This window comes from Sediminicola arcticus, assembly GCF_040566695.1.
Taxonomy (GTDB): Bacteria; Bacteroidota; Bacteroidia; order Flavobacteriales; family Flavobacteriaceae; genus Sediminicola; species Sediminicola arcticus.
The window spans coordinates 461,372-519,042 of sequence record NZ_JBEXAE010000002.1; the positions used below are offsets into that span (position 1 = coordinate 461,372).

The following is a 57,671-nucleotide window of genomic DNA, read 5'->3' on the forward strand; positions in this document are numbered from 1 at the left end:
TTCTTTTTGTTTTCTTGGGCTGCAGTAGTCGCTTACAGTAGAATATATGTTGGAGTCCATTTTCCTTTGGATATATTGACAGGAATGGGAATAGGCCTGTTTTTAAGTTGGTTATTTACAAAGTTGTATATATTTGCTATCCAGAAATTCTTCTATGATTTCTAATACTCGATATTGGTTTTTAGTACTATTTGTTATTTTGGTCTATGTGGCCGGAATGTTCGTTACCCTTCTTGAAAACGATTCTGCCCAGTTTGCCGTCATGGCCATGCGCATGGTCCAAGAGAACGATTTCTTAAGTCTTTTTAAAGGTCCCGAAGAATATTTAGACAAACCTCATATGCACTATTGGCTAGCAGCCTTGTCTTTTAAGCTATTTGGAATTTATGAATGGGCTTACCGAATACCGGGAATCCTTTCTACCTTATTGGGAGCCTATAGCTGCTTTGGTTTGGGTAAATTATTATACAATAAGGCTACTGGAAAATTAGCAGCATTAGTATTCATGACCGCACAAACCATCATGCTCTCTGCGATCGATGTGCGCACCGATGCCGTCCTTACAGGTTTTACCATTTTTGCCATATGGCATTTGGTGGCCTATATAGAGCATACTAAAATCCAATCCATAATTTTAGGAGCTTTTGGTGCAGGTATTGCTTTTTCTACCAAAGGGCAGATCGCAATTTTGGTTATTGGCTTTCCTATATTGTGTCATTTGGCCTATACAAGAAAATGGCTTTCATTGGTCAATTGGCGCGTATTGGTGGCCTTAGTTATTTTTACGATTACCATTACACCTATGCTGTACGCCTATTACCACCAATTTGATCTGCATCCGGAAAAGGTTATCCGTGGGAAGGATCATAGAAGTGGTATATTCTTTATTTTCTGGGAACAAAGTTTTGAGCGCTTAAGTGGAGAGGGAGTAGGGAAGAACAGTAGTGATTTCTTCTTTTTCTTCCATACTTTTCTATGGGTCTTTTTACCATGGACTGTCCTTGGGATAGCTGCCTATTGGACCCGACTAAAAAAATTGGTACAATTAAAATTTAAGTACGATGCTCATACAGAATTTTTAACTGTTGGAGGAATTACACTTATTTTTATCATCATAAGTTTTGCGCAGTTCAAACTGCCGCATTATCTAAATATAACCATGCCTTTGTTCTCTGTCTTAACGGCCTCCTATCTTTATAAGTTATATGAAAGGGGTAGTGAGAAAACTAAGAAGATATTTTTAGGGGTACAGTACTTTATTCTGGCTATTGTATTCATTGCCGTACTTCTTTTATGTTTCTTCGCCTTCAAACTACATTCAACGCTTTCCTTCATTTTATTGGGGATTTTGTTAGTTGTTATCGTCTATTTCTGCCTGAAGAAGGAGGACTATGCCATAAGAGTTTTCACCATAGGAGTTTACACCTCACTCTTATTAAATTTGATACTAAATCTTCATTTTTATCCGTCTTTATTAAAATATCAAGGAGGATCTAATATGGCTACTATAGTAGCAGAACAGCGTATTCCTGTAGAGGATATTTATAAGGTATCACCAATGTATACGTGGGCATTAGATTTCTACAACAAAAGACCTGTTTCCTTAGCTACTTTAAAGGAACTTAAGGGGAAAAACGATGTTTGGATCTATGTTACAAACGATGAACTGTTAAAACTCAATGAAGAAGGATTTATTTGGGACAAACGATATGTGGTGGATCAGTTCCGTATAACTAGGTTACAAGCTAAGTTTTTAGACCCTACAACCAGGAAAAATATTGTTGAGAAAATGTATCTTGTTCACATCAATTAAGCTGTAAAGGTTTCTAGTTGAGGCTTTCTAAAATGGTATACGATGCCAATTAGGGATACAAAGGCAGTGATCAAAAAGAAAACCATACTAATGCCAATTGATGCATTTTGGTCCAATGCCAACCATGCTGCACCATAAAAGAAAGTAACTTCCCTACTTCCAATACCACCAATGGTAAGTGGTAATACCGAAACTATAGATGAGATAAGAAATATAAATAGGTAGGCCACTGTGTCGTATTCTAGGTGGAGTGCTTTTAATATGAAGAAAGCACTCATCAATTGTAAGAATTGAACCAAAGAAGAATAGCCGAAGGATAACCAAAATATAGGTAGGGCATAAGGAAAAAACCTTTTGTTCAAAAACCAGAAAACAACTACAGCAAGGATTAATCCGACAACAGCTACTGCTTTAAGCAATGGTATTTTCACTTGTGTTAAAAAAAGGGTTAACACACATGCGTAGATAAATAAAAGTAGCATACCGCTTAATCTATCGAGCACCAGTACGGCAACCACTTTTTTTGTTTCTATGTCAAACTTTTTCTTGATTAAATATCCTTTGTAGGCATCCCCTCCAATGCCACCTGGTAAAAATAGATTGTAGAACATTCCCAATAGATAGAGTTTTAAGTTACTCTTTTGGGTGAGGTAAATTTTCAGTTCGTGAAAATAGAGATTTAACCTAAATGATGAAATCACTTTAGATAGTACAAAAGCCAAAATTGCCACCAGTAAATATAATGGCTGAGTCCGTTTTATTGTATCTACTACGTCTCCTATATTTATTTTTGAAAAAATAAAGTAGATTAAAACCGCACTTATACTGATCTTTAATGCAGTGATAAAGTGTTTACGCTGCTTTATCACCTACGTAAACTTTTTTGATTCGGTAAGGCCTTTTGCTTTGTGATTCGTAATAGGTACGTATCAATAATTCCATGACTATGCCTATGGTGAATAATTGTATACCTGCCAAGATGAACATCATTCCAAAAATTAATAATGGACGTGTTCCAATATCCTCTCCCGTCAATTTTACGATTAGTAGGTAAATATTTATAAAAACCCCTAGGATGATCAATAAAACCCCCAAAATACCAAAGAGGTGAATGGGTCTCTGGAAGTACTTTCGGATAAATAAGAGCAGCATCATATCTGCCACAACTTTGAAAACACGTTCCAAACCGTATTTGGAAACTCCTGCATGCCTTGCATGGTGTTTTACGGGTACTTGTTTTATCTGTGCGCCTTCTAAATAGGCTAATAGGGTTATGAACCTGTGCATTTCGCCGTATAGGTTTAAGTCTTTGGCGATGTCCTTTGTAAATACCTTTAGGGCGCAACCATTGTCCTTTATGTCTAATTTAGTAACCCTTCTCACCAAAAAATTAGCAATCTTTGAGGGTATTTTTTTAACTAAGGAATCTTTTCTTTTTTGGCGAATCCCTGTTACCACATCATATTCCCCGCTAACGGCATAGGCCAACATTTGTGGAATATCACTGGGATCGTTCTGAAGATCTCCGTCCATGGTAATTATATATTCCCCTTTTGCATAATCTATACCTGCAGCCAAAGCCAAGCTCTGTCCATAATTCTTCTTTAATTCAATAAGATGCACCTTGTCATCTTTTAGTTCCTTGACCACTTTTCTTGTGCGGTCTTTGGAAAAGTCATCAATGTAGATAATCTGATAATTGTAACCTACTAGGCTTTCGTGGATTTTTTTTGTAAGTAGGGCAGCATTGTCTTCCTCATTATATAAAGGAACTATGATGGACAATAAAGAATCTGTGATAATATTCATTGACAGGCGTTATTTCTGGGGCAAATTTAGGCTTTTTATTTAAGTTCTTTTTGATGCAAGGCCAAGAGCTTTTCAGCGGCCTTAAATGGAGAAATTTTGCTGTCCATTACCTCAAGTAATAAACTATCTAAAAGTACTTTCACCTCTCTGTTTTGGTAAAATCTTTGTTTGATCTGGTCTTCAACAGTTTGTAACAGCCAATATTTGTTTTGTTCCCTTCTTTTCAGATAAAACCCACCTCTTATCTTGTTCTCCTCTAAATAGGTATCCACAAGCTCCCAAATTTTTTGAATACCCTTATTTTCTAGCGCCGAACAGGTAAGTACCTTGGGTATCCATCCATTTTCCTTTGGGGGGTAAAGGTGAAGGGCTCTTGTAAATTCGGTCTTCGCTATTTTGGTTCTTTTCAGGTTATCGCCATCGGCCTTATTGATAACTATAGCATCCGCCATTTCCATGATACCTCTTTTGATCCCTTGAAGTTCATCACCCGCACCGGCCAATTTCAGGAGCAAGAAGAAATCCACCATACCGTGAACAGCTGTTTCACTTTGTCCGACTCCTACCGTTTCTATTAAAATAACGTCATAGCCAGAGGCTTCACAAAGGATTATAGATTCTCTGGTCTTGCGGGCTACCCCTCCTAATGAACTCCCCGAAGGGGATGGCCTTATAAAGGCGTTAGGATCCTTTACCAATTCGTCCATACGGGTCTTGTCACCTAAAATACTCCCATGGCTAATGGAACTGGTTGGGTCTACAGCAAGAACAGCTACCTTTTTCCCTAAGGCTGTCAATTGCAGTCCAAAAGATTCAATAAAGGTGCTTTTTCCAACCCCTGGAACACCTGTGATTCCTATTCTTATACTGTTCTTGGTGCGTGATAGACAGTTTTCAATAATCTCATTTGCACGATTTAAATGGCTGATATTGGTGCTTTCCACCAATGTAATAGCCCTTCCCAATGCGGTTTTATTTCCATGTAGGATACCTTCCGTAAGCTCTTTGGCAGACGGAATATTTTTTCTAAAAGATTTAATTTTAGAAATACTCTCTGAACTAGTGTTTTTTTCTGAACTCAATGCTATTTGTTAATTGGAATACTCACTTTGGTCTTATCCCATGCCATCGTTAGGAATACAGGTTCTTTTCCTTCAAAAGCAATAGTAAAACTTTCTAGTACTTCTGTACTATATGTCGTGGGGACTACCACATTTACAATGTCCTGCTCTGGTTTTCTGGTGGTATTCTTTCCCCCGCTCAAAATAGTTACACCCCAATCAGGCACCTCTTTGTTAAAAATAATTTCCCACTGCTCCTTACCTGGCTTTGTCCATAGCGAATAGGTTCCTGCGGGCAAATTATTATCCATGATCTTAATATCTGTGGCCGTTGTAAAGGTTGTTGGTTCATTGGCACCCGTTCTCCATACGACATTATACGGGACCAAATCTCCAAAAATTATACGGTCCTTTTTAAAGGGACTGCTATAATTAACGGTCATATCCATTCCATCTACCTTGTAGGCGGCGATTTTTTCCGGACTATTTTTCTTGGTCTGTTCTTTTAAGTAAGGCTGACCAACAAAGTAAAATAGTGGTCCTATTACAATTACGATAATTAGAATCCATTTTAATACTTTCATTTTAGGTGGTTTTGTGGTTGCTAGAACTAATTTACTAAATACAGATCAAAGCACATGGAAAAGAATCTTGATTCTATGAGAGGATAAATCAGTTATGCTTGGAAAATTAAGAAATGGAAATAGAAATATTGATATTTTGCATAATTTTAGGAGATAGTTTTATGTGGTTTCAATTTCAATTGGTACTTTAAGCGGTACTAAAAATGACATATATGAAAACTATTTTTGAGAGCAGCGCAACCAATGAAGGTGGTAGAAACGGTCATGTGACCAGTGAGGATGGATTGATAGATTTAGACGTTAGAATGCCTGGAGGCAAAACAATAACCGAGGGGAAATATAGTAATCCGGAACAGCTTTTTGCGGCCGCTTATTCCACTTGTTTTGCTAGTGCTTTACAGGCTGTTGCCAAAGAACATAAGGTAAAGGATTTAGGGGATTTTAATGTGACGGCGACTATTGCACTACAAGAAGACGAAGATGGTTTTTTATTGGAGGCAACCTTAGATTGCTATTTGCCAACAGTGGACAAGGAAAAAGGGGAGGAACTGGTAAATGCCGCTCATGAAATTTGTCCATATAGCAGAGCTACAAGGGATAATATTACGGTACACTTGAATCTTTTACTAGACGAATAGATTTAACTAAAATATAAAAAGGGCCGTCAATCAGAATTGACGGCCCATATTGTTTTATAAGGTGCCAAATTCAAAAGTTGATTCATTTCTATATAATTCTCCGGGTCTCAGGATAGAAGAAGGAAAATTGGATTGGTTTGGTGCATCAGGGTAGTTTTGGGTCTCAAAACAAATTGCAGGAAAGGAGGTAGGGGTATAAATGACAATCGACGGTTGATTGGTTGTGACCTTCATCACAATTCCTGAAACATGGGAAGAGACAATGGCGGCATTATTACAATGAGGTTTAAATACGAAAGGAGTGTCTAAACGAACTTGTCCTATTTTTTTACTTGTCAAAAAATTGTTCTGGGTATTTAGTACCTCTTTAATACTTCCTGTTGGTAATAATTGTTCATCTACCTCCAAAAAACCTTCAGATTTTAATTCCAAATTATAATGGTCAATTGATGTTTCATCATCCAGTTTAAAATAAGAGTGGTTGGTGAGATTTACTACTGTGGTTTTATCGGTTTGGCCTTCATGTAAAATTTGCAGGGTATTGTTTGCCAATTTATAGGTAACGAAGGCTTCGAGATTACCCGGATACCCCTCCTCTAAATGCTCACTTTTATAGGTGAGTTTTATAAACGGATTGTTTCCCCTATACTCTTCGATTAGAGTCCAATATCTTTTTCCAAACCCTTCTTTACCTCCATGCAAATGCACGCCATTTTCTTGTTGCAAGGAATAAAATTCATCCCCTAAATTAAACCCTCCTTCAGAAATCCTTCCTGCATATCTTCCAATACAGGCACCAAGGGCATGTTCATCACTTAAGTAGGCTTCAGGCTTTTCATGACCCACCACTACATTATGCTCTTTGCCATATTTGTCTTTCACCAACATTTTTTGGATAATGGCGCCAAACTCCAAAACAGTTAAGGAAATGTATTCGTTTTTAATGGTAATTTGTTTCAAATGAAGAAAATTAGAATAGGGATAAAAATAAAGATTTTTATCAACTTCTAAGAGCTACTGCCCTGAAGTTGGGTAAAATTTCAGCTATACTTGGGAGCCTACTATTTATCAAGATTTAGATCACAGATCGCTCGTCTTTGAAGGATTAGGTTGATTAAAAAAAAAGATATTAAACCTGTTAGTCCAAGAATACTAAGGTTCCAAATATATTGGCATCTTTATATCCTTGATTTTTATCTTCACCAGGTACAAATACAGAACCAATAAAGTTTTCGCGTTCTTTGCTGCCATCATTATCACAATAGGCAATTGCAAATCCGACCTTCTTGTTTATTTCTAAATTTTTAGGACTATTTTTTTTCCCATCTACAAAGCTGTCATCATACAATTTAACGGCAATTTCCCATGTGCTGGTTTGCCCGTTGGTAGTCCTTACAGAGGTAATATGATCATTGTACAGATGTGGTAGTTCATCGGGTGCCAAATCAACAACATTACCGTCAAGGGCTACGTGATAGGCGAATGCATTATGGCTAAACTGGTGTGGTCCACCTGAATTATCTTCATCAATAAAAACTTCAACACAATCATCGTCCCACCATAAATTTAAAGGATCAGCATACTGATCAAATAAGACATCATCCTTAATTTCTGCAAGGATATATAATGCATTTTCATCCCAGCTTAATTTATATCTTCCGCTAAAATCTTTGTAGGTATAGGCATTTCCCAACCAATTTTGGTCCATGGCTAGCCATTCTGCCTTGTTCCAGCAATCGTCAATGTCTTTACCATCCAAATTAGGACTTTTAATGGCCTTCTTAACCTCTATGATTTGGCGGTCTTCCTTTTTGTTGGAAGAACAGCTCCAAAACATGAAAAAAGATAAAAATACTATTAACAGCTTTTTCATATATCTAAGATACTATTTTCGCCGTAAAGTAGTTAAATTCTTGTTTTAATGCGCATCCGTTTTTAATAGTTCTGGAAATTTTTTCTGAAATCTTTTTAATCTTGGTACAGAAACACCTTGGATATATGGATTGTTGGGATGTTTTCTTTCATAATCCTGATGGTAATCCTCTGCATCGTAAAATTTGGTAAATGCGGTTACTTCCGTAACAATAGGGCTGTTGTAGACTTTATCTTTGGTTAACTTGGCTATATAGTCCACAATTATTTTTTTCTCCCCTTCGTTTTTATAGAAAGCAGCAGATCGGTATTGTGCGCCTCTATCGGGACCTTGTCTATTTAATGTGGTTGGATCCTGTGATCCAAAGAACACCTTTGCCAAGGTTTCGTAAGAAACCACTTTTGGATCGTAATATACTTCCACGGCTTCGGCATGTGAAGTTTTCCCCATCCCTACCTGTTCATAAGTGGGGTTTAACTCCGTGCCACCAGCATAACCAGATATAACTTCCTTAACACCTTTTACACTTTCAAAGACAGCCTCTACACACCAAAAACAACCACTTGCAAAATATGCGGTCTCATATTCCTTAAGGTCTTGAGCACTGTATTCCACCTTATCTGCTTGTGGTTTTTGATCTTTATTTTTTGACTGGCAGCTTGTACTGAACAACGCAATTGCACTTACCATCATAATTTTTAACATCTTCATAGTTTTTTTTCTTTAATAGTCGACTGAATTTACAAATACTTACGGAGTAAGATGTTAAATGGTTTTAAAGATTTAAGCTATACTATATTTAAGGTGTGACTTTTAAAGGATTTCATGAAATCCTTTTATATTTGAAGGATAGGATCATATGATCAACCGCATTGGCAAAATGACCAATGAAAACAATAAACAACACCAAACATGAGAAGATTTCTAGTACACATTATCCTGTTTTTATGCAGTTACTTAGCGATTGCACAGTCTAATGACGGATTTTTGTCCCAGTCACAGACAAAGGAAGATCAAATAGAGGATTATTTTTTGAGATCAGTTGATTTTGATCAATACAAGATCCACCTAAAAACATTGACACAAAAACCACACGTTGCCGGAAGTAAGGCGAACGAAGAAGTAAGGGATTATATGGCCAACGTTATGAAAAATGCGGGTATGACGGTAGCACTATATCCATATGATATCTATATGTCCAAGAACCCAGGTAGTTCATTGATAGAATTGATAACGCCTGTAAGAGAACCATTAAATCAACAAGAGTATATTTTGGAAGGTGATGCCTATTCTTCCAGTACCGATTTATGGAAAGGATGGAATGCATATTCTGGTAGTGGTGATGTTACATCTGAAGTAGTATATGCCAATTATGGCACCAAGGAAGACTTTGAAAAATTGAAGGAACTTGGTGTTGAGGTAAAAGGTAAAATAGTGATGGCTCGTTATGGACAAAACTTTAGGGGTTATAAAGCTAAGTTTGCTGAAGAAAATGGTGCGGCGGGATTAATTATATATACAGATCCAGCAGATAGTGGATTTACAAAAGGATTGGTATACCCGGATGGAGTTTATTCCAATGAAAGTGCTATTCAACGTGGATCCGTTCTAACAGAGGAATTTACTGGGGATCCATTGACCCCTTATGAGCCAGCACTTCCTTTGGATGGTAAGAAAAAGATTAAACGATTGGATCCAAAGGATACTAATATGCCCACGATCCCTGTAACCCCTATTGGTTATGGCTCTGCCCAAAAAATATTGAGTCTAATGTCAGGTAAAGTAGTGCCGGAAGGATGGCAGGGCGGACTTCCTTTTACCTATAGATTGGATGGAGGTGATGAATTGAAATTGCGTTTGATGGTAGATCAAAAAAGGGATTTCGTTAGGGTTCATAATGTGGTAGGTACTTTCAAGGGAACTGAATATCCTGATGAATGGATAATACTTGGTTGCCATTATGATGCTTGGGGTTATGGAGCCACGGATCCCAACAGTGGTACAGCCATGTTATTAGGCCTTAGTGAGACTTTGGGAAAACTTGTAAAAGAAGGAAAAGGGCCTAAACGATCTATTTTAATTGCTCATTGGGATGCAGAAGAGCACGGGGTAATCGGATCTGCCGAATGGGTAGAACAGATGAGAGCCGAACTGAACGCCAAGGCGGTGGCCTATCTTAATTTTGATGGGGGAGTATCTGGGAAGAATTTTGGAGCATCGGCCTCGCCTACCTTAAAGAAAGTGCTAGTAGAAGCTTCTAAGGAAGTGAATTATCCAGAAACAGATAAAACGGTTTACCAAGTATGGAAAGGAGATAAAGATGCGCCAACAATAGGAAATTTAGGAGGTGGCTCGGATCATATCGGATTTTATATGCATGTGGGAGTACCGTCTTTAAGTGGTGGAACCTCGGGCCCAACATTGTATCATACCAATTACGATAGCTTCGGTTTTTATGAAAAATTTGTTGATCCTTCATTTAAAATGGGACCTATGGTAGAACAATTGGTAGGAATAATGACCTTAAGATTGGCCAATGCTGAAATTATCCCATACGATGTAAAAAGATATGCTACTGATCTGAAACTACATTTCGCAAAAGTCACTGAGGATGTAAAGTCGTTTGATAAAGAATTTCAAGGTTTTGCACTTGCGAATTCTTCCATTGAAAAGTTAGAAAAAGTTGCTTCTAGGTTTGAAGAACGCTTATCCACAATGTTGAATAACAACAGCCTATCCAAAAATGAGATCACATCCATCAATTCAAAAATGCTCGCTTTAGAAAAAAGCTTTATAGATCCTAAAGGAATGTATTATGGTGATTGGTACAAATCCCTTTACGCCTCTACGGATCCTTTTAGTGGTTATGCATCTTGGATGCTTCCTGGGATTGAATATGAAATATCTTTAAAATCATCTGATAGGCTTAAAGAATGGGACTTGCGTTATGGTAAAGCTATTGATAAATTGAGCGGTAAGATAAACGCTATCATATCCGAATTGAAATAAAAATTAATAAAAGCAACTTTTTCTATGTTCACATTAACACCTTTAGAAAAGTCACTTCAAAATTATAGTAATGCGTTTATATCAATTTTGGAAACTTTTCCAATGAAACAGTACACTGCTTTAGATCTTTCTATAGGTAATACTACTCTGGATAATGTTGATATTACCAATGTAGAAGCTTGTCAAAGGTATATAGATTCTATTTTGGAAAAAAATAGGGCAGAGGTTGCGTATGGTGGATATTTGGAACAAAGAAATTTGTATAACGGGAATGCGCATTTTTCAGCATCTGAAGATAAACGGAACAATCATTTGGGAGTCGATTTCTGGGCCAAGGCAGGAACAAGGGTTAGGGTGCCTTTGGACGGGAGGTTGCATAGTTTTAGGAATAACAGCACTTCGGGAGATTATGGTCCCACTATCGTTTTAGAACATGTTTTAGATGGGATTATATTCCATACCCTTTATGGACATTTGTCCGTAAAGTCCTTACATGGTCTATTTGTAGGAAGGGCATATAACAAGGGGGATGTTTTGGCGACATTAGGGACGCCCGATATTAATGTAAATTATGCGCCACATCTACATTTTCAGATTATCCAGGAGATGGGGGAATACCAAGGGGATTATCCAGGGGTTTCTACTACAAAAAATTTAGAATTTTACGCTAATAATTGTCCGAATCCTAATTTTTTATTGAAGGCGACATAGGAAAATATCGATTAACTGCCTATTATTCCGATAAGTGATTTTAACTTCAAATTCACTTATCGGATTTTTTTTGCACTTCAACCAAACTTTTGTCAATAGCCGAAAAATAGGGGGTTTGAGCGACTTTAAACGGAGATAGCCTGTATGCGGGGGTACATTTACATAACAAAACCCAAGTCATGAAAGCTATTTTAACGTTCGTCTTTATTCTTTTTATCGGAGTTGTTGCCCAAGCACAGGAAACAACTAATGAAAATAAAGTTGAGAATGTTGAAATTACCACTGTTACTTCTAACGCTTCAACTAAGTATAATGAAGTGCCTACAGAGAATAACAATGAGGTTGCTCGTTTGTACAAGAACAAAAATGCAAGGGTATTGAAGGCGTTGACCTTTATGACCAAAAGAAACGCTGCTAAATTGGCTTAATCATGGTTGAAATCATTCTGAGTATTTACTTATTGTTTTATATATATGCCATTATGGTGCCTAAACTTCAAAAGAGGCGCTTAAAGGCAATCATGGTTAGCATCAAATAATACATCGATTCGTTGAATCCAAGAGTGGTAATCTAAGTCAATGTATGTTGATCCTAGTCGCTTCATTTTTTGTTAGACTTATGCCATCCAAGTAGGACGATATACCTAATGAGGGACTATTCATCTAAACTGTTCCTCAAACTAACATTCAAAAAGCTAGAGGAAGTAACATTTACGGATAATCTTGTATCGATGAAATACACATAATATCGATAATGGATATTTGGCTCCATTGCCGTTTATCGACCTTTTTTTGCGCTTTATCCCATCCTTTGTCAGATACCGAATAATAAGGGGTTTTAGACGAATTACAAGGAGTTGAAATACACTATAGGCGTTCTATGTACATAACAAAACGTTACCATTATGAAAGCCATCTTAACTTTAATCTTTGTTCTTTTCATCGGAGTTGCTGCCCAGGCACAAGCTGCTAATGACATTATTAAGGTTGAAACGGTTGCTTTAAGTATTGTGTCCACTACAAACAATGGAATGTTCAACGAGGTTTCTACAACTACCCAAAATGATGTTGCTCGTTTGTACAAGAACAAAAATGCAAGGGTATTGAAAGCTTTAACCTTTACTACCAAAAAGGATAACGCTAAATTAGCTTAATCCTGAAAGCGCAGAAAAGTAAACAAATAAGAATAAATATAGTATAACGCCTTTTATCTGCACACTACTCTTATTTGAAAACACTTACCAACTATATTATCATCCCACATTATAGAACACGAATTGGAGGAAGCGTAACTCCTTTAACGGTTTAACCATCTTTTTAATATTGATTACACTGGTAGATGACAGGTTGTTGCATCCGAAGAGATCACTTAGAATTTATTGTCAACCATCTTGGAACTACTAAAAGTGAGCGACAGACCTTGCCTGTAATTAAAGTAGGGAGATCTCATATCGATAAACTGCAAGTAATATCGGTATGCGGAATTTTATGACATTACCGTTTATCGATTTTTTTTTGCACTTTATCCCATCCTTTGTCAGATACCGAATAATAAGGGGTTTTAGACGAATTACAAGGAGTTGAAATACACTATAGGCGTTCTATGTACATAACAAAACGTTACCATTATGAAAGCCATCTTAACTTTAATCTTTGTTCTTTTCATCGGAGTTGCTGCCCAGGCACAAGCTGCTAATGACACTATTAAGGTTGAAACGGTTGCTTTAAGTATTGAGTCCACTACAAACAATGAAATGTTCAACGATGTCTCTATCAATACCCAAAATGATGTTGCTCGTTTATACAAGAACAAAAATGCAAGGGTATTGAAAGCTTTGACCTTTACTACCAAAAAGGATTACGCTAAATTGGCTTAATCTTTTCCTACACCAGGTTGTTTTATGGTGTAATTGAGTTTGTCTTTTTCCAATTGTACCATTTCCTTCACCTCTTTTAATAATTCTTTGGCATTATAGATAATACCATCTTTTATGGTATATAGTACGCCTCCAACGCGTTCTACTTTGTTATCCTCTGTAAGTTTAATAGCACCTGTACCGTACAAAACTTTAAGGTTTTTTAGTGGATTTTCTTCCACTACCACAAAATCTGCCAACTTTCCAACTTCCACGGATCCGATTTTATTTGACATCCCCAAGGCTTCTGCCCCATTTAAGGTGGCAGAACGTATGATTTCCAGAGGATGAAACCCCGCTTCCCTTAATAATTCCATTTCACGGATATAAGCAAAGCCATATAATTGGAAGATAAAACCAGAATCTGAACCGGTGGTAACCCTACCACCTCTATTTTTGTATTCGTTTACAAAGGTCATCCACAGTCTATAATTCTCTTTCCATGCTACTTCTTGCTCTGTACCCCAATCATGCCAATAGGACCCATGGGACACTTTACTGGGTTGGTAGAACTCCCAAAGGGATGGTAAGGTATAATCCTCATGCCATTCTGCCCTTCTGGCCTTATGCAAATCCCTACTAGCCTCATAGATGTTGAATGTAGGATCCAAAGTAAAATCAAGACTTATGAGCTCATTCATGACCTTGTTCCAGTGGTCAGAATAGGGTTTGGCTGCTTGTTGCCATAGTTTTCCTGCCTCTTCGAAGCGATCTTGCTCATTCTGGTAATTGTAGTCTACGGGATAATTCTGTACGGTTCTGTCTTCAAATAAGGCTTCTGGCAATCCATACCAATGCTCCATACTGGTAAGTCCCGCCCTTGCTGAATGAAGGACATTCCATCTAGATACATTCAGTTGTGCATGGTGACAAGCCGATTTTAGACCTAATTTTTTATTCTCATCCAATGCGGCGGTCATTATTTCTGGTGCGGCCCCAAAGAATTTAACGCCATCTGCGCCCTTTTTTGCATTATTCCGTACCCATTCCCTAGCCATTTCCGGAGTACTGATAGGTTCCGAACTACCTTGACCAAAAGCGGTATAGGCAAAGAGTCTAGGCGCAACTATTTCATTTTTGGCACTCTTACGTTTTAAGTCCATCGTCCAATCCACACCCCTACCACTAGGTTCCCTAACCGTAGTGACGCCATGGGCCATCCATAGTTTAAAAACATAGTCATAATCCGCTCCCTGCGCAATTCCTCCAATATGCCCGTGCATATCTACAAAACCCGGTAATAGGTACATGCCTTCGCAATTGAGTTCTTTACCCCCTGCTTTTAATTTGGGTCTTTTGGAGTTGTCTAAAGGCACACCTGGGTAGCCAACAACCTCTACTTGGGTGATTATATTGTTTTCAACAACAATATCAATAGGCCCTTGTGGGGGAGCTCCATTCCCGTTGATAAGGGTTACTCCACGAATTATGAGTTGCGAATAAGGTCCTTGTCCCTTAGCGTCTTGGCCGAAACCAAGCGAAGAGCAAGAGATAAGTAAACAAGTGAGATAGATTGTTATAGTTTTCATTTGAAATATTTGGTTTAGTCTGGTACATTAATTTTATCCCCTAAAAATAAGGCGTTTAAAAATAGTCTGTTGGTTCCGTACCAAGATCCCCTAAAATTGGGATTATCGGCAAAAAGGACTACCCTACCACTACCTATCTTGCTTACAATAAGAGAGGCCGAAGGCTTTAAGAATTCATTTAAATTTTTATCGGTAATAAATCCATCTATCTGAGGGTCTTGCGTATACTTGGCAACGGTCGCATATTCATTCTTACTGGGAGCTAGCCAAACAGTATTGTTCTTATACACTGGAATGGTAGCATCGTGATATCCAAACCCTAGAGGATGTGTCACATCTAGGTCTACCCTGAAGATAGCTCCTCCCAAACTCTCTTTCCCGATATTTTCATCGGCATCTACATAGGGTTTCCGAACTATAGTTTTGGTAGAATCTTTTTTGGCTTCAATTAATTTTTCGTCTACTAACTTTTTATCGATGGCCCATTTAGAGGCCGTACCAATGGTAATTAGGGTATTCCCAATGTCGACCCAATCCTTTATTTTATTGCGTTCTTTCTCGTCTAGATCGTATTTACCTGAAACCATGACCAAGGTGTTGTAGCCAGATAGGTCTGCACCTGAAAAATTCCTCATCGGTATTTTTGTAATGGGCATCCCCACTCTGGTATCCAACAAATGCCATACCTCTCCAGCCTCGTATGAACTTACCCCATGGCCAATCAGCATGGCGATTTTAGGTTTAGAAACAGCACTAATACTCCTACTTCCAAGATCAATACCTTTTAAGTTCAATCCAGTATTGATGCTATAAATAGGTATCTGAAATTTATCCTGTACTTTCTTTAATGCCTGATAAACTTCCTCGGATGATTTTTTCTGAAGGCTTACTGGTACCATGAGGGAGCCATAGTTAAATCGTTTCTCTCCCATGGTTGTTTGGCTACTGAATTGTTTGGCCGATGAGGAAACCACCAAACCTGCTGTTTGCAATTGATACAGTGCGGCAGGGGTATTATAATCATCCCAGTCTAAGATATAGGCGTAATCAGATTTTTTAAAGTCAGGTACCGAAACAATATTGGTTGTGTTTTCTATCCTTTCTCCCAAAGCCATGTTGGATACCTCCTTGTATTTCATGTTGTAAAAGTTGGCTACGGACCATGCTGAAGCGTCATAATAGACGCTGTCTCTGTATTTGTCATAGGTTTCAAACATAGTCTGAACCATTCTGTATTGCGGTTGTTTTGTAGGAACTACGTAAGTACCATTGCCCGATTTATACACTTCAATACGGTGTAATAACAGCTTATCGATAAATGCCTTGACCCTATTTTGATCAAAGTCGTCACTAAAACTATAGCCTTTTATTTTGCTTTTTGTAGCCCTACTCAAGGCACTTTTGAAAAAGTCTTGTTGGTACTTTCTCATCATGGCTTTGTTTTCCACGGCAGCCTTAACCGTTGTAATACTAGATGTAAACTGATTTCTGATGGTAAAGGGAAAAGTGATCTCCCCAAAGGCGGTAGTTTGCTTGTGCCCCCTTGAACTTGCCTGTTCAAACAATAAGCCCAACCCTCCTTGTAAATCAGGATAAGAGGAACCGTAACCTGGATAGGTACCATCAAATGCTTCTTTGGTAAAATACAGGGAACCTATACTATCCAATGCCTTGGCAAAGTAACTCCCAAATAAATTATTGAGGTCCTCATAGTTTTCCTTGGGCATAATAGGATCCAAGGAACCATTTGGTTTCATGGGTTCAAAAAAATAAGTGCTTTGGGAGCCCATTTCATGAAAATCGGTGACCACATTGGGATACCATCGGTGATACCAGTTTAATTTACCCTGGCTTTCAGGGTTTATAGCTAACAACCAATCCCTATTTAAATCAAACCAATAGTGGTTTGTTCTTCCCATGGGCCAATACTCGTTATGCTCTGCATCTTGCGGATCAGCTACTAAGGGATTTCCTTGATAGGAATTTGCCCATTGTGTATGACGGTCGCGACCATCAGGGTTTATAGTAGGATCTATAAAGATTACCGCTTTTTTTAAATAATTTAATATCTCGGGATTTTCTGAGGCCACAAATGTATAAGCAGATAACAGAGCTGCTTCGGAACTGGAGGGTTCATTTCCATGTACATTATATGCCAAATTAATGAAGATGGGAACTTCATCATAATTAGTCACATTTTTTGTGGGATCGGTAAAAGCTAAATGTTGTTGTTTTAGCGCGTCTAAATTGGATACGTTTTCTGGGGTACTCACGGTAAGAATCACCAATTTTCTTCCTTCATGGGTTTTACCGTATTGATAGATGGTAGCCCTATCGGACACTTCTGCCAATTTTTCTAAATAGGCAACAATAAGGTCGTGTCTGGTATGACGTTCCCCTATACCGTACTCCAAAAATTCTTCGGGGGAGGGGATCTCTTTATTGAAAGGTTCAAATTTTTTAAGGAAATAATCTTGTGCAAAAATGGTGGTGCTACAAAGCAGTGCCAAAACAAGTAGTTTTTTTGACATATGTCAATTGGTTTTTAAATTAGTCGTTTTAAATATAGGGATAATATTCCTAAACCATCTCCCAGCGCCAACGATAGATTATGAGAATTGGACCATTAAAAATGTGCCTCGGTATTTTAATGGCAATTGTTAGTGCACAAGTACATTTTGGAGCACTATGGTCTTCTATCTTATGCTACTGAATTAAACTCTTGGGTTACTTCTTGGAATCTGATGATGTAGTTGGTCCCTTTTAGGGAAAGATCTTTGGTGATGGAACCTTTCAATTGTCGTGCTAAATTGTGAATCAATTTAAGGCCTAAAGATTTTGAGGTCTGAGGCGTAATGCTTTCCGAAAAACCTTCCCCATTATCCCCAATATTCAGTACAAAACCTTTTTCGTCCTCTTGTTTTAATTCAATATGAATAGTTCCTTCTGTATCGTCTTTAATACCATACTTAAGGGCGTTGGTAATAGCTTCGTTGATGAGTAGGCCTAGGGGTATTGCGGTGTCAATGCCTAGTTTGATATCTGGAATATCAATATTGAGCTTTATATTGTTTTTGTTTCCCTTAACCGATCGAACCAAGTACTGGCTCAGTTCTTGAACATAGGCTTTGTATTCTACCTTAGATAAATAGTCGTCCCTCATATAAAGCATTTCGTGTACCATGGCCATAGAAATAACCCTATTTTGACTGCTTTTAATAAGACTTTTAATTTTCTTATCCTCAATACTTCTAGATTGTAGGCTTAATAAACTTGAGACGGTTTGAAGGTTGTTCTTTACTCGGTGGTGGACTTCTCTAAGAAGTGTTTCTTTTTCAGAAATTCGATCTTCAATTTCTCTCTTGGACTTATACAACCTATGGTGAGCCTTTAATAGGAATTTCCCAAAGACACCTCCTATCATATACACAGAAAAAAGGATGCAAAAAAGGGCAAATAAGTTTCTATTTGCCAATGGGACAACGTTTTCCGTAAGGGCATAATTAGAGGAGCCTAGCATGTATATCAATACAATAACACTCAAATTGAGATATAGGTAAACCTTTCCATACCTTCTTGTGGTGGCGTAGGCAGCAAATACAATAATTCCCAAAACAAAGATAAATGGACTGTTGATTCCCCCGCTGTAAAGGGTGACCAATACAGTACCTATGGTGGCTAGTACAGAAGTGATATTGTAGGTTAATATGAGGTTGTTGTGTAATTTATAAATTAAAGTGTTTATAATATTTAATACCGCAAAAGCCAGAAAGATATAAGGTATCGGTTGCCCTATGTTCAATAAGAATAAAGATATCGGATAAAATAAGAGTATTAGGGCAGAGGACAGGTAGTTGACCCTATGTGTAAGTTTTACTTTATCCATAAGTTGATTATAGTCTTTGGTGGGCTTTTTCATAGCTTGGTTTTTTAATTCTTAAACTTTTTGAAATGAAGTAACGTTTTAGAATTAGTAAAGTCTTCAAAGAGTGCATCTCTGAGCTGTCGTAAAGCTAAATATGTTTTTGGATAAAATCAAAAACGGCACCCTTTTTTTGGTTGCCGTCTTCGTAATTTCGGATTAATACTTCTTTTTTATATCATAAAAAGAAGTATCAGCAAAAAGTTGATAAGATTAATGCTCGGTAAGTACCCATTCCCCTTTTTCAATTAGGGGTTCTGCTTGCTTATATTTTAAGCTTTTGCTTTCTCCTGACATGATATTTTTAATGGTTACACGGTCATTTCGACCTATTTTAGCTTGGTCTCTTACTATGGTTTCTGTAACCTGGGGTCTTCCACCTTGGTTTTGGCCAACAGACCTGTTTTGCGAAGCCAATTCGTCGCTATTAGGGATTTCTTCCTTAGTAGTCTTTAAATTTTCCTTCGGCTTTCTTATAGTTCTTGCTTCTTGAATCTGATTAGTGTTTTCAGAAGGAAGTTCGCCTTTAAAAAGAAAAGAAACCACTTCTTTATTCACCTTTTCAATCATTCCCTTGAATAATTCAAAAGCCTCAAATTTATAGATCAATAAAGGATCTTTCTGCTCATGAACAGCTAATTGAACGGATTGCTTCAATTCATCCATTTTACGTAAATGGGTCTTCCAAGCATCGTCAATTATGGCTAGGGAGATATTCTTTTCGAAATCTGTTACCAACTGTTTCCCATTACTTTCATAGGCTTCTTTAAGATTAGTAACTACATTCAACGATTTTATACCATCTGTAAATGGAACCACAATCCTCTCAAATTTATTGGAGTTATCCTCGTACACCTTTTTAATTACGTGAAAGGCTGTATCGGCGCTAAGCTCCATTTTAGACTTGTAATAGTTGTATGCGGTTTTGTATATTTTGCCAGCAACATCCTGTAAGGTCATTTTCGAAAATTCTGCTTCCGAAACAGGGGAGGTGATAGAAAAATACTTGATCAGTTCGAATTCAAAATTCTTATAATCGCTCGCCATTTTATTGGTTTCTACAATAACTTCACAGGTATCATAGATCATATTGGCAATATCTACCTGTAATCTTTCCCCTTGTAAGGCGTGTCTTCTTCTTTTATAGACCACTTCGCGTTGGGCGTTCATAACATCATCATATTCCAAGAGGCGTTTACGTACTCCAAAATTATTTTCCTCAACTTTCTTCTGAGCCCGCTCAATGGATTTTGTCATCATGGAATGTTGAATGACCTCTCCTTCTTCTAGTCCCATTCTGTCCATCATCTTAGCAACCCTATCGGAGCCAAATAGTCGCATTAGGTTATCTTCCAAGGAAACGTAGAATTGGGAGCTTCCTGGATCTCCTTGACGACCAGATCTACCTCTCAACTGACGGTCTACACGTCTGGAGTCATGCCTTTCTGTTCCAACAATGGCCAATCCACCAGCCTTTTTTACATCGCTACTCAATTTAATATCCGTACCACGACCTGCCATGTTTGTAGCAATAGTTACGATACCGGCATTACCTGCCTCGGCTACAATATCGGCCTCCTTTTTATGAAGTTTAGCGTTCAATACGTTGTGCGGTACTTTTCTGATGGTCAACATTCGGGACAGTAACTCTGAAATTTCTACAGAGGTGGTACCTATCAATACTGGTCTGCCAGCATTGGAAAGCTTGGTAACTTCCTCAATAATAGCGTTGTATTTCTCCCGTTTTGTTTTATAAATCAAATCATGTCTGTCGTCTCTAGCTATTGGTCTGTTGGTAGGGATCTCCATGACATCCAATTTGTATATTTCCAAGAACTCTCCTGCTTCGGTAATAGCGGTACCTGTCATACCTGCCAATTTCTGGTACATTCTAAAGTAATTCTGTAAGGTCACTGTAGCGAAGGTTTGTGTCATCGCTTCAATTTTTACATTTTCTTTGGCCTCAATGGCTTGGTGGAGACCATCGGAATACCTACGACCGTCCATGATACGTCCTGTCTGCTCATCAACGATCATTACCTTGTTTTCCATAACCACATACTCCACATCTTTTTCAAAAAGGGTGTAGGCCTTTAACAACTGGTTCAGCGTATGGATACGCTCACTCTTAATGGCAAAATCCTTAAAAAGCTCCTCTTTTAAATCGGCCTCTTTTTCAATATCGAGATTTTGGTTTTCAATTTTAGCAATTTCATTCCCTATATCGGGCATTACAAAGAAATCCCTATTCTGTTCCCCGGAGATATAACCTACCCCTTTATCAGTAAGTTCTATCTGGTTGTTTTTTTCGTCTATAACAAACAAAAGCTCCTCATCCACTTTAGGCATCTCCCTGTTGTTGTCCTGCATGTAGAAGTTTTCGGTCTTTTGAAGTAGTTGCTTCACACCTTCCTCACTCAAAAACTTAATTAGGGCCTTATTTTTTGGTAATCCTCTTTGTACGCGAAGCAACAAGAAACCACCCTCTTTGGTGTCCCCTTCAGTTATCATTTTTTTGGCTTCCGCTAATACACCTGTCAAATATTGTCTTTGGGTCTGAACGATATCGGCAACTTTTGGCTTTAATTCATTAAACTCATGACGATCACCTTCAGGTACTGGTCCAGAAATGATCAACGGGGTACGGGCATCATCTACCAAAACAGAATCCACCTCATCCACAATAGCATAATTTTGAGGTCTTTGTACCAGATCAGTTGGTGTGTGTGCCATGTTGTCCCTGAGGTAATCAAAACCAAATTCGTTATTCGTTCCGTAAGTGATATCAGAATTATAGGCTGCTCTTCTTCCATCGGAATTGGGTTGGTGCTGATCTATACAATCTATAGTAAGCCCATGGAATTGAAAGATGGGAGCCATCCATGCGCTATCCCTTTTAGCAAGATAATCGTTCACCGTTACCAAATGCACACCTTTGCCAGTAAGGGCATTGAGGTATACAGGTAGTGTAGCCACTAAGGTTTTACCCTCACCAGTATGCATTTCTGCAATTTTACCTTGATGTAATGCTATACCACCGATCAATTGCACATCGTAATGTACCATATCCCAAGTAACGTGCTTTCCTGCAGCATCCCAAGAGTTTTTCCAAATGGCATGGTCGCCATCCAGGCTTACATAGTCTTTGTTCCCAGATAATTCGCGATCAAATTCTGAGGCTGTTACTTTTATTGTAGTGTTATTTGCAAAACGTTTTGCTGTTTCTTTGACCACAGCAAAGGCTTCGGGAAGAATTTCGTTTAAGGTGTTCTCCGAGATTTTAGTAACCTCTTGTTTTAACTTGTCAATTTCCGTATAGATATCTTCATTTTTGTCGATATCCATTGACGCCTTTACCTCTTTAAGAAGAACTTCAATCTGATCGTTTAGTCCTTTGCTGTCTTCTTTAATCTTGTTTTTGAAGATAATGGTCTTGTGTCTCAGTTCGTCATGGCTCAATCCTTCAAGTACCTTTTCAAAAGATCTAATTTCTTCTACAAGGGGTTGAAGTTCCTTTACATCTTTTTTAGCCTTATCACCAACAAAAGCCTTTAGAACACTGTTTAAAAAACTCATAATGTTATATATTTTATATGAAACATTAACTGCTGTTCAACTACAGTAGTCTGTTTCTGTTCTTTACCTTTTTAAAAGGTTAATTTTTTCAATTTGTTTATGGGTCGTAAACCTGAATGTAAAGGTCAAAATTACGTAAAAAAAAAGCCTCATATGAGACTTTTTTGATGTAATTCCGTTAATTTTTATCTAATATTCATCCTCATTCCAGAGGTAATCTTCTTCAGTAGGATAGTCTGGCCATATTTCCTCAATAGATTCATAGATTTCTCCGCCTTCTTCTTCCATTGATTGAAGATTTTCAACCACTTCCAAAGGAGCACCTGTTCTAATAGCATAATCAATCAACTCGTCTTTGGTGGCTGGCCAAGGTGCATCACTTAAATATGAAGCCAATTCTAATGTCCAATACATCGCAATAGTTTATTTTAAATTTTTGCAAAAATAATTTTTAAATTGACATAGTCAAGTTTTTTTAGATTTATTTCTGCAATTTTATTAACAATAGTTTAAATTCAATACTTTATTAACGACAAAAAATCTGTTTTATCAGTCTTTTTTCTCCGGAATCCATTTTATTTCTGAAGCATTTAAGTCTTTAGATAGCATGCGGGCCAGAACAAACAAGTAATCCGAAAGTCTATTAATATAGGATAACACATTGTCATCAAAGGGCTCATTTTCATATAGATGGGTGGCTAAACGCTCCGCCCGTCTGCAAACCGTCCTAGCAATATGGCAATAAGACACCGTGGTGTGTCCGCCGGGTAGAATAAAATTTGTCATAGGAGGAAGGGCCTCGTTCATGCAGTCCATTTCTTTTTCCAAATATTCAACATCGTTTTCGTTGATCCTGGCGATGTTCAAAATTTGCTCTCCATTTTTTTTAACCATTTTTTCGGGATCTGTGGCTAAAATGGCTCCAACAGTGAATAGCTTGGTTTGTATTAGGGTTAGTGTATTTTTGGAATGTTCATCAATATTTTGGTCCCGGATCAACCCTAACCAAGAGTTCAGTTCATCAATGGTGCCATAACTGTCTATTCGGATATTGTGTTTAGATACTCTCTTACCGCCGAACAACGCTGTGGTACCTTTATCTCCTGTTTTGGTGTATATTTTCATGTCTAATTTTTAATGTGATTGCTAATCGACTTATTTTTTTAGATTCCCATCGGGGCGATCCATAAATTTTTTAGATTTCCTTTTATTGAACCTTCTTCGAGTATAGATTAGGTTGATGACAAAGATTAACCCGAATACGGCCAACAGTATAAATATGGTGTAATTCATGACTTTAATTTAAAGACCCTAAAATTAAACGATTAAATCCGGATCTTAAAATCTTCCTTTACTTGTTCTTTTCTAAAGAAGATTGCGGCACAATAGAACATATCCACTGTGACCGTAACTTTTTCGGAGGCCTTTACTTTCTCCCAAAGGTCAGCACTTTTCTTATTCTTATAGATGTTTTCTAAAATAACCACTGTATTGTTGCCAGTGCCTTTATTGCCATAAATATAGGCCTCTAAAAGCTCTTCAGTGCAGTCCGATAGGTAGATAAGTTCTGCAGAAAAGCTTTCCGGAGAAATAGATGGGAATATTTTTTTTACGCGCTTTTCAAAACCAAGGTCAATAGGAAGAATCGTAATACTTTGACATTGGAAATACGTTAAACTTTTTAATACAATATCTTTTCCTTTGTGGTTGGAATGGCTTTTCTTGCTATAGATGCATTGGGTGATATACTCAAAAATGAAAGGAGAATGCACCCCATGTTCATTTTTTGAGTACCAAATAAAATTCAGGTAGCATAAGAACCTATTGTACATGATTAGCAAAGTTTGTGTTTATCCTTCCATAAGTGCCGAAAGTTCAAACCATCGTTGCGTTTTAGATTCGATGGCTTCTTCAATCTCTTTAAGCTCCAAGGATAATTTATCTATTTCATTGCCTTCTAGGGCAGTGTCCGCGAATTTATTTTGTAGCTGCACCTTTTTCTCTTCTAAACGTTTTATGGTTTTCTCAAGGCTATTGTACTCCTTTTGGTCATTATAGGAAAGCTTGACGGTTTTGCCTTCGTTTTTCCAAGAATTTTTAACAGGTTTTGATTCGGTGTTTTTTTCCTTATCAGCTCTATAATCTGCTATAGCACTGTCTTCATAGGCTCTAAAATCCGAGTAATTACCAGGAAAATCCTCAATTTCAGCATTTCCTCTAAAAACGAAAAGGTGATCAACGATCTTATCCATGAAATAACGGTCGTGGGATACCACGATAAGACATCCCGGAAAATCTAGAAGGAAACTCTCCAAGACGTTTAGGGTGACTATATCCAGATCATTGGTTGGTTCATCTAGAATCAGAAAATTAGGATTTTGAATAAGAACCGTACATAGGTAAAGTCTTTTGCGTTCACCTCCACTTAGCTTGTCTACAAAATCATATTGCTTCTTTCTGTCGAAAAGAAAGCGTTCTAGAAGTTGTTGGGCAGAAATCTGACGTCCTTTCTTTAATGGAATATAATCTCCAAATTCTCTAATGACATCTATTACTTTTTGTCCTTCTTTAATGTTAATACCCTTTTGGGTATAATACCCAAATTTGATGGTTTCACCCACAATAACTTTTCCACTGTCGGTTTCATCCTCCCCTGTAAGCAGATTTAGGAAAGTGGTTTTTCCCGTACCATTTTTACCAATGATTCCAATGCGATCTCCTTTTAGGAAATTATATTCAAATTTATCTAGGATAGGCTTTCCAGGATAGGCTTTTGATATTTTGTGGAGCTCCATGATCTTACTCCCCACTCGTTCCATATTGAGTTCCAGTTCCACTTGGTGTTCTTTTCGTCTTTGACCTGCCTTTTCCTTGATGGCCTGAAAATCTTCAATTCTCGATTTGGATTTGGTGGTTCTAGCCTTGGGCTGTCTCCGCATCCAAGTCAACTCTTGGTTATATAGTATTTTGGATTTGTGATGTTCAACTGCCTCTTGTTCCAATCTAGCATCTTTTTTCTCCAAATAGTAAGAATAGTTACCTTTGTAAGAAAAGAGCTGTCCATTGTCTAGTTCAATAATTTCATTGCACACCCTTTCTAAGAAAAAACGATCATGGGTTACCATGAATAGGGTTATATTTTCTTTGGCGAAATAAGCTTCTAGCCATTCAATCATCTCTAAATCCAAATGGTTGGTAGGTTCATCCAAGATCAGCAGATCAGGCTTATTGATCAAGGCATTGGCCAGTGCCAAACGCTTTTTTTGTCCACCTGAAAGTACCCCTACTTTTGCATGAAGATCCTCAAACCTAAGTTTAGAAAGGATTTGCTTGTATTGGGTTTCAAAATCCCAAGCATGATTGCGGTCCATAGCTTCAAATGCCTTTTGGTAAAAATCGGCATCTTCAGGATTCTCCAATGCTTTTTCATATTGTGAAATTACCTTCAAAATTTCATTGTCGGAGGCAAATATGGTCTCTTCTATCGTTAAATCAGGATTTAAATCTGGCTCTTGGGAAAGATAAGAAACGCGAATTCCTTTTCTGTAATTTACCTGCCCTGTATCGGGGGTATCCATTCCTGCTAGAATATTTAAGATGGAAGTTTTTCCACTTCCGTTTTTGGCGATAAGTGCAATCTTTTGATCCTTGTTGATGCCAAAAGAAAGGTCCTTAAAAAGGACAAGTTCGCCATAAGACTTGGATATGTTTTCTACAGTAAGTAGGTTCATGAATTTACTTTTTATTTCTTTATGTTTCTTTTAAACCAGTGCAGCAAAAAGAAGTAACGTGCAGCCAAAAGCACCAATAGAGGTACAATTAGTGGTGAAAATAGCTGTATCCTTGTTATCCAAACCAATAGGGTTATTATTAATAACACAGTTATAAGGACAAAATATTTTTGCATCCATTGGGGAAGGGGCTTAGTTTTAACCAAATAAAAACAGGCGATACTATTCAGGGGAAATGACCAAAGGATATTTAAATTACCCGCTGTTGCTGTATGATCTGTAAAAAACCATAAAAAAATGATTAACATCCCCGTAATGCCTGTACTAAAAGATAAGAAAAAATCTAACCAACGACTGCGGCTATTGTTTTTAAAATCGATGTAGGTAATCACTAGTACAAAGACCATTAAGGCTAGCACCCAAAACAAAGGGGTTAGTAAAAAATACGTGTAGGGGTCTAGGGACTCAAATTCCATGATAGACCTTTCTCTTTTAACTATGGGCTCTTGGTCCAAATCGGTGTTGGCCATTTGATCCATAACGTATATAGGTAGGAACATATGTTCATTAGGGGTGGCTTTTTTGTCGATAACAGATCCCAGTGCTAGGTCAATTCCAAAAGCAGACCACGAGTTGGTAACCAGGCTTTGATGGATTAGTTGTCTGAAAGTGTATCTCTGGATGAGATGTCCATCAAAATAAGAAATACGGTCTCTAAATACCGTATTAAGGACATCTCTTATCTTGGATGAGCAATTGTCGTAAAAGAAATCGTATTTATAATCTCTATTTTCAGGTTTAAAGTTGTTTTCTAAAAATTCAAAAAGCGCCTTGGTCTCTTTTGCATCAAGATTCAGTAGTTGCTCTTGAACCCAACGATTTTCCATCTCGTATGTCCATAGAAAGTCCTCAAATTTTTGCCTACTTAAGGAGTATAGTAACTTGCCTTGGGCAAATTTCATGTAGAAATTAGGGGTATTAAAATTAAATGTGCCATAATTGTAGACCACATCTATGCCAAGTTCGGGATCTTGCAGCCTAAATGCACTGTGGCCGAAGGTGCTATATAATTCTTGGCCTGGGCCGCATGTTATAATGCTGATTTGCGCTTTTGGGGAAAGCTCAATTTCCTGTGAAAAGGTCATGAAAGAAAAGCCTATAAGGACTAACAAAAAACGGATTTTCAATTGCATTTCAAAAATTGTTGAAGGATATAAATATTGTTATAAGCCACAAATATCGAATAAATAAAGCGATTACACCTATGCAATTTTATAGATTGTAAAAAAAAGGCGAACTATATTTAACCGAATTTTTAATTAAAAACTACTTTTACCTAGCAACAGTATATTTGGTATCTCAACTGCTGTATAAAAACCATAACCATGAAAAGACATATTCCAAACATCATTACCTTATTGAACCTTTTTTGTGGCTGTATTGCTGTTGTCTTTGCTGTGATAAATGAACTGGAAATTGCCGCTTTATTCGTGTTCTTAGGGATATTTTTTGATTTTTTTGATGGACTTGCTGCTAGACTCCTGAAGGTGCAAAGTGAACTAGGTTTACAGCTAGATTCATTGGCAGATATGATCACTAGCGGGCTGGTTCCCGGAATTGTAATGTTTCAATTATTGAAAATGTCTTCTGCAGGAGGTTGGAATTTGGAATTTGGAGCTGAAGCTTCTAGAACTATAACCCAAATGTCTACCGAATTACCAATTTTACCTTTTTTAGGGTTTTTGATTACTTTGGCTTCCGCCTACAGGCTAGCAAAATTCAATATAGATGAAAACCAAGTTTCATCTTTTGTGGGGCTTCCGACACCAGCAAATGCGCTGTTGATTTTTTCATTGCCGTTAATCCTTCTATATCACAACAACGAATTTTTAAATGGGGTTATTCTTAATCAATGGTTTTTAATTGGGATGACCTTGCTCAGTTCTTATCTTTTGAATTCAAACATAAAACTATTTGCCTTAAAGTTTAAAAATTGGAGTTTTAAGGATAATGCCTTGCGCTATGTTTTCATCGCCATTTGTCTAGTGTCTATTGGCACGTTGAAGTTTTTGGCAATTCCTTTTATCATTGTCTTTTATGTGGCAAGTTCCCTTGTAAATCAGATACAGGTCAAAAAATAACCTAGTGAACAAGCAGGGTAAAATGTACTTTTTAAATGCTTTTCAGGGGAATAGAGGACCTAAAAATCCAGCTTTTTCTTACGGAGCTCAAAATTTTGTCCTAGGTATACCTTGCGAACCATTTCATCGGCAGCTAGATCTTCTGGAATACCAGATTTTAAGATTCCACCCTCGAACATCAGATAAGAACGTTCTGTAATGGCTAAGGTTTCCTGAACGTTATGGTCTGTGATTAAAATCCCAATATTTTTGTTTTTTAGTTGGGCCACAATCCGTTGGATGTCTTCTACAGCAACAGGATCTACCCCAGCAAAAGGTTCATCTAAAAGAATAAATTTGGGGTCGGTAGCTAATGCTCTCGCAATCTCTGTGCGTCTGCGCTCTCCCCCCGATAAAAGGTCACCTCGGTTCTTACGGATATGTCCTAAACTGAATTCCTCTATGAGCGACTCCATTTTCATTAGTTGCTCTTTTTTGCTTAGTTTGGTAAGTTGCAAGACACTTAGAATATTTTTTTCAATACTCAGTTTTCTAAATACCGAAGCTTCTTGGGCAAGATAACCAATACCATTTTGGGCCCTTTTGTACATGGGGAAGTTGGTGATTTCCATATTGTCCAAATAAATATTCCCGCCATTCGGTTTAATAAGGCCAACAATCATGTAAAAGGAGGTTGTTTTTCCCGCCCCATTGGGACCTAAAAGCCCAACAATCTCTCCTTGGTTTACTTCCAAGGAAATGCCTTTTACTACTTTACGCCCTCTATAGGACTTCATGATATTCTCTGCCCTTAACTTCATCTAACTATATTATTTTCCAAATCTAACCTAATATATTTTTTAGGAGAGAGATTTGTAATTAATTTAACCTTCTTGGGTTTCCAATGCTTCCCAATATTCGTAGGCCCTTCTTAAATGGGGAACTACTATGGTACCGCCCACCAACGTGGCTATACCCAAGGTTTCCATAACCTCAGCTTTAGTTGCCCCTTCTTTGTGAGAGTTTTCTAAGTGGTATTTAACGCAATCATCGCACCTTAAAACGGCAGAGGCCACAAGTCCTAGCAATTCTTTTGTCTTTACATCCAAAACCCCTGCGGCATAGGCATTGGTGTCTAGATTAAAAATTCTTTTGATGATCTTGTTGTTGTCGGCCATTAGCTTTTCGTTCATCTTAGAACGGTAGGCATTAAATTCTTCAACTTGATTTGGCATTCTTTTTATTTTTTTTAGTTTCTTGTCTTACCACGTATGCGGATATATAAATACTTGCTTGATATAATACTAAAATGGGGATAGCAACTATGATTTGGCTGGCTACATCCGGTGGGGTTATTACTGCAGAAAGAATTAAAACCACTACAAGGGAAATCTTGCGGTACTTTTTCAAAATCTCTGGGGTAACCAAACCGATTTTAGTTAAAAAGTAAATGATGATAGGGAGTTCAAACACCAATCCGCAGGCAATAACAGCAGCGCGTACCGTGGCAATATAAGAACCTAAATCTATATCGTTAAAAACCTCTTTACTTACCTGATACCCTCCTAAAAAGTTGATAGAAAGAGGGGCTACCACATAGTACCCAAACAGTACCCCCGTAAAGAATAGAACGGAGGCGATAAAAATAAAGCCTCTGGCATTGTTTTTTTCTTTGCTATATAGTCCTGGGGAGATAAACTTCCACATTTCATAAAGAATATAGGGAAACCCTAAAATAAATCCTGCCCAGATTGAGGTCCAGATATGGGCAGAAAACTGTCCGGCCATTTCCCTACTCTGTATCCTAAATAATGGTTCTGTGCTGCAAAAAGCTTCACTGAACCCAAGCATTTTTGAAAGATGACAAAAAAGTTTATAGGTGGGGAAATCCGGTTTTTTTGGACCGAATATCACCGTGTCAAAAATAAAATCTTTCATGATAAAGGCAACTAATCCTATAAGCACCACCGCAATGGTGGATCGGATTAAATGCCATCGCAATTCCTCGAGATGATCAAGAAAAGACATCTCATTGTGATTTTTGCTATTTGCCATTACAGTATACCTTCGTTGATTAAGTTGTGCAAATGTACTACTCCCATATAATTTTCGCCCTTCATTGCGAGCAATTGTGAAATACCTTTTTCTTGCATGAGCTCAAGTGCGTTTATGGCAAGGACATCCACTTCAATAGTTTTTGGGGTGGCAGTCATAATATCCTTCGCTGTAAGTCCCGTAATATTGTCGAACTTATTCAGCATTCTACGGATGTCTCCATCCGTTACTATTCCTACTACCTTTCCATTTTCAAGAACAGCAGTTACTCCTAACATTTTTTCAGAAATTTCTACTATTACCTTTCTAACATCGGAGTCTACATTTACTTCTGGTTTCATGTTGCTATTGGCAATGTCTGATACCCTTAGATACAATCTTTTCCCCAAAGCACCACCTGGGTGGTATTTTGCAAAATCTTTACTACTAAAACCTCTTAATTCCAAAAGGCATACGGCAAGTGCATCTCCCATGACCAATTGGGCAGTAGTACTGGTGGTGGGGGCTAGATTATTGGGGCAGGCCTCTTTTTCTACAAAAGTGTTGAGTCTAAAATCGGAATGGGTGGCCAAAAAAGAATCCAAGTTGCCTGTCATTGCGATCAATTTATTTTTTCCGCCTTTAATTAAAGGAACTAGCATTTTTATCTCAGGCGTATTCCCGCTTTTAGAAATGCATATGACCACATCGTCGTCCTGTATAGTGCCTAGATCTCCATGGATGGCATCTGCAGCATGCATGAATATTGATGGTGTTCCGGTGGAATTTAGAGTGGCAACAATTTTTGAAGCGATAAGGGCGCTTTTTCCTATACCCGTTATCACCACTCTACCTTTAGATTGGTAGATGAGGTTAACAGTCTGCGCAAACTCTTCTGTTAATAGGGAGCCTAAATGGTGAATGGCTTCCGCTTCTGTTGCAATGGTTTTTTTTGCTATGTTAAGTATAGCGGTAGTATCGCTCAAAGTATTAATGGAATTATGTGATTGAATTGCTAAAAGATTGTATTATATTTAATATTGCAAAATTACATAAACTTAATTTTATAGTATATTTAAAATATCAATAAATAAATTCGTGTGAATTGTTTTGCCAAAGGTAAAAATCCGTATATTAATAAATCGAGTTTTGCTCTTTGAAATTAAAGGGTGATGATAATAAAATTGTAAGAAACGGTATGGGTTTGAATGAAATGGATATACATGCCTCATTAAAAAAATACTTTGGATTTTCCAAGTTCAAAGGTCTTCAAGAAAAAGTCATAAAAAATATAGTACAAGGGAACAATACCTTTGTAATAATGCCAACTGGTGGGGGCAAATCTCTTTGTTACCAGTTGCCTGCTCTCATGCAAGAAGGTACTGCTATTGTGGTATCCCCTCTAATAGCTCTGATGAAGAATCAAGTGGATGCTATTCGCGGGATATCTTCCGAAAATGGAATTGCCCATGTCTTAAATTCATCTTTAACCAAAACAGAAATTAGGCAAGTAAAAGATGATATTACAAGTGGCATCACAAAATTACTTTATGTAGCTCCTGAATCCCTTACTAAAGAGGAGTATGTTGACTTTTTACAGTCTGTAAAAGTCTCTTTTGTTGCAGTAGATGAGGCTCATTGTATTTCAGAATGGGGGCATGATTTTAGGCCTGAATATAGAAATTTAAGGACTATCATTGCTAGGTTGGGTGACAATATTCCCATTATAGGATTAACTGCTACAGCCACTCCAAAAGTGCAGGAGGATATCATTAAAAATTTAGGAATTACAGAGGCTAAGGTCTTTAAAGCGTCTTTCAACCGACCAAATTTATATTACGAGGTACGTCCAAAAACAGCCAACGTAGAAGGCGATATTATTCGTTTTGTAAAACAAAATTCTGGTAAATCTGGAATCATTTATTGTTTGAGTCGTAAAAAAGTAGAAGAATTGGCCCAGATACTACAGGTCAATGGGATTAGTGCTGTCCCTTACCATGCCGGCTTTGATGCGAAAACAAGATCTAAATATCAAGATATGTTTTTGATGGAAGGTGTGGATGTTGTAGTGGCCACAATTGCATTTGGGATGGGAATAGACAAACCAGATGTAAGGTTCGTTATTCACCATGATATGCCAAAGAGTATAGAAAGTTATTATCAGGAAACTGGTCGTGCCGGTAGGGATGGAGGCGAAGGCCATTGTTTAGCCTTTTACTCCTACAAGGATATTGAGAAACTAGAGAAGTTCATGTCCGGGAAACCCGTGGCAGAACAAGAAATAGGAAATGCCCTTCTACAGGAAGTAGTTGGTTTTGCCGAGACCTCCATGTCACGAAGAAAATTTATACTTCATTATTTTGGAGAAGAATTTGATGAAGTGAACGGGGACGGAGCCGAAATGGATGACAATACCAGAAATCCAAAGGAAAAGCAGGAGGCAAAAGATGATGTGGTTAAGCTTATCCAAGTAGTGCAGGGTACCATGGAAAAATTTAAGTCTAAGGAAATTGTTAAAACGTTGACGGGTAAGGTCAATGCCTTAATTTCCTCTCATAAAACTGATGAAAAATCATTTTTTGGTATCGGTGAAGATAAAGATAAGGGATATTGGATGGCCCTTATAAGACAGACCTTGGTTGCAGGACTTTTAAAGAAGGAAATTGAGCAATACGGGATCTTGCATGTTACTGAAAAGGGGGTCAACTATTTGAAGAATCCCATGTCATTTATGATGACAATGGACCATATCTATAGTAAGGAAGCAGATGACGCAATTGTGAGTGCCGCAAAGACTGCAGGAGGTGTGGCCGATGAAAACTTATTAAGATTATTGAAAGACGTTAGGAAGAGGGAAGCCGAAAAATTAGAGGTCCCGCCTTTTGTGGTCTTCCAAGACCCATCTTTACAGGATATGGCCTTAAAGTATCCCATCACAGTGGAAGAATTGGTCCATATACATGGAGTAGGGGAAGGCAAAGCCAAGAAATATGGCAAACCTTTTGTTCAGTTCATTGCCAATTATGTAGAGGAAAATGAGATTATAAGACCGGACGATCTTGTTGTAAAAAGCACGGGTGCCAATTCGGGCCTTAAGCTTTATATTATTCAAAATGTCGATAAGAAATTACCTCTTGATGATATTGCAGCCGCAAAAGGGCTTAACATTTCTGAACTGATTAAGGAAATGGAGCAGATCGTCTATAGTGGTACCAAACTCAACTTGAGTTATTGGGTGGATGAAATTTTGGATGACGACCAACAAGAGGAGATACACGATTATTTTTTGGAGGCTGAAACTGATAATATTGAAGAAGCGGTAAAGGAATTTGACGGGGATTATGAAGATGAGGAGTTGCGTTTATACAGACTGAAATTCATAAGCGAAGTAGCTAATTAACGCTCTTGGTTTGGTATATAAAAAAACCCTTGAATTTCAAGGGTTTTTTTATGGATACTAAAATCTATTATTAATGATTAAAACTTCCCGTAGTAACCAAGGCTACTATGGCACCAAAAAACAGAATCAAGGCCAATATAAAAACAAGAGATATGCCCAAGCCTATATACGAAAGTATTCTGGCGGTTTTTACATTTTCGAAGCCCGAATATGATTCTGGGTTATCGTAATATAACTTTTCAGCCTTACCTGCGCTTATTAATCCTATAATGCTAAATATAATTCCAAAAGGACCACAACAAACAAAAGGGGTTATTATAGAAATTATGCCCATGGCCATGGCATTACTTGCTCCTGGTAACGTTTCTTGACTCATATATCCTTTTTTATTGATTCATCATATCTTCCATTCGTTCTCGCATTAATTCCTCATCTTGAAGTGCATCCCATCCAATGACAGAGATGAACCAGATGAAAAATAAGAGAACTAGAATGTTTATTACCAGTCCCACTATGGCTATTATTTTTCCAGTTTTTATTGAGCTGTAATTGGAATAGTCTTGCGGATTTATTTTGTACTGCTGAATGGACTTGTTAGATAAAATAATAGCTATAATAGATAATATAATTCCTAAAAGTCCATAAAAACAACAGAGGACAATAGAGGCGATACTCAATACAATGATCAATGTGGCATTCGGTAATTTCTGTTGTTCCATAAATAATAACGTTGGTTAAAGTTTAAAAATAAAGTTAGATAGTATAAATAATACAGTTGTTATGGTTAAAGTAATAATTATTTTATTGGCGTATTTAACGGGATAAAAATTATTGAACAATAAAAATCCCAGCAGTGGTATCAATGGATATATTGCGGGGTACATTACAAAAGCTTGCCTAAATTCTCCTTGGAGCAATAATGACACAGCCCGTTGTAGGCCACATCCAGGACATTCAATGCCAAAGAACTTTTTGTTCAAGCAAGGAAGCATAAAATCATCAAGAGAAAATAACAACAAAAAAGGGAGTATTTTCATGAAAATAGATTCTTTGGTGAAAATTACTATTAATTTTGGGGAATGAAAACAAAACGAATTATTTATTTTTTGCTGATTATTTTAGGGGTATTGATTATGGGAGCGGGTGAAAACTACATGGAAAAGGAGTATGCACTATGTATCGGTATAGTTTTATTGATGTTTGGAATATATAAATCCACACAAGTCTGGAGTGATCGCAATGATGGGGAAGCAACCAATAATAAGGACCAGTCATGAGTAAGTTTAAGATAGGGGATAAGGTAGAAACTGTAGATGATATTATAGTAGGGGTTGTTTTGAAGGTCCAGGGTAATGAAATTTCTGTTGAAACCACTGAAGGGTTTATGCTGAGCTTTTCTCCCGCAGAATTAATGTTAGTTCACAATAGCCATGACATTACGGTTAATAATTTTGAAGTGGCTCGTATCAAAAAAGAAAAAGAAATTCCAAAAAGAAGAAATACACAAACGATAAAGCCAAAAGAACGCAGTGCGCCCAGAATGGAGGTAGACCTTCATATACATCAATTGGTCCCTTCCAATAGAGGGATGAGCAATTATGAAATATTAAATATCCAATTGGTTGCCGCTAAAAGACAATTGGAATTCGCAATGAGCAAACATATCCAAAAAGTGGTGTTCATCCATGGAGTAGGAGAAGGAATTCTTAAGGAAGAGCTGTATTACCTCTTTAAACGATACGAGAATGTGAAATATTACGACGCGGATTATCAAAAATACGGGTTAGGGGCAACTGAGGTATATATTTATCAGAATGTTTAATACTTATTGGTTAGTGGTCACTACTCCAAAATCTTCTATGCTTAAATTAGTGATCCGTGATCCATCATCATTTAGTAGGGTAATGTCACTTAATTGAATGGTGTGTTGGTAAGTGACTTCGTCTTCCAATAAGATGGTATTTACGGTAACTATGCCACTAGTGGCCGGAATTTCATCAAAAACTGTTGGAGTTGTAGGCGGTATGTTACCACAAAAATAGCTATTACTCACATTGGCAGAAAAAATTCTGTATGTAATCTGTGAAGTTCCAGGGATGGTACTCTCAATGTTCCCATTGGAAACCTCATTCCTTAATATCCCTGCTTCTAAGTTCAATATCAGGGCTTCATCCCCATTTATTTTAAAGAAAACCTGACTATCTATGGTTACAGTTCCACAAAAATCTATGGCACTATCGTCAAAATTTAACGTTTCTATTTGGAGGTCCCCATCGTCACAGGAGAAAAATAAACCTAAAAAAGCAAAAAGAATAATTCGTTTCATAAACCAAATTTAATTCAAATAAAGGGGATTTCCATAGAGCTTTATCTTCTATTTGGGAGAATTTAACTTTATTTCATTTATTTTTGGACTTTATATAATCTCAAATTTTGTTTCATGCAAAGAGTATATCTGGATAGTGCTGCAACAACGCAAGTTAGGGAAGAAGTTATTGTGAAAATGCAGGATGCACTTGCTAATTTTTATGGGAACCCTTCTTCAACGCATAGTTTTGGCCGTTCTGCGAAGACTGCCGTCGAAAAGGCCAGAAAAACAATTGCCAAGGAACTCAATGCACAACCTTCGGAAATTATTTTCACCTCCGGGGGGACCGAGGCCGATAATATGATATTAAGAGGTGCAGTTAGAGATTTGGGGGTGAAGACTCTGATTACCTCTAAAATAGAGCACCATGCTGTATTGCATACAGCGGAAGCTTTGCATAAAGAATATGGAGTAACTCTTCACTATGTTAATTTGGACCCTTTTGGAAATCCAGATATTAACCACCTATCAAGTTTGTTGCAACAAGACGATTCCAAAAAGTTGGTCAGTCTAATGCATGTCAACAATGAAATTGGCAATACCATAGATATAGATGCTATTGGAAAGCTTTGCGCGGATAACCAAGCGCTTTTTCATTCTGATACCGTTCAGTCGGTTGGTCATTATGGCTGGGATGTAAAAAAAACACCAATTGATTTCTTAACGGCAGCAGCTCACAAATTCCATGGTCCAAAAGGTATCGGCTTTGCCTACATAAAAAGAAACACAGGCCTTAAACCATTAATATTTGGAGGTTCACAGGAGAGGGGTTTTAGAGCAGGAACTGAATCTTTCCACAATATTGTAGGGTTAGAGGAAGCTTTTGTCGCAGCCTATGAAAATATGGATGCCGAACGTGCGCACATTACCAATTTGAAGAAATATTTTATACAAAAGTTGGCGGAGGAACTTCCGAAAGCCAAATTTAATGGGCTATCTGGAGATTTAGATAAGAGTACATACACATTGGTTAACGTTTGTTTGCCCTTTAGCGAAGAAAAGTCATTGATGCTACTTTTTCATTTAGACCTTAAGGGAATTGCATGTTCAAAAGGAAGTGCATGCCAATCTGGAAGTGATTTAGGTTCCCATGTGCTCAAAGAAATACTTTCTAATGAAGAATTAAAAAGACCATCACTGCGTTTCTCTTTTTCAAAATACAACACCAAGGAAGAGTTAGATTACGTTGTTGAAGTGTTAAAAGCTTATGCTACCGATTAATTCTTTTGCTTTTTTTTGCTTTTTCCCTTTCATATGGAAATTTACGAGTGGCAGATTTCATCATGCCATCTATCAGGTCATTAGTATTTTTCCCCGATTTTTTATTAATTTCCTTCTCGTATTTCCACAATAATTTTCCGCTATCTCCATCACTAATCTTCATGCCTATCCTTCCGTAATTAGAATCTCCTAATAAGTAATCAATGAAACTGAAATCGGAAGGGATGCCTTTAGATAGTAAAATGTTGAGGTCAAGGTTGCCACTAATAATACCATCTACTTCTAGAATTTTACAAAGCTCTTTAATAGTGAATACATCAATGTTTTCATAATCAATATCATTCTTGGCCAAGATAGCATTGGTGTTTTTAATGTTTTGAAATTCTACTGAAAATTTTTTCTTCTTTTTGATGCGTGAAAAATAAATTTCCAATGCATCCTGGACGGCATAACCCTCTTTTTTTTCCAGGGCCTTAAGCTCTATTTTTGAGATATTATCCTTTAATTCCAAATTAGTCAGAAAGGGTATGATGGCCAAAACCTCATGTTCACTGCTGAGCACTTCAAATTTATCACTTTCGTAAATATTTTTTTGAGCATTTAATGCCAAAGTGGTAAATAGTACAACGTAAATAAAATTCTTCTTCATTGCTGTTCTTCTAAAAGCGAGTCCCAATTTTGAGGTTCAATACGCGAGTTGTCATAAAATTAGGGACTGCATATTCCCTTTTACTATCCACGTCTCTTACCCATGTATTGGTAATTGAGTTTTGGTTATTGAAAAGATTAAAGATTTCAAATCCAATATTTAATTCTTTGAACCCATGTAGCCAATGCTTTTTTGGATATGTTGTATTGGCATCTACAAAAATATGTGAAATTCCCAAATCTGCCCTCCTATAATCTCTTAATCTATTCTGAAAGTTGTAGGGATCGGCATAACTTGGAGATCCACCTGGCAATCCTGTGTTGTACACAAGATTTAAATACATCTTTAAATTTGGGATGTTTGGCACATAGTCTTGAAATAAGATATCAAAGTTAAGACGTTGGTCAGTTGGTCTAGAAATATACCCTCTTTCATTTATATTTTCTTCGGTTTTAAGATATCCTATCCCAAACCAAGACTCAGTGCCGGGAACAAAGGCACCATTCATTCGTATTTCAGCTCCATACGCATAAGCCTTAGCATTATTTGCTGCTGCATACCTAATTCTAACGTCCTCCAAGGTGTAGGGGTTAACGCTATTCAGTTTTTTATAATAGAGTTCACTCTTTAAAGTGAAAGGTCTGGTCCAAAGTAAAAAGCTATATTCATTACCTAGGGCCGTATGTACAGATTTTTGGGCCTTTACATCGGTATTTACCATTCCTTCCCGGTCCCGTAATTCCCTGTACATAGGTGGTTGTTGATAAAGTCCGCCAGAAAAGGTGAATAGCATATCCATATCCCAATTGGGTTTGATGGAAAATTGCCCACGTGGGCTAACTATGGTATGGTTGGACTTCGCAACATTTTTTCCGCTCACCGTCCAAAGTTGCGCCCTTATACCTAGATTATAATACATGTGATGTCCAAGCCATTCTAACTTATTGCTATACTGTGTAAAGCCTGAAAAACGGTTGGTTTTAATGAAATTTTGGGCACTCACCCCATCAAAGGGGATAATAGGTTCGTCAAAAGCTTCATTAGGTTGGTTATTCTCAAATTCCTGCCTCGGTGGTCTTACAGAAAAACCTAATGAATCTAAAAATTCCGATTCCCGTAACTGATCCCGAATATCTTCATGGGAATATGTAGCTCCCCATTCTAATAACTCAGAATTCTTGGAGTAAGACCCCTTGTGTGAAATATTTAAAATTAAAGCATCCAAATCATTCCTCGCCCTGTTGAATTGGGAGCCAATACCTCTTGTGCCAATTGCTCCACCGACATTATCACTGTTTAGATCAGTATCTACAGCACCTAGTTCATAGTTGGCAAAAATATCGGAGTATTCTTCTTCGGTGGTATGATATAAAGAAGTAGTAAGGTTTAAATTCAATTGATTATGGGGTTTATAGCTCCACATTACAGCTCCTTGAGCGGTTTGAAACCTGTTCTTTTCCCTTCCTTCATAAAAGATCAATAAGGCCTTTGGGTCATCTAGTGTTCCAAAATTTGTCTGTCTTGTTAATGGTTCGTTCTGATAATCGTTTAAGGAATAGGAACCCAGAATTCCGAGTGTAACCTTATTAGATATTCTGTAATTAAGGAAGGACTGTATATCTACAAAGGTGGGATTGAAATTGGATTTGGTTTGTTGACTGTTCACTAACACACTATTGTTTCTGTAGCGTATACCGGTAATAGTAGATAGGTTTTTTTCTTTGGAGATGGTTTCAAGCGTACTGCTCAGGCCCAGTAGGCTAGCATTGGCTCGAACTGAGAATTCTAAAGGCTTTTTATAGGTGATATCGAGGACAGAGGAAAGTTTATCTCCATATTCAGCTTGGAAACCGCCAGGCGAAAACGTTAGATTTTGAACTAAGTCAGGGTTTACAAAACTAAATCCCTCTTGCTGCCCAGATCTGATGAGAAAAGGGCGGTAAACTTCAATACCATTTACATAAACTAAATTTTCATCGTAATTGCCACCTCTTACCGAATATTGGGTGCTTAATTCATTGTTGGAGTTTACCCCTGGTAATAATTTTAATATATTTTCTACGCCTGCATTTGCCCCTGGAATACGCCTAATTACTTCTGGAGAAATAGTAGTAATGCCAACTACACGCTTTTCACCTGAAGCCGAAACGGTAACCCCATCCACTTGGGTTATTCCTTCTTTTAGAATAGGATTGAACTCAAAGGTTTCGTTAGAAGAAAGAATCAAATCTATTAAAACTACATCCTCATGGCCAATATGAGAAAAGGTAATGCTCGTTTTTTTTTCCGAAATGATTTTGAGGATATAAAAACCATCTTTGTCAGTAACCGTGCCTTTTGTTTCTGTGCTGACGTTCACATCTACCAAAGGAATATTGTTTTCGTCCAAAACAACACCAGTAATGATGGCAGTTTGTGCTAAGGAAAAATTACTTAGACAAAGCGTAAGAATAAGGAGTACAGTTCTTAGGCACTTCAATTTTTAATTTCTATAAAATGTACTTGTAAAGGTACTAGTATTTCCAACATTATCAGTAACCACTATTTTGAGCTCGCATTGTTTTTGATTTAAAATTTTATCATCGAAATTATAGGTAAGGGTATTGTTCTTGGTTTCATACTCCATCAATATCCAATCTCCATTGAGGGTTGCTGTGTAGGTATCAATGCCACTAAGATCATCAGTAATCGTTAAACTCAAATATCTATAATTGGTTAACCATTGCTTGTCTTTAAAATTTTTACTTTTTATCTGAGGTGAAATGGTGTCCTTGACTAAGGCGTATGTACCTAAATTTTTGGTTCTTGTGGTAAAAGTGTTGTCCCTTCTGTACGTGGAGGTGTAGCTTGGCTTTAATCGATTCCCTAACCGCGCAATAAACATTTTGTTACGTTCCTCTTCGGAATATTTGGAAGCATCAAAAGTTATAGTGAAATTCCTGTGGGCAGGGACTCGACTGTTGTGTATAGTGACAGTATCACTTCCTTTTTGCAAATCCATATAAAAATCATCATAAAAGGTGTTTGCAGGAAAGTATACTTGGGCTGCTCCAAGGTCATAATTATTCGGCTTTGAGGCTATAATATAGGTGTCTGTTTTATTATTTTGCTTAATCACTTTTAATGGTAGTTTTTTACCTTCTACTGGTATGACAACTTTAGTGATATTATTTTCCAGATCCTTTAAAAGGATCTCTACCTGATAGCTCATTCCTTCATTAATAACAATTTTTCCATCGTTTTTAAGGGTATTGTAGATGGTAAGGTTATTGCCAGGTGATTTAAAACATTTGGTAATCCATTTTCTGTATTTTCCAAAATAGTCATAATCTATCAAGGTATTTATATAGCGAGTTTCACTGAAAGAAAATTTCTCAAAATTGAAATCGGTATACACTTCTGCGTTAACCAATTGTTGTACAGAGAATACTCCATTTTTATTTGCAGCCATATCCTGCCTGTCATAAGCATTGAATCCAAAGCCAATTGTTCCGTTGGCATACACCTTATCTGCTAAAAATGAACCATCACTTTGTCTGGAGAAGTTTATTTGAGACAAATCGTTGCTTTGGTTGACCTGTGCATCGGAGGAAAGCGGGTAGGCATAAAGCTCTAGTAGGGTAGGGTTGGTAGCGTCCCTAACCTGCAATCCATAAAGTAAAGGATTTGTAGGCATCTCAGAGGCGCTATTTCTTATCTCAAAGTGTAAGTGAGGTCCGGCAGATCCACCTGTATTGCCACTGTAGGCCATTAGGTCTCCTTTTGCTACTCTTAGTTCTCCATAATCGGGGAATACTTCAACTTCAAATGATTGTTTTTCGTATTGTATTTTCTTGATATAGGTCTCAATTTCGGGTGAAAATTTTTGAAGGTGGCCGTAAACTGATGTGTATCCGTTTGGATGTGTCAAATAGATTACTTTGCCATAACCCCAGAGAGATACCTTTATTCTGCTTATGGTGCCCTCAGAAATGGCATAAACGGGCAGCCCTTCGCGCTGTTGTGTTTTTATATCAATGCCAGAATGAAAATGGTTGGACCTAAGTTCTCCGAAATTACCCGATAGTATCAATGGAATATCTAGAGGAGACCTAAATACATCTTTAGGATAATTGTCTTGTGCACAAATAGTTAGCGAAAAAAATAGCAGTAGCCCCAAAAATGTAATTCTCATAATGTGTGATAAGGAAATGCGAATGTAATTAAACGGTTCAAATGGTAAAAATCTATCGTTGTTAAAATGGTTAAACCAATATATTTGAACCAATTGTATACCCTATAAATTTTTCCGCTAAGAATAATTGTAAAAAGTATTGCGAAGTCGTTTGAGGTATGTTAACTTTGTGTAAAATGCATTGAAATTTGCATATGAGTGAACTAGTGGAAATTGTTGATTCTTTAGAAAATAAAATTAGTAAGTTGCTACATAAATTAGAGCTTCTTGATCTGACTAATTTAAAATTGGAAGAAGAGTTGAACGCTATGAAAAAGGGCCATGAGCTTACTAACAATTCCGTTTTGGAATGGGAGGAAAAGTACAATTCACTTAAGCTTGCAAGTTCTATGCTAGGCAGTAATACAAATAAAACGGAAGCTAAGCTTAAAATAAACACGTTAATTAGGGAGTTGGACCATTGTATAGCCCAACTTGCAGAATAACGTTCAACAATACAATGTCAGAAAAGCTAAAAATAAAACTTTCTATTGCGGACAGGGTATATCCTTTGACCATAGATCCTAGCCAAGAAGAAGGTTTACGCAAGGCTGCTAAAAATATTGAGCAACTGGCTAAGAAATTTGAGCAAAGTTATGCAGTAAGGGACAAACAAGATGTTTTGGCCATGTGCGCTTTGCAGTTTGCTTCTAAAATTGAGCAGAAGGGAATAGACCAATCAGAAGATACTAAGGAAGTCGAGGAGCGATTAAAAGCTCTTGATAATCTTATTTATTCTAAGCTCGAAAGGAAATAAGTTCTTTAAAATAAATAATGTTACTGCCCACATTGGTAATTATTTTTGACAAACTCAACACTATTTTGTTTGAAAAGGGTGAGTTTAGATTGTAAAAGCAGGCCTTACTAGTATAAGGATCCTTGATCAGTCTGTTAGCCCTAAACCTGTTTATCGGGGTTTGTACAAAACTTCCTCCAATGTGGGCTTTTTTTTTAATAATTTTTTAAATTATGGACAGTACTACATTAATTATAGTAGGCATAGTTGGTCTTGCAATTGGTTTTGCCATTGCTAAGATTATGGAAAAGGGAAAGGCTTCCAAAACCATAGACAGTGCAAAAAAAGAGGCAGCCTCCATTATCAGGGAAGCTGAAACGCAAGGCGAAAACACGAAAAAGGATAAGATTTTTCAAGCTAAAGAAAAGTTTTTAGAGCTGAAAGCAGAGCACGAGAAAGTCATTATAGGCAAAGAAAAAAAGATTGGAGAGTCTGAGAAACGGGCTCGGGATAAAGAATCGCAGATTAGTAACGAACTTGCTAAGACTAAAAAACTGAACGATCAGCTCGAGGTAAAACTGGAAGAGGTAGATCATAAAAGCGAATATTTAGAGAAAAAGCAATCTGAATTGGAAAAGCTGCACAAGAGCCAAGTTCAACAGCTAGAGGTGATTTCGGGATTATCTGCTGAAGATGCCAAAAGTCAATTGATGGAATCTTTGAAGGAAAATGCAAAATCTGATGCCATGGCTTACATACAATCCACGGTAGAGGAGGCTAAATTAACAGCCCAACAAGAGGCCAAGAAAATTGTAATCAATACCATCCAACGAATAGGAACTGAAGAGGCCGTAGAAAACTGCGTTTCTGTATTTAACTTGGAATCAGATGATGTTAAAGGTCGTATTATTGGTCGTGAAGGAAGAAATATAAGGGCCCTAGAGGCTGCAACGGGTGTAGAAATTATAGTAGATGATACGCCTGAAGCTATTATACTTTCTTGTTTTGATTCCGTACGAAGGGAAGTGGCACGTTTATCGCTCCACAAATTGGTAACCGATGGTCGTATTCACCCAGCACGAATTGAAGAGGTCGTTAAGAAAACAGAAAAACAGATTGAAGAAGAGATTGTAGAGATAGGAAAGCGTACCGTTATAGATTTAGGAATCCATGGTTTGCATCCTGAACTTATTAAGGCTGTTGGTAGAATGAAATACCGTTCTTCTTATGGTCAAAACTTATTGCAACACTCTAGGGAAGTTGCCAAACTCTGTGGCGTAATGGCAGCGGAGTTGGGACTTAACCCAAAATTAGCCAAAAGAGCAGGTCTTTTACACGATATAGGAAAAGTGCCAAACACTGAAGCCGAGGTAGAGACACCACATGCTATTTTGGGGATGCAGTGGGCAGAGAAATACGGTGAGAAACCAGAAGTTTGTAATGCCATTGGTGCTCACCATGATGAAATAGAAATGAAAACTTTGATCTCACCAATTGTTCAGGTTTGTGATGCTATTAGTGGTGCCAGACCAGGCGCAAGAAGACAGGTGTTGGATTCGTATATACAGCGTCTTAAGGATTTAGAAGATATAGCCTTTGGTTTTGGTGGTGTTCAAAAGGCTTATGCTATTCAAGCTGGTAGGGAACTTCGCGTTATAGTGGAAAGTGAAAAAGTAAGTGATGAAAAGGCAGCGGAACTATCTTTTGAAATTTCACAAAAAATCCAAACAGATATGACCTATCCCGGTCAGGTGAAAGTGACCGTAATCAGAGAAACACGAAGTGTGAATGTTGCGAAATAATTAGAACTAAATATTTTTAAAAAGCGAGCTTTAAACGGTTCGCTTTTTTTTTGGACTTTAGGTACTCCCCAATCATAGTTTGCTTGCATAATTTGAAAGTAATTTGTTGGTCTGTTTTTGAAGCTTCTTTTTAAAGAAAGTAGTCCATCCAAATACATATCCCTTAAAACCCAAAGCCTGTATGGACCATTGGTAAAGATCAAAGGAATCTTTATGGGAAATGATTTTCCCATCTTTAAATCTAAATTCGGCTTTTATAGTATTGTGTATTTCCCTTCCTGTTTTACTAAAAACATAAAATGCCTCCCATGTCGCTGTTGTGATTTCATCGGAAATTTCAATTTTAGATACCTTAACCTTAAACTCTTTTCCTTTTTGGGATGCACATAACATTCTCCACATGTTTTTTACCTGCTCACCTTTTAAAACACCAAAAGCAGGGTCTTCAAAAATAATAGCTTCATGATATAGAGAAACCATGTTTTCAGCCTCTAAACTGTTGAACGCCTTATAAAATTGTTCTATTCGTTCTTTCATTTTAAATGGGATAACAATGTATTTTAGAAAATCTTTTCAAGTAATAAACAAGTGCCCTATTATAGTTCAATATACAAATAGATTGGCTTGAGTTAAAAATACTATAAGATTATTGTATCTTTAAATCGTATGATAAAAGACACAAAACTTGCTGTATTGATAGACGGCGACAACATTCCTTCAAAGTATGTAAAGGAGATGATGGAAGAAATTACAAAGTACGGAACGCCCACTATAAAAAGGATTTATGGTGACTGGACCAAGCCACATCTTTCCAAATGGAAAAATATTCTTTTAGAGAATGCAATTAATCCTATTCAACAATATGGGTATACTGTAGGTAAAAATGCTACGGATTCCGCTATGATTATAGACGCTATGGATATCTTATACTCCAATAAGGTAGATGGCTTCTGTTTGGTTTCTTCGGACAGTGATTTCACCAAATTAGCCACCAGATTAAGGGAGGCAGGATTGCAGGTATATGGAATTGGAGAAAAGAAGACTCCAGATCCGTTCATAGTAGCTTGTGATAAGTTTATATATTTGGAAATCCTTAAAACGGACACTGAAAAACAAGACGGGCAGTCAGATTCCAAAAAGCAAGACGTAGACAAGATAACCCCCAAGATTATGCGTTTGTTACGTAATTCAGTCTCAGATGCCGCAGATGAAGATGGTTGGGCTTTCATGGGCGATGTAGGATCTTTAATCCTTAAAAAGCAACCTAATTTTGACGCTAGGAATTTCGGATTTGAAAAGCTGACACCTTTGTTTAAGTCATTATCCCAATTTGAAATAGATCATAGGGACCAACCCAATGCACGCTTTAAACTTGTATACGTAAGGAACAAATAGGATTAAGCACTGCTATCTAAGACCTCTCTTCCTTTGGTAATTAAGGTTATTGTCATAATAAAATTGAATCGAATAAATTAGATGTACCTTTGCAGCTTCATATAGAGGTGACTATAAATAAAAGGTCGTTTCTTAAACAATTTATATGTCATTCAAATCTTTGGGCTTATCCGATGCCCTGTTGAAAGCTGTCGACAAAAAAGGATACAACACACCTTCACCAATTCAGGAAAAAGCAATACCACAAATATTAGAAAGAAAAGATGTTTTGGCCTCCGCACAAACGGGAACGGGTAAAACAGCAGGTTTTACGCTGCCTATATTACAAATCCTTTCCCAGGCTCCTATATTAAGCAGAAGGCCTGTAAGGACACTTATACTTACGCCAACAAGAGAATTAGCGGCTCAAGTTTATGAAAATGTTAAGGAATACAGTGAGTTTTTGGACATTAGGTCCGCCGTTATATTTGGTGGTGTCAATGCAAAACCACAAATCGCGACCTTGCGTAATGGAGTTGATATTTTAGTAGCCACTCCAGGGCGTTTATTAGATCTTCATGGCCAAGGGGCACTTTCATTGAAAAGTGTTGAAATATTGGTCTTGGATGAGGCTGATAGAATGTTGGATATGGGTTTCCTTAGGGATATTAAGAGAATACTGAACCTAATGCCAGCCAAGAGACAAAATCTATTGTTCTCGGCAACTTTTTCGAAGGAAATTAAAAAATTGGCAGGTGGATTCCTGCACCATCCAGTATTAGTGGAGGCGACTCCAGAGAATACAACTGCAGAAAAGGTAGACCAGCAAGTGTATCGCGTTGACAAAAGTAGAAAACCAGAATTGGTTATTAAGTTAATTGGTGAGGGAGACTGGCAGCAGGTTCTTATTTTTACAAGGACCAAGCACGGTGCAAATAGGCTAAGTGAAAAGTTGAACAAAAATGATATTACCGCTGCCGCTATACATGGAAATAAAAGTCAAGGCGCCAGAACAAAGGCACTAGATGGTTTTAAAAAGGGAAGTGTTAGGGTATTGGTTGCTACTGATATTGCAGCACGTGGGTTGGATATCCCCTTATTGCCACACGTAATTAATTATGAACTTCCTAACGTACCGGAAGATTACGTACATAGGATTGGAAGAACTGGTAGAGCAGGAGCCAGTGGCGAAGCTCTTTCTTTAGTGTCCCAAGATGAGATGGAATATGTAAGGGGGATAGAAAAATTATTGGGCTTGAAATTGCCCAGTGCTGTTTTGGAGGGTTTTGAGCCAAGTGGTAAGCCCGAAAAGGATGAAGAGGATGATAGAGGTCCGCGACAAAGAAATCCAAGGTCCAAAGCGAAACAAGACTCAGGGAATAAGAAGCCTAATAGATTTAAAAGTAGATCTGGCGGAAATAGAAATTCTTAAATATAAAAACGGGACCAATTGGTCCCGTTTTTATTTATACCAGTAAAAAATATTGATTGCTACTCCTTTTCAGGAGTGTCATTCTCTTCCATTTCTACCTCTTCTGCTTCTTTATTTAAATTGTTTTCTAGAATATTTAACTTTTTAAGTTTGGCCTTCCAGGTGCTTAACGCATCCTTGTGATTGTTTATATTCTTGATAACCTCCTTAACAACTGGGCTGTCTTCTGAGGCATTAGAAAAGAATTGTAAATTATTTTCCAATTGATTGATTTCACTTTTGCTTTCAGTTATTTTTCTCCTTATGAAGGTGCGTTCGTTGTATATGGCTCTTTCATTATCGGCACTTGCCAATTGTTGAATTTTATTGCCGTATTTCATCAATTCAGCCTCCTGTCTGTTAATGTCCAATTTATTAAAAAGGGCATCCAAGATCTTATTGAATTTTACATTTATATTTTTCTTATTGAAAGGAACCCTTCCATAGGTTTTCCATTCCGCAATGAATTCTTTAATACTCGCTAAATCTTTTTGCTTGTCCCCACTGAGTTCAAAAGCTTTTAATTTATCTAAACAAGCATTTTTTAGTGATAGATTTTCTTCCTCTTCTTTGTGTGCTACATTTTTTAAAGAATGCAAACGGTCAAAGTAGTGATTACACGCATCTTTGAATTCATTCCAAATTTTGTCAGAATACTTTCTTGGAACGTGACCTATTTTTTTCCATTCGTTTTGTATACGCTTCATTTCGACTGTAGTGGTGTCATAATCATCACTATCCTTTAAGGATACAGCAAGGTCCAATAAAGCCCTTTTATTATCGAGGTTTTCCTGTTGGTCTTTTTTAAGGTTTTTGTAATAGGCGTTTTTGTTTCTATTAAAATTACGAACACCCTCTTTAAATGCGGCCCAAGTTTGCTCATTCACCTTTTGTGGTACTTTCCCAGCTTTAAAAAAGGAATCTCTTAATTCTTCCACTTTTTTCATTTGCAACTGCAGCGCCTTATGGTTGTTGGCCATGTTTCCGGCAATACCATTTATGGATTCTATGATCTCATTTTTTTTCACAAGGTTTTCCTCATAGACCTTTTCCATATCTTTGTAATGGTCTTGTCTACGCTGGTGGAGAACTTTGGTTGCATTGCTGAATGCCTCCCATATTAGTTCTCTATGTTCCCTATCTACAGGACCAACATCTTCCTTCCAGATCTTGTGCAAGGTTTGTAGTTCTTGAAAAGCGTTGCTTAGATCGGGTTCATTGGCCAAAGATTCAGCACGTCCTATTAATCGCAGCTTTTCTTCTAAATTATGTTTGAAATCGAGGTCGCGAAGTTCCCTATTGAGATGAAGGAAATCATAAAATATTTCAATATGATGATGGTAGGTGCGCCAAACATCATTGTAGTTGGTTCTTGGTATAGGTCCTGCTGTACGCCACCTCTCTTGTAAATCTTTGAAATTTTTATAGGTGGTATTTATATCCTCTTCTACATTGACCAAACCTTTAAGTTCTTCTATAATGGTCAGTCTTTTGTTTAGATTGTCCTTTAGGTTGTGCTCTAGGCTTTTATAATATTGGTCTCTCTTTTCCCGATATTCGGTATAGACCTCGTTGAATTGTCTTTTAGTTACTGAATTATATTTAAAGTCAATTTCATATCCGCCATTACTGACATATTCTTCCTTTTTATGTTCAATAAAATCCTGAAATTTTAAATCGAATTCATATTTGATGCCATCAATATGTTTTTTGATGGCTTGTACTTTTTCGTTCTTCACCAAGCGTTGTAACTCCCCAACTAAATTTTCCATGGACATGGAATGATAGTCTAATATTGGAATTTGATGCCTAACACGATTGTCTTCATCTTCTGCATCCTCTGCATTGGATTCATCTATTTCTTCCAGTAAATCTTCTTCTTTATCATCGGCAGGAGCTTTTTTCTCTTTTTCAGAAGACGAAACTGTAGTCTCCTTTATAGTGGAATTGGAAATATCCTCCTCTTTCTCTGCGATAGGAGCTTCAGATTCTTTTTCTTTAGTAAGAGCCTTGTCGATGGCCGCTTCATGTTCATCAGAAGAAACAGCATTCTTTTTCTCAGCCTTAGGGGCCTTGGGCTCTTTTTCCATTGGAGGAACCTCAATAGTGCTTTCTTCTTTTTTTTCTTGAACTTCAGTGCTTTTCTCTGAGCTCAATGAGACTTCAGTAGTTTCTGATTTTTTATCTCCACCTACATTATCCTGTAGTTGCTCGTCTTTTTCTTCTAACATTTTTAGAATGTTTTTCGGTTATGTGATACTGCACTATTGTAAGATAGTGACAATCGTGTTTTTGACAAAGTTAATCAATCTACCTTTAAAGTGAAGTTAATCCTGTATTTAAGAGGTGGAAGGAATCAATTAGGTGATAAAACGGTTCTGATTTGCATTCTTGAAAAGAGATATCCAAAACTTCGTAAAGCCAAGTTACCTAGTTTTTATTCGGAATTCCAAATTTCCCATGCTTTTTCGGCTTGTATCGCCAACATTTTATGGCCATTGAGGATGAGGGCACCATGAGCTTCACCTTCTTTTAAGAATGCTGTTTTTTCTGGATTATATATCAGGTCGAAAAGCAAATGCCTATCAGTTAGAAATTCATAAGGCAAGGAGGGCTTATCCATAATATTGGGCGAGGTGCCCAAAGGGGTGCAATTAACAAGAATTGTATGTTCTGCTACAATCGACTGATTGAGTTCTTCATAGCTTAATTGATTTGAACCCTGATTTCTAGATATAAAGGTATATGCTATACCCAACTCTTTAAATACAAAAGCTACTGCTTTAGAGGCTCCCCCTGTGCCTAAAATAAGGGCTTTCTTATGGTGTTTTTTTAAGTGAGGTTCTATGGAGTCTTGAAAGCCAAAAACATCCGTATTAAAGCCAATAAGGCCTTCTTCTGTGAATTTTATGGTATTTACTGCGCCAATTTTTGCAGCCTTGTGATCAACTTTGTCAAGATATGGTATTATGGCTTCTTTATAGGGAATGGTTACATTTAGCCCTTTGAGATCGTTCTGGCTTTTGATAAGATCTTCAAATTCAGTAATATGTTGTAGGTCAAAATTTTCATAGGAATTATTGACAAGGTTCAAACTTGAGAATTTTTGGGTAAAATACCCTTTGGAGAAGGAGTAGGAAATGTTTTTACCTACCAACCCAAATCTATTTTTTATAACTTCTGTATCTTCCATACCATTCTAATCCTAATAATACACCTGCCCCTATGACCATATAAAAAATGGCCCACCAAGATTCCATTCTACCCAAATCTGGAATAAAACGTTCATAATTAAGAATGACCTCATTTCCATTGGAATCTATGAGAGCATTGCCCAAAGCATCTGTTTTTAATATTGTTTTCTTCCAAGGCCAAACTACGCCTAAAGAACCTGTAATAAAACCAATGATCACAGCAGTAGTAATATTTTTGTGATGCTTAAGTACATAACTGAGAATGTGGGATAACGTGACCAAGCCTGTGGCCGAACCAAGTGTAAAGACTGTTAATATTTTCAGGGTGTTTAATCTCCTTGGATTGGTCACAAAGCTAAAATTACCTTCCATAAGGTCTGCAAAAGTATCATAAAGGGCATTCACAGAATCTACTAAGAGTAGGACATAGTTCCCTAGAAGAATAAGTATAAACGAGCCAGATAAACCAGGAAGAGTCATCCCAGAAACACTTATAATACCACAAAAGAATATAAAAAAGAGATTGTCATTCTCGGTTGCAGGATTAAGGAAGCTTATGGAAATGCCAATGAGAAGACCTAATATTCCAGAGATGATTGTTTTTTTGTTCCAATGACCAAAGTCTTTAGAAATATAATATATAGAACCTAGGATCATGCCAAAAAAGGCGGCCCATACATAAAGCTCATTTTTTTCCAAAAAGTAATCAAGTATTTTTGAAATACTGAAATAGCTCACCAACATGCCAAATATCAGTAAGGACAAAAATTGCCCATTCACGTATTTGTAAAAACTTTTAAATCGACCATTGAGGATCAATCTAAAGGCTTTAAGGTTAATTTTCTGTAAGGAATAGATAAATTCCTCATAGAAGCCAGCAACAAACGCTACAATTCCTCCTGAAACTCCAGGCACTTTATTTGCGGCACCCATAAAAAGACCTTTTATGATCAGAAAAATCTTATCCATAAATGTCCTTTCAGCTCGCATGTACGTTTTAATTTTCTTTTTTAGAGGCTAATTTTTCAAGTATAAAAATAAGAGAAAAGCCAAAGATGCCTAGTACCAGAGCATATAATAATTGAGGATTGCCATCAAAGGAGAAAGGGGATACGTTTGCCTCCTTCACAGCAATTATTTTATCCCCATAGGTTTTGGTTTCCAACACCTCTTTCCAAGGCCATATTTTGTTTAAAGAACCTAAAATAAATCCTGTTAATAGGGATAAGGTAATATTTTTATAATTGCTGAACATCCACTTTAAAATTTTAGCAAAACTCAAAAGACCTATAATGGCCCCAAAGCCTACAGTGGCAACAATAGTTATATCTCTCTCGTGAACTGCATCTAAGATGGTTTTATATGAGCCTAAAAGAACTAAGATAAATGCACCGGATATTCCAGGTAATATCATGGCACATACGGCCAATGCTCCTGAAAAAAATAAAAATAGAATACTATCTGTGTGATCTGATGGTGGTAGGGTTGTAATAAAATAGGCGGCTAAAGCGCCAATGATAAAGATGGTTATAGTGCCTAAATTCCATTTTTCTATTGCCTTGCCGACGAAAAATACACTGGCTATAACCAATCCAAAAAAGAAGGACCATAATAACACAGGTTCGTTGATCAATAACCAGCTAATTAGTTTCGCCAGAGAAAACACACTTATACCTATTCCAAGAAATAGAGCAACCAAAAAATTACCGTTAAGCTGGGTCCAAAAGGCCTTTACTCCTTCCTTTCTTAAGGTTTTGAAAAGTGATAGGTTTATATTGTTGATAGAGGTGATCAGTTCCTCATATATTCCAGAAATAAAAGCTATAGTACCTCCTGAAACTCCAGGCACAACATCTGCTGCACCCATGGCCATTCCTTTTAGTGTTATAATAAAATAGTAAAAAAAATTTCGAGTTTTCATAGGGAATAAAAAAGCAAAAGTAACTTTTTTATCAAGAAGCCCTTTTTATTTCGGATATAATATCTTGTATCCAACCCAATGGATAGAATTGCGGAAATTTAGCTTTAAAAGTAGAAAGTGTATCAAGGTCTAATTTGATGGCTTTTGAAAAGGATATTTTTGCTTTGGCAGTTTTTTTTAATAATAGGTGAACTCCAGTTACAGCATACCACAGTTTTGCCTCTTCAGGATAAAATTCTAAACCTTGTTGCAATATTTGAAATGCAGATTCTGCGTCATCTAATTGCAAGACTACTTCTGTCCATGAAAGCCAGGTTTCCAATTCAAAATTCCCTAGATCTACGGCTTGTTTATAGGCAAAATCTGCCTCATCATAATTTTCTAGAGCCTTATTGATTTTAGCACTTTTTTTCCAATAAACTGAATTCTCTTCATCTATATTAATGGCCTTGTTTATATAATACAAGGCTTTTTTATAGTCTTTTTTTCTGTAATAAAAATCTGTAATGGCTAACCATCCTTTATCCAATAAAGGGTCTTCATGTACAGTGTGGTAAAAAAAATGTTTTGCTAAATCATCATTATGCAATTTTTCATGGCACTTACCTATTCTTAAGTATGCATGCGAGGTAGGATCTTCAATAGTTATTGTTGCTTCGTAATTCTCTATGGCTTCATTATAACGCCTCAATTTTTCCAAAACCTTACCCTTTTCGAAATAAGCACCAATAAAAGTATCGTCAGAGATTATTGCAAAATCAAAAGAAGCTAAGGCTTCGTTCAACATCTTTTTAGCCATGTATTGTTTGCCTAATTGATGCCAAGCTACCTCACAATAAGGATTTTTTTCCAAATAATCGTTTAGATAGTATATGGCCCCATCATAATCTTCCATAAACTCAAAACAGTAAATGACATTGTAAAGGGAAGAGTAATCCTCTTGATCGAAGGATACACACATCATGAAGTTTTCTTTTGCCAGTTGAAAGTTGTCCATGAACAAGTACTCCATTCCTAAGAGGGCATGGATATCAAAACCATCATCAGATAGTTCTAAGGCTTTGTGAAGCAGGATTACAGCAGCTTCATGGTTGTCTTTTTTGGAATAGATGTTCGCCCGTTGAATATAGATTTCCTCATTGGTGCTGTCCAACAACTGTAGTTCATCTAGCATTCTTTCGGCAACTTCCAAATGATTTTCGAAAACCATCACCTCCACATCCAATAGCTTTAATTCAATAGAGTCTGGATGTTGCTGTAGGCCAATTTTTATGGCCTTCTTTCCCAGGGCCACTTTACCGTTGTTTAGGTAGTGGTGTATGATGTCCTCGAAATCTTCCGCATCAAAAAAATAGACATCGTCTGTTTTTAACATGGATTCAAACTTAGTAATCGGTTGTCCTGGTCTTTCGTTAGAATCTAACGCCATAGAAACTTTTTTGTTAAACTACATTTCTAAAATTACTGCTTTGATATCCTTATTTTTTCAAATAAGGCCTTTATTATTAACAAATTAGTTAACAATTTATTATATGTAATCGTTTAAAACATCAAGGATTAGGTTGCATCCTTTCTCTATTTCTTCCTCTGATATGGTTAAGGGAGGAGAAATGCGAACGGCTTTAGGTTCGAAAAGCAACCAGAATAAAATCAATCCTTTTTTGGCACAGGTCAGTACTACATGGTTGGTGATTTCTTCATTTTCAAGAATAATGGCAAGCATTAAACCTTTACCATTTATTGCCTTTATATGTTTATGTTTTAATAATCTTCTAAATATTGCCTCTTTTTTAAGGGTGTCTGAGATTAGCTTGGTGTCCGTAATTTCTTTTAAGGTGGCTAGGCATGCAGCTGCAATTACGGGATTCCCACCAAAAGTTGTTATATGACCAAGTTTGGGCTGGTCTTGCAGGGTCGCCATCATCTCTTTTGATGCTACAAAGGCCCCCACTGGAAGTCCACCAGCCATTCCTTTTCCTATGACAAGGATATCAGGAATGCAATTGTAGTTTTCAAAAGCAAAGAGCTTACCAGTGCGTCCAAATCCCGGCTGTATTTCGTCCAAGATAAGCAAGGTTCCTGTTTCATTGCATCTTTGCCTAACCTTGTTTAGATAGCCGTTTAATGGTTGTAGAAATCCAGCAGCACCTTGTATTGTTTCTAAAATAACAGCAGCAGTTTTATTGGTGATCTTCAAAAGATCCTCCTGAATATTAAAGGTAATAAATGATACGTCTGGAATCAGGGGTCTAAAGACACTTTTTCGAGGCTCGTACCCCATAATACTTAGACTGCCCATAGTATTCCCGTGATAGGCATGATGTGCCGATATAATTTGTGATCTTCCAGTAACTCTTCTAGCTAATTTTAGTGCCCCTTCTATTGCTTCTGTCCCGGAGTTCACCAAATAGGTTGTTTCTAAGGGATAGGGTAGGTGTGATGCTAATAACTTAGCGTACTCCACCGCTGGTTTTTGGATGTATTCCCCATACACCATTACGTGCATGTACTGCTCAACTTGTTCTTGGACGGCTTTTACCACTTTAGGATGGCAATGACCAAGACTACAGGCCGAAACACCCGCTACGAAGTCTAAATGTGCCTTGCCTGTAGTGTCATAAACATAACTGCCTTTGGCATGAGAAATTTCCATGGCCAAAGGATGGGGCGTAGTCTGTGCCTGATATGTAAAAAAATCATCTCTCATAACCTAACTTATTGGGCAACCACTCTTAAGATCCATGTCTCATCGGAATATTGGCCAAAATATTGGGTGTCATGTGCCTTAACGGCCTCCTCTTTAGTGTCATATCGGGCCAAATACACATAATTGTATTTGTTTTTTTTACGGACAAACCATTTAGGTTCTAAGCCTCTTTCCGTTAAGGTTTGCATGAATTGCTTATAGTTTTCCGAATATTCAAAAACATTGGCTACAAGATAATACCCAGGAAACAATCCGTCTTCACTCGCAATATCCGCGTAAAGACCTTTTGTCTTTTTGTCCACAGCAACTGGAACCGTATCTTTTTCTTCGACCTGATCCTTAGTCGTTATTTTTTCTTTATCCTTACTTTGTACAGGTTTAGTTTCCTTTTTCTGTGGTCCAGTCACTACTGGTTTTTTCGCTATATAAGTTGCGGCTAGGCTCAGTTGAGTTTCTTCAGTTTCGGGTTGGGCATCTGTATCAATGGGACTGTCAATGCCATTGATTTTTACAAGTTTAATGTTGTTGTCGTCTTCGTCAAAAATATCATCCTTGGTTCTTATTCGTTCGTCTCCACGCCAAATAAAGCCCTTGAGTTTACGACTATTGGTAGGAAGATCTTTTTCTGGGTTTATATCTCCTTCGGGGTTTGTAATAAAGGTGATATCCGATATTTCGTTATTTTCTAAGACGATATTAATTGCGCTGCAAATGGTTTTGTTAATGCCAATGAGCTCTTGGTCATCATTATACATATAATAGATGACCTCTGTATTTTTAATCAAATCGATGATCTTCAATTTGTTATCTTCGAATTTGCCAAAAAGATCCATGCCCTTTGCTTGGTTATATCCCTCGTTACTTATGGTGTCCAAGGATATGACAAAGGCATTATTTAGGACTTTAAGGGAATCTAGTTTTTCGGTTTTTAAATCTGATAATAGATGAATGCTATCCCCTGTCATCTGGTTTTCACCATTCCATATGACAGGTTTTGTTATCAATTGGGTAATGCCTGTTTTTTGTGAAAAATGTATAGAATCTGACTTTCCACTTAGATCGGTCTTGTAAAATTTAGCATTCCGAAAGGCCCTTAAGATCCTTTCATCTGGTTTCCCAGTGATCATTAAAGTATCCCCGTGCATATAAAGGGAATCATTTTGTACTTCACTTATAGAAACGGCACGTCTAGTAGCAAAAACGGAATCTTTTGCCTTATATACTTCAGCGTAATGTGCCCTCAATATCCCTTTATTTATTGTATCGGTTATTTTAATATTGTTCGTGGCAGAGGCGAATTCTGTTTTCTTATCAAAATACACACTATCACCTTCTATAATTCTATCGTTATAATCAATTCTAGTATTCTTTATCCCATAACCACTTTCAATTCTAGTGTCGTAATATCCCCGTTCGCAATATATTTTGTAGGCCTTCCCAATTATGGTTGAAGGGCCATACATGTAAGCGTTTTTGGAAGTGGTATAGTAATCTAACTGCTCAGAATCTATGGTGTATTCAGGATTTTTGATATTTACCCTTTCCAAAAATTGGTACTTTTTGGTCACCATGTAATATTTGCCCACTTCACTGGTCAACGTATTGGCAGAGTCTACCACTGTTCCAAAATCTTGGTAGTAGGCCTCTTGGTTTTCCCTGTCGAAGCGGAGTGTATCCGTTTTCAGGGTCATATCAGAATTGGTTAAAATTACATTTTCATAGGCTTTGGCCAATTTTAGGTTTCCATTGTAATCTATCTTTCCGCTTGTCATGGTGATGGAATCCCCTTGTTGCAGGCGAACATTGTTTATGGCCTTAAGCTTGTTTTCCTTCTGATAGAAAATGGCCACATCACAAAATAGGACAGCACCTTGATGTTCAAATTGCACCTGTCTGTCATCCTTACTAAAGATAGAGGCTCCTGGATATTTTGCCTCATCCTTGGTAAAGTTTGCTCCATATACAATATTGATCTGCTTTTTTTGAGGTGCTTGGTTTTGCGACCTTCCAGTGGATATGAAAAAGAGGAGACCTATGGCTATTAAAAGTTTGTGCAATGCGTCAAATTTTGGTCAAAAATAGAATATTTTACCCGAGAATATTAAAGATTGGCATAGAATTAGTACTACTCTAAACTAAAAAAAGCCACTTTAAAGTGGCTTTTTTATTATCGTACTATAGTTTGTGTTCTATCTGGTCCTACTGAAACTATGGAAATGGGGACTTCTAGTTCCTTTTCCAAGAAATTGATATAATCATTCAAGGTAGCCGGAAGTTGTTCTGCCTTGCT

53 protein-coding genes, 1 other RNA gene and 1 pseudogene (2 of these 55 running past the window's edge) are annotated in these 57,671 nt (G+C 37.2%); 19 read left to right on the forward strand and 36 right to left on the reverse strand.

What is annotated here, in order from left to right; genetic code table 11:
- Nucleotides 1-165 carry the final stretch of a phosphatase PAP2 family protein gene (locus ABXZ36_RS05880; protein WP_354614560.1) on the forward strand. The gene continues 411 nt to the left of window position 1, outside the view, so the window shows 165 of its 576 coding nt (coding positions 412-576); its start codon lies beyond the left edge, outside the window; it ends in the stop codon at nucleotides 163-165.
- Nucleotides 155-1,813, forward strand: a complete 1,659-nt coding sequence (locus tag ABXZ36_RS05885) for an ArnT family glycosyltransferase (protein ID WP_354614561.1) — start codon at nucleotides 155-157, stop codon at nucleotides 1,811-1,813. The genes ABXZ36_RS05880 and ABXZ36_RS05885 overlap by 11 nt, the downstream gene beginning before the upstream one ends.
- Here ABXZ36_RS05885 and ABXZ36_RS05890 read toward each other — a convergent pair.
- The 4 genes from ABXZ36_RS05890 to ABXZ36_RS05905 are packed head-to-tail and all read right to left on the reverse strand — an operon-like array spanning nucleotide 1,810 to nucleotide 5,267.
- Complete coding sequence (locus tag ABXZ36_RS05890; RefSeq protein ID WP_354614562.1) at nucleotides 1,810-2,682, reverse strand: lysylphosphatidylglycerol synthase transmembrane domain-containing protein; 873 nt, start codon at nucleotides 2,680-2,682, stop codon at nucleotides 1,810-1,812. The genes ABXZ36_RS05885 and ABXZ36_RS05890 overlap by 4 nt on opposite strands.
- Nucleotides 2,666-3,622, reverse strand: a complete 957-nt coding sequence (locus ABXZ36_RS05895) for a glycosyltransferase family 2 protein (protein WP_354614563.1) — start codon at nucleotides 3,620-3,622, stop codon at nucleotides 2,666-2,668. Before ABXZ36_RS05895 ends, ABXZ36_RS05890 begins: the two co-directional genes overlap by 17 nt.
- 35 nt (nucleotides 3,623-3,657) lie before the next feature.
- Nucleotides 3,658-4,704, reverse strand: a complete 1,047-nt coding sequence (meaB, locus tag ABXZ36_RS05900) for a methylmalonyl Co-A mutase-associated GTPase MeaB (protein WP_354614564.1) — start codon at nucleotides 4,702-4,704, stop codon at nucleotides 3,658-3,660.
- Nucleotides 4,705-4,706: 2 nt separating this feature from the next.
- Nucleotides 4,707-5,267, reverse strand: a complete 561-nt coding sequence (locus ABXZ36_RS05905) for a DUF2911 domain-containing protein (protein ID WP_354614565.1) — start codon at nucleotides 5,265-5,267, stop codon at nucleotides 4,707-4,709.
- 212 nt (nucleotides 5,268-5,479) lie between these two features.
- Between ABXZ36_RS05905 and ABXZ36_RS05910 the strand changes: the two genes are divergently transcribed.
- The gene (locus ABXZ36_RS05910; RefSeq protein WP_354614566.1) at nucleotides 5,480-5,905 is read left to right on the forward strand and encodes an organic hydroperoxide resistance protein; all 426 of its coding nucleotides are present in this window, start codon (nucleotides 5,480-5,482) and stop codon (nucleotides 5,903-5,905) included.
- Nucleotides 5,906-5,959: 54 nt separating this feature from the next.
- Here ABXZ36_RS05910 and ABXZ36_RS05915 read toward each other — a convergent pair whose 3' ends face one another.
- From ABXZ36_RS05915 to msrA, 3 genes are all read right to left on the reverse strand, one after another.
- Nucleotides 5,960-6,865, reverse strand: a complete 906-nt coding sequence (locus ABXZ36_RS05915) for an aldose epimerase family protein (protein WP_354614567.1) — start codon at nucleotides 6,863-6,865, stop codon at nucleotides 5,960-5,962.
- Nucleotides 6,866-7,043: 178 nt separating this feature from the next.
- Nucleotides 7,044-7,778, reverse strand: coding sequence for a CBM9 family sugar-binding protein (locus ABXZ36_RS05920; protein WP_354614568.1), 735 nt, complete (start codon nucleotides 7,776-7,778; stop codon nucleotides 7,044-7,046).
- A gap of 45 nt (nucleotides 7,779-7,823) precedes the next feature.
- Nucleotides 7,824-8,489, reverse strand: coding sequence for a peptide-methionine (S)-S-oxide reductase MsrA (msrA, locus tag ABXZ36_RS05925; RefSeq protein ID WP_354614569.1), 666 nt, complete (start codon nucleotides 8,487-8,489; stop codon nucleotides 7,824-7,826).
- Nucleotides 8,490-8,690: 201 nt separating this feature from the next.
- Here msrA and ABXZ36_RS05930 point away from each other — a divergent pair, with 201 nt between their 5' ends.
- The 5 genes from ABXZ36_RS05930 to ABXZ36_RS05950 all read left to right on the forward strand — a co-directional run bounded on the left by ABXZ36_RS05930 (nucleotide 8,691) and on the right by ABXZ36_RS05950 (nucleotide 13,374).
- The gene (locus tag ABXZ36_RS05930; RefSeq protein WP_354614570.1) at nucleotides 8,691-10,787 is read left to right on the forward strand and encodes a M28 family peptidase; all 2,097 of its coding nucleotides are present in this window, start codon (nucleotides 8,691-8,693) and stop codon (nucleotides 10,785-10,787) included.
- A gap of 24 nt (nucleotides 10,788-10,811) precedes the next feature.
- The gene (locus ABXZ36_RS05935) at nucleotides 10,812-11,498 is read left to right on the forward strand and encodes a peptidoglycan DD-metalloendopeptidase family protein (protein WP_354614571.1); all 687 of its coding nucleotides are present in this window, start codon (nucleotides 10,812-10,814) and stop codon (nucleotides 11,496-11,498) included.
- Between the two features lie 179 nt (nucleotides 11,499-11,677).
- Entirely contained in the window at nucleotides 11,678-11,926 is a 249-nt protein-coding gene (locus tag ABXZ36_RS05940) for a hypothetical protein (protein ID WP_354614572.1), read from the forward strand.
- Nucleotides 11,927-12,402: 476 nt separating this feature from the next.
- Nucleotides 12,403-12,651 carry a hypothetical protein gene (locus ABXZ36_RS05945; RefSeq protein WP_354614573.1) on the forward strand — a complete coding sequence of 83 codons (249 nt, stop codon included), beginning with the start codon at nucleotides 12,403-12,405 and terminating at the stop codon, nucleotides 12,649-12,651.
- A 474-nt stretch (nucleotides 12,652-13,125) separates the two neighbouring features.
- Entirely contained in the window at nucleotides 13,126-13,374 is a 249-nt protein-coding gene (locus ABXZ36_RS05950; protein WP_354614574.1) for a hypothetical protein, read from the forward strand.
- On the opposite strand, the gene ABXZ36_RS05955 is transcribed toward ABXZ36_RS05950, so the two are convergent.
- The 9 genes from ABXZ36_RS05955 to ABXZ36_RS05995 all read right to left on the reverse strand — a co-directional run bounded on the left by ABXZ36_RS05955 (nucleotide 13,371) and on the right by ABXZ36_RS05995 (nucleotide 27,364).
- On the reverse strand, nucleotides 13,371-14,942 hold the full coding sequence (locus tag ABXZ36_RS05955; RefSeq protein WP_354614575.1) for an amidohydrolase family protein: 1,572 nt from the start codon (nucleotides 14,940-14,942) through the stop codon (nucleotides 13,371-13,373). The genes ABXZ36_RS05950 and ABXZ36_RS05955 overlap by 4 nt on opposite strands.
- Before the next feature lie 14 nt (nucleotides 14,943-14,956).
- The gene (locus ABXZ36_RS05960; RefSeq protein ID WP_354614576.1) at nucleotides 14,957-17,473 is read right to left on the reverse strand and encodes a M14 metallopeptidase family protein; all 2,517 of its coding nucleotides are present in this window, start codon (nucleotides 17,471-17,473) and stop codon (nucleotides 14,957-14,959) included.
- A 170-nt stretch (nucleotides 17,474-17,643) separates the two neighbouring features.
- A complete protein-coding gene (locus ABXZ36_RS05965; protein ID WP_354614577.1) occupies nucleotides 17,644-18,861 on the reverse strand; it encodes a sensor histidine kinase in 1,218 nt (405 codons plus the stop codon).
- Nucleotides 18,862-19,077: 216 nt separating this feature from the next.
- Complete coding sequence (gene secA / locus ABXZ36_RS05970) at nucleotides 19,078-22,440, reverse strand: preprotein translocase subunit SecA (RefSeq protein ID WP_354614579.1); 3,363 nt, start codon at nucleotides 22,438-22,440, stop codon at nucleotides 19,078-19,080.
- Nucleotides 22,441-22,629: 189 nt separating this feature from the next.
- Nucleotides 22,630-22,854, reverse strand: a complete 225-nt coding sequence (locus tag ABXZ36_RS05975) for a DUF2795 domain-containing protein (protein ID WP_013551418.1) — start codon at nucleotides 22,852-22,854, stop codon at nucleotides 22,630-22,632.
- Between the two features lie 135 nt (nucleotides 22,855-22,989).
- Entirely contained in the window at nucleotides 22,990-23,565 is a 576-nt protein-coding gene (locus ABXZ36_RS05980; protein ID WP_354614581.1) for a cob(I)yrinic acid a,c-diamide adenosyltransferase, read from the reverse strand.
- 200 nt (nucleotides 23,566-23,765) lie between these two features.
- Entirely contained in the window at nucleotides 23,766-24,272 is a 507-nt protein-coding gene (locus tag ABXZ36_RS05985) for a hypothetical protein (RefSeq protein WP_354614582.1), read from the reverse strand.
- Between the two features lie 18 nt (nucleotides 24,273-24,290).
- Nucleotides 24,291-26,171 (reverse strand): ABC-F family ATP-binding cassette domain-containing protein, encoded by a 1,881-nt coding sequence (locus tag ABXZ36_RS05990; protein WP_354614583.1) that lies wholly within the window; start codon nucleotides 26,169-26,171, stop codon nucleotides 24,291-24,293.
- Between the two features lie 11 nt (nucleotides 26,172-26,182).
- Nucleotides 26,183-27,364: an Lnb N-terminal periplasmic domain-containing protein gene (locus ABXZ36_RS05995; protein ID WP_354614585.1), complete on the reverse strand. Its 1,182-nt coding sequence runs from the start codon at nucleotides 27,362-27,364 to the stop codon at nucleotides 26,183-26,185.
- 192 nt (nucleotides 27,365-27,556) lie between these two features.
- Between ABXZ36_RS05995 and ABXZ36_RS06000 the strand changes: the two genes are divergently transcribed.
- Nucleotides 27,557-28,312, forward strand: coding sequence for a CDP-alcohol phosphatidyltransferase family protein (locus tag ABXZ36_RS06000; RefSeq protein WP_354614586.1), 756 nt, complete (start codon nucleotides 27,557-27,559; stop codon nucleotides 28,310-28,312).
- Between the two features lie 59 nt (nucleotides 28,313-28,371).
- Here ABXZ36_RS06000 and lptB read toward each other — a convergent pair whose 3' ends face one another.
- The 4 genes from lptB to ABXZ36_RS06020 all read right to left on the reverse strand — a co-directional run bounded on the left by lptB (nucleotide 28,372) and on the right by ABXZ36_RS06020 (nucleotide 31,311).
- The gene (gene lptB, locus ABXZ36_RS06005; RefSeq protein WP_062055084.1) at nucleotides 28,372-29,112 is read right to left on the reverse strand and encodes an LPS export ABC transporter ATP-binding protein; all 741 of its coding nucleotides are present in this window, start codon (nucleotides 29,110-29,112) and stop codon (nucleotides 28,372-28,374) included.
- Between the two features lie 63 nt (nucleotides 29,113-29,175).
- On the reverse strand, nucleotides 29,176-29,526 hold the full coding sequence (locus ABXZ36_RS06010) for a carboxymuconolactone decarboxylase family protein (RefSeq protein ID WP_354614587.1): 351 nt from the start codon (nucleotides 29,524-29,526) through the stop codon (nucleotides 29,176-29,178).
- The gene (gene tatC / locus ABXZ36_RS06015) at nucleotides 29,510-30,319 is read right to left on the reverse strand and encodes a twin-arginine translocase subunit TatC (protein WP_435602154.1); all 810 of its coding nucleotides are present in this window, start codon (nucleotides 30,317-30,319) and stop codon (nucleotides 29,510-29,512) included. Before tatC ends, ABXZ36_RS06010 begins: the two co-directional genes overlap by 17 nt.
- 26 nt (nucleotides 30,320-30,345) lie before the next feature.
- The gene (locus ABXZ36_RS06020; protein WP_354614589.1) at nucleotides 30,346-31,311 is read right to left on the reverse strand and encodes a KpsF/GutQ family sugar-phosphate isomerase; all 966 of its coding nucleotides are present in this window, start codon (nucleotides 31,309-31,311) and stop codon (nucleotides 30,346-30,348) included.
- A 212-nt stretch (nucleotides 31,312-31,523) separates the two neighbouring features.
- Between ABXZ36_RS06020 and ABXZ36_RS06025 the strand changes: the two genes are divergently transcribed.
- The gene (locus ABXZ36_RS06025; RefSeq protein ID WP_354614720.1) at nucleotides 31,524-33,725 is read left to right on the forward strand and encodes a RecQ family ATP-dependent DNA helicase; all 2,202 of its coding nucleotides are present in this window, start codon (nucleotides 31,524-31,526) and stop codon (nucleotides 33,723-33,725) included.
- A gap of 70 nt (nucleotides 33,726-33,795) precedes the next feature.
- On the opposite strand, the gene ABXZ36_RS06030 is transcribed toward ABXZ36_RS06025, so the two are convergent.
- Genes ABXZ36_RS06030 through ABXZ36_RS06040 form a run of 3 tightly spaced genes read right to left on the reverse strand, consistent with a single transcriptional unit; the run spans nucleotide 33,796 to nucleotide 34,762 of the window.
- Nucleotides 33,796-34,101: a CCC motif membrane protein gene (locus tag ABXZ36_RS06030; protein ID WP_354614590.1), complete on the reverse strand. Its 306-nt coding sequence runs from the start codon at nucleotides 34,099-34,101 to the stop codon at nucleotides 33,796-33,798.
- Between the two features lie 10 nt (nucleotides 34,102-34,111).
- Nucleotides 34,112-34,444, reverse strand: a complete 333-nt coding sequence (locus tag ABXZ36_RS06035; RefSeq protein WP_354614592.1) for a CCC motif membrane protein — start codon at nucleotides 34,442-34,444, stop codon at nucleotides 34,112-34,114.
- Between the two features lie 15 nt (nucleotides 34,445-34,459).
- Nucleotides 34,460-34,762 carry a DUF2752 domain-containing protein gene (locus ABXZ36_RS06040; protein ID WP_354614593.1) on the reverse strand — a complete coding sequence of 101 codons (303 nt, stop codon included), beginning with the start codon at nucleotides 34,760-34,762 and terminating at the stop codon, nucleotides 34,460-34,462.
- A gap of 42 nt (nucleotides 34,763-34,804) precedes the next feature.
- Between ABXZ36_RS06040 and ABXZ36_RS06045 the strand changes: the two genes are divergently transcribed.
- The gene (locus tag ABXZ36_RS06045) at nucleotides 34,805-35,002 is read left to right on the forward strand and encodes a hypothetical protein (RefSeq protein ID WP_354614594.1); all 198 of its coding nucleotides are present in this window, start codon (nucleotides 34,805-34,807) and stop codon (nucleotides 35,000-35,002) included.
- Nucleotides 34,999-35,547 carry a DUF8465 domain-containing protein gene (locus ABXZ36_RS06050; RefSeq protein ID WP_354614595.1) on the forward strand — a complete coding sequence of 183 codons (549 nt, stop codon included), beginning with the start codon at nucleotides 34,999-35,001 and terminating at the stop codon, nucleotides 35,545-35,547. The genes ABXZ36_RS06045 and ABXZ36_RS06050 overlap by 4 nt, the downstream gene beginning before the upstream one ends.
- Nucleotides 35,548-35,550: 3 nt before the next feature.
- On the opposite strand, the gene ABXZ36_RS06055 is transcribed toward ABXZ36_RS06050, so the two are convergent.
- On the reverse strand, nucleotides 35,551-36,051 hold the full coding sequence (locus tag ABXZ36_RS06055) for a hypothetical protein (RefSeq protein WP_354614596.1): 501 nt from the start codon (nucleotides 36,049-36,051) through the stop codon (nucleotides 35,551-35,553).
- A 114-nt stretch (nucleotides 36,052-36,165) separates the two neighbouring features.
- Here ABXZ36_RS06055 and ABXZ36_RS06060 point away from each other — a divergent pair, with 114 nt between their 5' ends.
- A complete protein-coding gene (locus ABXZ36_RS06060) occupies nucleotides 36,166-37,314 on the forward strand; it encodes a cysteine desulfurase family protein (RefSeq protein ID WP_354614597.1) in 1,149 nt (382 codons plus the stop codon).
- Here ABXZ36_RS06060 and ABXZ36_RS06065 read toward each other — a convergent pair.
- The 3 genes from ABXZ36_RS06065 to ABXZ36_RS06075 are packed head-to-tail and all read right to left on the reverse strand — an operon-like array spanning nucleotide 37,304 to nucleotide 42,137.
- Nucleotides 37,304-37,963, reverse strand: a complete 660-nt coding sequence (locus ABXZ36_RS06065) for a hypothetical protein (RefSeq protein ID WP_354614598.1) — start codon at nucleotides 37,961-37,963, stop codon at nucleotides 37,304-37,306. The two genes, ABXZ36_RS06060 and ABXZ36_RS06065, sit on opposite strands and share 11 nt — an antisense overlap.
- A gap of 10 nt (nucleotides 37,964-37,973) precedes the next feature.
- Entirely contained in the window at nucleotides 37,974-40,442 is a 2,469-nt protein-coding gene (locus ABXZ36_RS06070) for a TonB-dependent receptor (RefSeq protein WP_354614599.1), read from the reverse strand.
- 3 nt (nucleotides 40,443-40,445) lie between these two features.
- Entirely contained in the window at nucleotides 40,446-42,137 is a 1,692-nt protein-coding gene (locus ABXZ36_RS06075) for a M23 family metallopeptidase (protein ID WP_354614600.1), read from the reverse strand.
- A gap of 194 nt (nucleotides 42,138-42,331) precedes the next feature.
- Here ABXZ36_RS06075 and ABXZ36_RS06080 point away from each other — a divergent pair, with 194 nt between their 5' ends.
- The 4 genes from ABXZ36_RS06080 to rny all read left to right on the forward strand — a co-directional run bounded on the left by ABXZ36_RS06080 (nucleotide 42,332) and on the right by rny (nucleotide 44,714).
- Nucleotides 42,332-42,622, forward strand: a complete 291-nt coding sequence (locus tag ABXZ36_RS06080; protein ID WP_354614601.1) for a hypothetical protein — start codon at nucleotides 42,332-42,334, stop codon at nucleotides 42,620-42,622.
- 14 nt (nucleotides 42,623-42,636) lie between these two features.
- A complete protein-coding gene (locus ABXZ36_RS06085; RefSeq protein ID WP_354614602.1) occupies nucleotides 42,637-42,933 on the forward strand; it encodes a cell division protein ZapA in 297 nt (98 codons plus the stop codon).
- Between the two features lie 52 nt (nucleotides 42,934-42,985).
- Nucleotides 42,986-43,095, forward strand: a non-coding RNA gene (gene ssrS / locus ABXZ36_RS06090) — 6S RNA.
- A 50-nt stretch (nucleotides 43,096-43,145) separates the two neighbouring features.
- The gene (gene rny, locus ABXZ36_RS06095; protein ID WP_354614603.1) at nucleotides 43,146-44,714 is read left to right on the forward strand and encodes a ribonuclease Y; all 1,569 of its coding nucleotides are present in this window, start codon (nucleotides 43,146-43,148) and stop codon (nucleotides 44,712-44,714) included.
- 72 nt (nucleotides 44,715-44,786) lie between these two features.
- Here the strand turns inward: rny and ABXZ36_RS06100 are convergent, their stop codons facing one another.
- The gene (locus ABXZ36_RS06100; RefSeq protein ID WP_354614604.1) at nucleotides 44,787-45,251 is read right to left on the reverse strand and encodes a nuclear transport factor 2 family protein; all 465 of its coding nucleotides are present in this window, start codon (nucleotides 45,249-45,251) and stop codon (nucleotides 44,787-44,789) included.
- Between the two features lie 129 nt (nucleotides 45,252-45,380).
- Here ABXZ36_RS06100 and ABXZ36_RS06105 point away from each other — a divergent pair, with 129 nt between their 5' ends.
- Together ABXZ36_RS06105 and ABXZ36_RS06110 are read left to right on the forward strand one after the other, a co-directional pair.
- Nucleotides 45,381-46,109 carry an NYN domain-containing protein gene (locus ABXZ36_RS06105; protein ID WP_354614605.1) on the forward strand — a complete coding sequence of 243 codons (729 nt, stop codon included), beginning with the start codon at nucleotides 45,381-45,383 and terminating at the stop codon, nucleotides 46,107-46,109.
- Between the two features lie 145 nt (nucleotides 46,110-46,254).
- A complete protein-coding gene (locus ABXZ36_RS06110) occupies nucleotides 46,255-47,520 on the forward strand; it encodes a DEAD/DEAH box helicase (protein ID WP_354614606.1) in 1,266 nt (421 codons plus the stop codon).
- A gap of 59 nt (nucleotides 47,521-47,579) precedes the next feature.
- Here the strand turns inward: ABXZ36_RS06110 and ABXZ36_RS06115 are convergent, their stop codons facing one another.
- The 8 genes and pseudogenes from ABXZ36_RS06115 to ABXZ36_RS06150 form a co-directional block, all read right to left on the reverse strand.
- Nucleotides 47,580-49,790: a DUF349 domain-containing protein gene (locus ABXZ36_RS06115; RefSeq protein WP_354614607.1), complete on the reverse strand. Its 2,211-nt coding sequence runs from the start codon at nucleotides 49,788-49,790 to the stop codon at nucleotides 47,580-47,582.
- A gap of 206 nt (nucleotides 49,791-49,996) precedes the next feature.
- Complete coding sequence (locus ABXZ36_RS06120) at nucleotides 49,997-50,752, reverse strand: shikimate dehydrogenase family protein (protein ID WP_354614608.1); 756 nt, start codon at nucleotides 50,750-50,752, stop codon at nucleotides 49,997-49,999.
- A complete protein-coding gene (locus ABXZ36_RS06125; protein ID WP_354614609.1) occupies nucleotides 50,724-51,743 on the reverse strand; it encodes a DUF368 domain-containing protein in 1,020 nt (339 codons plus the stop codon). The genes ABXZ36_RS06120 and ABXZ36_RS06125 overlap by 29 nt, the downstream gene beginning before the upstream one ends.
- Before the next feature lie 7 nt (nucleotides 51,744-51,750).
- Entirely contained in the window at nucleotides 51,751-52,674 is a 924-nt protein-coding gene (locus ABXZ36_RS06130) for a polyprenyl-phosphate transporter (protein ID WP_354614610.1), read from the reverse strand.
- A gap of 31 nt (nucleotides 52,675-52,705) precedes the next feature.
- Nucleotides 52,706-54,103: a tetratricopeptide repeat protein gene (locus tag ABXZ36_RS06135; RefSeq protein ID WP_354614611.1), complete on the reverse strand. Its 1,398-nt coding sequence runs from the start codon at nucleotides 54,101-54,103 to the stop codon at nucleotides 52,706-52,708.
- A gap of 99 nt (nucleotides 54,104-54,202) precedes the next feature.
- The gene (locus ABXZ36_RS06140; RefSeq protein WP_354614613.1) at nucleotides 54,203-55,381 is read right to left on the reverse strand and encodes an aspartate aminotransferase family protein; all 1,179 of its coding nucleotides are present in this window, start codon (nucleotides 55,379-55,381) and stop codon (nucleotides 54,203-54,205) included.
- A gap of 461 nt (nucleotides 55,382-55,842) precedes the next feature.
- Nucleotides 55,843-57,417: pseudogene (locus tag ABXZ36_RS06145) on the reverse strand (OstA-like protein); the annotation flags it as partial.
- A gap of 131 nt (nucleotides 57,418-57,548) precedes the next feature.
- A protein-coding gene (locus tag ABXZ36_RS06150) for an adenylosuccinate synthase (RefSeq protein ID WP_354614614.1) crosses the window boundary here: on the reverse strand, nucleotides 57,549-57,671 show its final stretch. Its footprint extends 1,149 nt past the window's final position; the window shows 123 of its 1,272 coding nt (coding positions 1,150-1,272); its start codon lies beyond the right edge, outside the window — the gene reads right to left on this strand; the stop codon is at nucleotides 57,549-57,551.

Coding starts and splice junctions, on each gene's coding strand:
- rny (WP_354614603.1), top strand. CDS start 43,146: ATGGACAGTACTACATTAATTATAGTAGGCATAGTTGGTCTTGCAATT.
- ABXZ36_RS06025 (WP_354614720.1), top strand. CDS start 31,524: ATGGGTTTGAATGAAATGGATATACATGCCTCATTAAAAAAATACTTT.
- ABXZ36_RS05935 (WP_354614571.1), top strand. CDS start 10,812: ATGTTCACATTAACACCTTTAGAAAAGTCACTTCAAAATTATAGTAAT.
- ABXZ36_RS06080 (WP_354614601.1), top strand. CDS start 42,332: ATGAGTGAACTAGTGGAAATTGTTGATTCTTTAGAAAATAAAATTAGT.
- ABXZ36_RS06050 (WP_354614595.1), top strand. CDS start 34,999: ATGAGTAAGTTTAAGATAGGGGATAAGGTAGAAACTGTAGATGATATT.
- ABXZ36_RS05990 (WP_354614583.1), bottom strand. CDS start 26,171: ATGAACCTACTTACTGTAGAAAACATATCCAAGTCTTATGGCGAACTT.
- ABXZ36_RS06130 (WP_354614610.1), bottom strand. CDS start 52,674: ATGAAAACTCGAAATTTTTTTTACTATTTTATTATAACACTAAAAGGA.
- msrA (WP_354614569.1), bottom strand. CDS start 8,489: ATGAAGATGTTAAAAATTATGATGGTAAGTGCAATTGCGTTGTTCAGT.
- ABXZ36_RS05980 (WP_354614581.1), bottom strand. CDS start 23,565: ATGAAAATATACACCAAAACAGGAGATAAAGGTACCACAGCGTTGTTC.
- ABXZ36_RS06115 (WP_354614607.1), bottom strand. CDS start 49,790: ATGTTAGAAGAAAAAGACGAGCAACTACAGGATAATGTAGGTGGAGAT.
- ABXZ36_RS05910 (WP_354614566.1), top strand. CDS start 5,480: ATGAAAACTATTTTTGAGAGCAGCGCAACCAATGAAGGTGGTAGAAAC.
- ABXZ36_RS06035 (WP_354614592.1), bottom strand. CDS start 34,444: ATGGAACAACAGAAATTACCGAATGCCACATTGATCATTGTATTGAGT.
- ABXZ36_RS05885 (WP_354614561.1), top strand. CDS start 155: ATGATTTCTAATACTCGATATTGGTTTTTAGTACTATTTGTTATTTTG.
- secA (WP_354614579.1), bottom strand. CDS start 22,440: ATGAGTTTTTTAAACAGTGTTCTAAAGGCTTTTGTTGGTGATAAGGCT.
- ABXZ36_RS05950 (WP_354614574.1), top strand. CDS start 13,126: ATGAAAGCCATCTTAACTTTAATCTTTGTTCTTTTCATCGGAGTTGCT.
- ABXZ36_RS05995 (WP_354614585.1), bottom strand. CDS start 27,364: ATGCAATTGAAAATCCGTTTTTTGTTAGTCCTTATAGGCTTTTCTTTC.
- ABXZ36_RS06105 (WP_354614605.1), top strand. CDS start 45,381: ATGATAAAAGACACAAAACTTGCTGTATTGATAGACGGCGACAACATT.
- ABXZ36_RS05905 (WP_354614565.1), bottom strand. CDS start 5,267: ATGAAAGTATTAAAATGGATTCTAATTATCGTAATTGTAATAGGACCA.
- ABXZ36_RS05985 (WP_354614582.1), bottom strand. CDS start 24,272: ATGTACAATAGGTTCTTATGCTACCTGAATTTTATTTGGTACTCAAAA.
- lptB (WP_062055084.1), bottom strand. CDS start 29,112: ATGAAGTTAAGGGCAGAGAATATCATGAAGTCCTATAGAGGGCGTAAA.
- ABXZ36_RS05975 (WP_013551418.1), bottom strand. CDS start 22,854: ATGTATTGGACATTAGAATTGGCTTCATATTTAAGTGATGCACCTTGG.
- ABXZ36_RS06110 (WP_354614606.1), top strand. CDS start 46,255: ATGTCATTCAAATCTTTGGGCTTATCCGATGCCCTGTTGAAAGCTGTC.
- ABXZ36_RS06030 (WP_354614590.1), bottom strand. CDS start 34,101: ATGAGTCAAGAAACGTTACCAGGAGCAAGTAATGCCATGGCCATGGGC.
- ABXZ36_RS06140 (WP_354614613.1), bottom strand. CDS start 55,381: ATGAGAGATGATTTTTTTACATATCAGGCACAGACTACGCCCCATCCT.
- ABXZ36_RS06120 (WP_354614608.1), bottom strand. CDS start 50,752: ATGGAAGATACAGAAGTTATAAAAAATAGATTTGGGTTGGTAGGTAAA.
- ABXZ36_RS05945 (WP_354614573.1), top strand. CDS start 12,403: ATGAAAGCCATCTTAACTTTAATCTTTGTTCTTTTCATCGGAGTTGCT.
- ABXZ36_RS06000 (WP_354614586.1), top strand. CDS start 27,557: ATGAAAAGACATATTCCAAACATCATTACCTTATTGAACCTTTTTTGT.
- ABXZ36_RS06040 (WP_354614593.1), bottom strand. CDS start 34,762: ATGAAAATACTCCCTTTTTTGTTGTTATTTTCTCTTGATGATTTTATG.
- ABXZ36_RS05920 (WP_354614568.1), bottom strand. CDS start 7,778: ATGAAAAAGCTGTTAATAGTATTTTTATCTTTTTTCATGTTTTGGAGC.
- ABXZ36_RS05895 (WP_354614563.1), bottom strand. CDS start 3,622: ATGAATATTATCACAGATTCTTTATTGTCCATCATAGTTCCTTTATAT.
- ABXZ36_RS06045 (WP_354614594.1), top strand. CDS start 34,805: ATGAAAACAAAACGAATTATTTATTTTTTGCTGATTATTTTAGGGGTA.
- ABXZ36_RS05955 (WP_354614575.1), bottom strand. CDS start 14,942: ATGAAAACTATAACAATCTATCTCACTTGTTTACTTATCTCTTGCTCT.
- ABXZ36_RS06135 (WP_354614611.1), bottom strand. CDS start 54,103: ATGGCGTTAGATTCTAACGAAAGACCAGGACAACCGATTACTAAGTTT.
- ABXZ36_RS06085 (WP_354614602.1), top strand. CDS start 42,637: ATGTCAGAAAAGCTAAAAATAAAACTTTCTATTGCGGACAGGGTATAT.
- ABXZ36_RS05960 (WP_354614576.1), bottom strand. CDS start 17,473: ATGTCAAAAAAACTACTTGTTTTGGCACTGCTTTGTAGCACCACCATT.
- ABXZ36_RS06100 (WP_354614604.1), bottom strand. CDS start 45,251: ATGAAAGAACGAATAGAACAATTTTATAAGGCGTTCAACAGTTTAGAG.
- ABXZ36_RS05930 (WP_354614570.1), top strand. CDS start 8,691: ATGAGAAGATTTCTAGTACACATTATCCTGTTTTTATGCAGTTACTTA.
- tatC (WP_435602154.1), bottom strand. CDS start 30,319: ATGTCTTTTCTTGATCATCTCGAGGAATTGCGATGGCATTTAATCCGA.
- ABXZ36_RS06065 (WP_354614598.1), bottom strand. CDS start 37,963: ATGAAGAAGAATTTTATTTACGTTGTACTATTTACCACTTTGGCATTA.
- ABXZ36_RS05940 (WP_354614572.1), top strand. CDS start 11,678: ATGAAAGCTATTTTAACGTTCGTCTTTATTCTTTTTATCGGAGTTGTT.
- ABXZ36_RS05965 (WP_354614577.1), bottom strand. CDS start 18,861: ATGAAAAAGCCCACCAAAGACTATAATCAACTTATGGATAAAGTAAAA.
- ABXZ36_RS06060 (WP_354614597.1), top strand. CDS start 36,166: ATGCAAAGAGTATATCTGGATAGTGCTGCAACAACGCAAGTTAGGGAA.
- ABXZ36_RS06055 (WP_354614596.1), bottom strand. CDS start 36,051: ATGAAACGAATTATTCTTTTTGCTTTTTTAGGTTTATTTTTCTCCTGT.
- ABXZ36_RS06010 (WP_354614587.1), bottom strand. CDS start 29,526: ATGCCAAATCAAGTTGAAGAATTTAATGCCTACCGTTCTAAGATGAAC.
- ABXZ36_RS06125 (WP_354614609.1), bottom strand. CDS start 51,743: ATGCGAGCTGAAAGGACATTTATGGATAAGATTTTTCTGATCATAAAA.
- ABXZ36_RS06075 (WP_354614600.1), bottom strand. CDS start 42,137: ATGAGAATTACATTTTTGGGGCTACTGCTATTTTTTTCGCTAACTATT.